Below are 55810 nucleotides of genomic sequence, written 5' to 3' on the forward strand. Positions count from 1 at the left end.
CACGATCTCATCCACGCCATTCTCCTTGAACACCGCCGCGAGTTCGTTGTAACGCGGCAGGTGCGTGGACGAACAGGTGGGCGTGAATGCACCCGGCAGTGAAAACACCACCACGGTTCGTCCCTTGAAGATTTCGTCGCTTGCGAGGTCGACGAACTGTCCGTCCTTGCGTGCCTTGAATACAACACTGGGTACTCTCTGGCCTTCGTGACTCTTGAGCATGTCTGCTTTCCTCATCGCTGAATTGAATGGGTATCTACACCGCCTCGGCAAAGCCGCCGTCGGGCTCGCTCCGCGCCTGGCGCTGCTGCCATCGGTCCCAGACCTTTTCGTGGAAGTGGTACGCGACTGTATTGACCGCCGGTTCCACCAAAGCAATGGCGCCGCCGACGAGCACGCTGCCGCTGAGCGCGTAGCCCACCGTAAAAGCCACCGCGAAATGCACTACCGCGAAACTCATGGTCTTGGTCATGGCGTCTTCCTCCTCGGTCCCGGTCTGGAACTGTCTACGGGGAATATTATTGGGACGGCAGACTAATTGTTAAAATCGTTTGTTTCGAATATCTTGATAGGCAATGTCTATTAACATTTCCAAAGGGGGAGGCAGCCGATGAACCTGCGGGAACTGGAATATCTGGTGGCGGTGGACGAGGAGCGCCATTTTCACAAGGCCGCGCAGCGCTGTTTTGTCAGCCAGCCCACCCTCAGCGGCCAGTTGAAAAAACTGGAGGACGAGCTCGGTGCCTTGCTTGTGGAGCGGACCCGGCGGCAGGTGGTGATGACCGACGTCGGCGAGGCCGTGGCTGATCAGGCCCGGCGCATCCTGTCGCAAGTGAAGGCGATCAAGGACATCGTGCAGACGTATCGCGACCCAATGGCCGGAGAGTTACACGTCGGGCTGATCCCTACGCTGGCGCCCTATCTCCTCCCCTTGATCATGCCCGAGATTCGCCAACGCTACCCCCAGCTCAAGCTGTGGTTACATGAGTACCAGACCGCCGTGCTGCTGGATAAACTGCGGCGCGCGGAACTGGACCTGCTGATCCTGGCGCTTCCCGTAGAGACCGATGAATTCGCCGAGTTGGATCTGTTTCGCGAACCGTTCCTGCTCGCCACGCCGAGCGCCACCGATCTCGCGCACCAGCCCATGATCACCCTTGGAGATCTGGGTGAACGCGAGATGTTGTTGCTGGAAGAAGGTCACTGCCTGCGCGGCCAGGCACTGGACGTGTGCTTCATGGCAGGGGCAACCGAAAACGTTGGCTTCCATGCATCCAGCCTGGAAACGCTACGGCAGATGGTGGCCGAGGGGCTCGGCATCACCCTGATCCCGGAACTGGCGGTACCGGCGAAACAAAGGAAGAGCGATCCGATTCGCTACCTGCCCTTCGTCGACCCGAAGCCGAGTCGACGCATCGGCATGCTGTATCGCAAGGGGAGCTATCGCGAGGAAGCGTTCCTGAGTCTCAAGGAGCTAGTGCAGGAATCGCTGACGTCGAAAGACTAGCTCACACGACACCGCCTCCAGAACCAAAGCCCACGAATAGCGAAAAGTCGGGCCAACACCCACCACGCTGCCCCGTTGCCGCCTCCCTTGGGTTTGACCAACATCAAGCTTTTTAGATTAATTCTAAAATAATATGCCCACCCTGATGCTTGACCGAATGATAGGTGGTACCTATCAAATACTTCGTTACAAACGATTTTCTTGTAGATGGTCTTCTACCTAGAGTAGCGAAGCATTCCTGGTAATCGGCGGAATGCCTCGACTAGACAACCATCAAGGAGACGAAAATGGACGAAAAAGCCAAATGCCCCGTGATGCACGGCGCTGCTACCGAAAGCAGCATGTCCAACATGGAGTGGTGGCCCAAGGCGCTGAACCTGGACATCCTGCATCAACACGATCGCAAGACGAATCCGATGGGAGAGGACTTCAACTATCGGGAAGCGGTCAAGACCCTCGACTTCGAAGCACTTAAGAAAGACCTCCACGCCCTGATGACTGATAGCCAGGCGTGGTGGCCCGCGGACTGGGGCCATTACGGCGGCCTGATGATCCGCATGTCCTGGCATGCGGCCGGTTCCTATCGTACCGCGGATGGCCGCGGTGGTGCGGGCACCGGGAACCAGCGTTTTGCCCCCCTCAACTCATGGCCGGACAACGTCAACCTGGACAAGGCGCGGCGCCTGCTCTGGCCGATCAAGAAGAAATACGGCAACAAGCTCAGCTGGGCTGACTTGATCGCGTACGCGGGCACCATCGCCTATGAATCCATGGGCCTAAAGACTTTTGGTTTTGGCTTCGGCCGCGAGGATATCTGGCATCCGGAAATGGATACCTACTGGGGTTCGGAGAAGGAATGGTTGGCGCCTACCGGTAGTGAAGGCAGCCGCTACTCCGGCGAGCGGGACCTGGAAAATCCGCTGGCCGCGGTAATGATGGGTCTGATCTACGTTAATCCCGAAGGCGTGGATGGCAAGCCGGATCCGCTCAAGACCGCCCATGACGTGCGCGTGACCTTTGCCCGCATGGCCATGAACGACGAGGAAACCGTTGCACTGACCGCCGGCGGCCATACCGTTGGCAAGACCCACGGCAACGGTGATGCCACATTGCTCGGCCCCGAACCCGAAGCTGCGGGGCTGGAAGACCAGGGTCTGGGCTGGATCAACAAGACCAAGCGAGGCATTGGGCGCGATACGGTGTCCAGCGGTCTTGAAGGTGCCTGGACGACGCATCCGACCCAGTGGGACAACGGTTATTTCCAGCTACTTCTCAACTACGACTGGGAACTGAAGAAGAGCCCAGCCGGTGCCTGGCAGTGGGAGCCGGTCGACATCAAGCAAGAAGACAAGCCCGTCGATGTTGAAGATCCTTCAATTCGCCACAACCCGATGATGACAGACGCCGACATGGCCATGAAGATGGACCCGGAATATCGCAAAATCTCCGAGCGTTTCTACAAAGATCCCGAGTACTTCTCGGAAATGTTTGCGCGGGCCTGGTTCAAACTGACGCACCGTGACATGGGACCCAGGGCACGCTACATCGGTCCCGATGTGCCGAAGGAAGAACTGATCTGGCAAGACCCGGTTCCGGCAGGCAACACCGGTTACGATGTGCGGGTGGTAAAGGAAAAAATCGCGGCCAGCGGTCTTAGTATTGGCGAGATGGTTGCCACTGCGTGGGACAGCGCCAGAACCTTCCGCGTTTCGGATATGCGCGGCGGTGCAAATGGCGCACGTATCCGCCTGGCTCCTCAGAAAGACTGGGAAGGCAACGAACCGAAACGTCTGGCAAAAGTTCTGTCTGTGCTTGAACCGATTGCCGCCGAGAGTGGCGCCAGCGTTGCGGACGTGATTGTGCTGGCGGGTAACGTCGGAGTTGAGCAGGCGGCAAAGGTGGCTGGCTCTGAAGTTACTGTTCCTTTCTCGCCGGGACGCGGGGATGCGACGGACGAGATGACCGACGTTGAATCTTTCGAATGGCTGGAACCCGTCCATGACGGGTACCGCAACTGGCTCAAGAAGGATTACGTTGTCAACGCGGAAGAGCTGATGCTGGATCGCACTCAACTGATGGGGCTCACTGCTCCCGAGATGACGGTGCTGGTTGGCGGCATGCGCGTGCTTGGCACCAACCACGGCGGCACCAGGCATGGTGTGTTCACCGATCGTGAAGGGGAATTGACGAACGACTACTTCGTGAACCTTACGGACATGAACTACACGTGGAAGCCTGCCGCCAACGGACTGTATGAAATCCGCGACCGGAACACGGACAATGCCAGGTGGACGGCAACACGAGTCGATCTCGTTTTCGGCTCCAACTCGATCCTTCGCGCCTACGCCGAGGTCTATGCGCAGGACGACAACAAGGAAAAGTTTGTGCAGGACTTCGTAGCGGCATGGGCGAAGGTGATGAACGCCGATCGCTTTGATCTTGCCTGATTTCCGGCACCCTGCCCCGCGCCAACAAAAAGTGTGGCGCGGGGTACGGGGACCCGGTCCAGTTGCAGATCCTTGTGGAGCGTCCCGCAAATGCTTGTCGCGGGCGAAAGGAAAAGCTAGCGATAGAAGTTCGGCTCGCCTTCCGGCCGGGTCTTGAATCGCTTGTGCACCCAGAAGTACTGCTCCGGCATCTCCAGCACCGCCTGCTCGATGACCTCATTCATGCGCCGCGCATCAGCGAGATCATCGCCGGTGGGAAAATCTTCCAGCGCCGGTTCGAGGATGACCTCATAACCATGGCCCCATGGCAGCTGGCGCGTGAAGCAGGGGATGACCACCGCATCCATGATCTTCGTCAGCCGGCCGAGGGTGGTCATGGTCGCCGCCGGCACACCGAAGAACGGGATGAAGGCGGCATTCTTGCGCCCGGCGTCCTGATCAGGAATGTAGTGCAGCAAGGCACCCTGTTTCGCCACCTTCACCGCCGCCATGATGCCCTCGCGCATCTCGACCATGGTCCCCTTGAAGCGCTCGCAACCGACCTTTCCGGCCCGGTCGAAAACCGGGTTGCGCAGGGTTCGGTAGATATCGACTACCGGGACATCGATCGAAAGAAAGATGCCGCCGATTTCCACCGACACGAAGTGAGCCACCAGGAGGATCACATTGCGGTCTTCCTGCAGCGCCTTGTCCAGAGGGGCAGGGTCGCGAACATGGATCAGGCGACGCATACGCCTGGCGCCCGCAAACCAGGCCACCGTGGTTCCGAATACAGCGCGCCCGGCGGCGTGGAAGTGCCTGCGCAACAGCCGGCGCCGCTGCACCGGACCCCATTGCGGGAAGCAGGCATCGATGTTTGTTTTCGCCACGTGCCGGCGCCACGGAGCCAGGCGGTACATCAGCTCGCCGAGGATGGTACCGAACAGGGACAGCAGCGGCAGGGGCAGGAGGGCGATCGTTCGCAACAGCCCCAGGCCGACCCAGCTGGGCCAGTACCGCGGGTGCCACAACGGGACAGTCCTATTTCTTGCCATAGGGAGATGGTGCGCCGTCGGGCCGTGTCTTGAAACGACGATAGGACCAAAGATACTGCTCCGGGGTTTCGCGGATGGCCCGTTCCATGACCTCGTTGATCCGGCTGGCGTCCGCCACATCGTCGCCGGTTGGGAAATTTTCCAGAGGCGGCAACATCTCGATCTCGTAGCCCTGACCGCCGGGCCTGATGCGACTGAACAGGGGGATCACTGCCGCACCGGTCAGCTTTGCCAGTCGGGCGAAGGCCGTGTACGTGGCGGCGGGCTGGCCAAAGAATGGCGCGAATACGAAATCCGTGTCGCTCCGATCCGGATCCTGGTCGGGAAGGTAGTACAGGGTGTAACCATCGCGCACCGCGCGAATGATGGGCTTGAAGCTCTCATATCGCTCCACCACCAACCCCCCGTGTCGCGACATGGCGTGACGCAGGGCCTGGTGCAGCATGGGATTGCGCGGCTTGCGGTAGACACCAATCATCGGCCAGCGTGTGGATACATAGATTCCGGCGGCCTCCAGGAACAGGAAGTGCGGAGTCATGAACAGAACCCCCTTTCCATCCGCAAGTGCCTTGTCCACGTGCTCGCTTCCGCGGATCCGGACCCTGCGCTCGTACTGTTTTCGCGAACCAAACCAGGAAAAACCGAGAGCAACGAAGGCGCGCCCGGCAAACCGATAGTAGCGCCGGCGAAGACTCTCGCGTGCGCGCTCGTCGAGCTCGGGAAAACACATCGCCAGATTGGTACGAATGGTGGTGGTGCGATGAATGCGTGAGACGATATCACCGAGGATGGCGCCCAGCACCCACACCATTCGCTGCGGCAGGACGGCAAAAAGATGGAGCAGGCCATACAGCATCCAGCCCGACCAGTAACGCGGCTGCCAATACTCCCGCAGCCGCGGCCTTGCCGACCGGTAGCGATCCTTATCGAGCATAGGGAGAGGCCTGGCCGTCGGGGCGAGTCCGGAAATACTTGAAGGTCCACATGTACTGCTCGGGTGCGCGTCGAATCATCTCACCCAGTACCGCGTTCATGCGCGCGGCATCCCTTTCTTCATCGCTACCGGGGAAATCTGACAGGGCGGGTCCAATGATAATTCGGTATCCCTCGCGGCTCGAGACACGCACAACGGAGGTGGGGAGCACCGCGGCATTGGTGATGCGGGCCAGACGACTGAGCGCCGTTATTGTGGCGGAAACCGTGCCCAGGAATGGAACGAATACGGATTTTTCGGGGCCGAAGTCCTCGTCCGGAAGATAGTAAAATCCGTATCCCGATTTCAGGGCGCGCACAACCGGACGCAGCCCCTGTTCGCGAAGAAACAGGTGGCCGGAAAACCGTTTCCGGCCACGGGTGGCGACCCAGTTCACCAGAGGATTCTTCATCGGTTTGATCAAGCCCACCTGGATAAACTGGCGCGAGATCAGCGGGCCACCTACTTCCAGTCCGGAGAAGTGGCCGGTCAGCAAGATCACCGGTCGACCCTGCGCGAGCGCGGCCCGGTAATGCTCCTTGCCCTCCATCCTAATATAACGGTCGAGAAACGAAGGCCGGGCCCACCAGATCAGCCCAAGATCCAGCAGACATTGCCCATGGACAAGGAAATGCTTACGCGCCAGGTGCTCGCGCGCACCGGCGTCCATCTCGGGAAAACACAGCTCGATGTTGGTGCGAGCGATCTCACGCCGTTTGCGGCTTGTCCGGTAGAAAAGGTACCCAAAGCCGGCCCCCACCAGTCCCCACAGTTCCCGGGGCACGATGCGCCCCAACATCAGCAGCGAAAGTAATAGCCACACCGGCCAGAACCGAGGCGCGAGAAAACGCCACTGAAACCGGGGGTCGTAACCATCCAGGTCTTTGGCAACGGGATCCGGCGAATTCTGTGCTTGATTCTCCATATACTGCCGTCTTATACCCATTCGATAACTAGTATTTCCCACTACGATTTGTTTCTTGGGATCAATAGGTTCCAAATACCCATTTTCACCAAAGTAGGTGCCTACGATGCCTATATTTCGCAGATTGTTATCCAAAGTGGGAAAAACTTTCTCATTTTTCCCTCATTTTGCCGCCGCCCGGAGCAGCCGTCCGGGCCCCCAACACGAGCGGCCTGGCTGATGCCGGCCACGCAATATCCACTAACACCCGGCGTCTATTGGTCATTCGCACGCGGCCGTTAAAGTGTATTCACCGGTTGGTGCTGGTACACTTTCGGCCTCGCGTTAACCCTAGCACGGAGTACTCACGCCCATGGTGGATAGCTACCTCTTCTCTTCCGAATCGGTCTCCGAGGGCCATCCGGACAAGGTGGCAGATCAGATTTCCGATGGCGTTCTCGACGCCATCCTGGACCAGGACCCGGCAGCGCGCGTCGCCTGTGAGACCCTGGTCAATACCGGTCTCGTCGTGATTTCGGGAGAGATTACCACCAAAGCGTGGGTGGATTTCACCGACGTGGCGCGCAGCACGATCAAGCGCATCGGCTACGAACCCGGCATGGGTTTCGACTGGCAGTCCTGCGCGGTCCTGGTTTCCCTGGACAAGCAATCCATCGATATTGCCCAAGGCGTGGACGAAGGCACCGGTGTCGACCTGGACCAGGGCGCCGGAGACCAGGGGCTCATGTTCGGCTATGCCAGCAACGAAACCCCGGAACTCATGCCCATGCCCATCCACCTGGCGCACCGCCTCACGAAGCGCCAGGCCGAGGTACGAAAAAGCGGAACGCTCGCGTGGTTGCGCCCCGACGCCAAGTCCCAGGTGACCGTGCGTTACGAGGACGGCAAGCCCGCCGGCATCGACACCGTTGTGCTCTCCACCCAGCACGCGGAAGAGATTTCCCACAAGGACCTGCAGGAAGCGGTGATGGAAGAAGTCATCAAGCCTGTGCTGCCGGCGGAGTGGCTGGATGCCGATACAAAATACTTTATTAATCCCACGGGGCGTTTCGTGATCGGCGGTCCCGTGGGCGATTGCGGCCTCACCGGGCGAAAGATCATCGTTGACACCTACGGTGGCATGGCCCGCCACGGCGGCGGCGCCTTCTCCGGCAAGGATCCAAGCAAGGTCGACCGATCGGCCGCCTACGCCGGCCGTTGGGTGGCGAAGAACGTGGTGGCCGCCGGTCTGGCCGACCGTTGCGAGGTGCAGGTGGCCTATGCCATCGGTATCGCCAAGCCGGTGTCCATCCATGTTGATACCTTCGGCACCGGCCGCATCGGCGACCGCGAAATCGCCAAACTGATCCAGGAACATTTTGACCTGCGGCCCAAGGCCATCATCCAGAACCTGCATCTGCTGCGGCCGATCTATGCCGCCACCGCCGCCTACGGTCATTTCGGCCGTGAGGACGAAGGCTTCACCTGGGAGAAGACCGACAAGGCCGACGCACTTCGCGAGGCCGTCGGCGCCAGGGCCGCGAAGAGCGCGTGACCGCCTAGCGACAATTACACACTGAAATCGGCCCGCCCGGGCCACCGGCTTTGAGGAGCGTTGCGACAGGATTGCCTGCCAGGCTCGAAGCACGGGACCTCGATTCAACGGCGCTCGTTCACAGACTGGAGAACTGTCCATGAACGCTGTCATCGATTCCAATTTCACCGACTACAAGGTTGCCGACATCGGCCTTGCCGACTGGGGTCGCAAGGAAATCAGCATCGCCGAGAGCGAGATGCCCGGTCTTATGGCGCTGCGCGAGGAATACAAGGGCAAGACCCCGCTCCAGGGCGCACGCATTTCCGGCAGCCTGCACATGACCATCCAGACCGCGGTGCTCATCGAAACCCTGGCCGAACTGGGGGCGGAGATCCGCTGGGCCTCGTGCAACATCTTCTCCACCCAGGACCATGCCGCCGCCGCCATCGCCGCACGCGGCATCCCGGTGTTCGCGTGGAAGGGTGAGAGCCTGGAGGAATACTGGTGGTGCACCGAGAAGGCCCTGACCTGGCCCGACGGCGAGGGCCCGAACATGATCCTCGACGACGGTGGCGACGCTACCATGCTGGTGCACAAGGGCGTGGAATTCGAGGCCGCCGGCAGCGTGCCCGAGGCCAAGGCCGATGCCAATGAGGAGTGGAAGGTCTTCCTCAACCTGCTGCGCAACAGCGTCCAGAATGCGTCCGGCAAATGGACCACTCTTGCCAAGGGCATCCGCGGGGTCACCGAGGAAACCACCACCGGCGTGCACCGCCTGTACCAGATGCAGGAACGCGGCGAACTGCTGTTCCCGGCCATGAACGTCAACGACTCCGTCACCAAGTCCAAGTTCGACAACTTGTACGGCTGCCGCGAGTCGCTCATCGACGGCATCAAGCGCGCCACCGATGTCATGGTCGCCGGCAAGATCTGCATCGTGCTCGGCTACGGCGATGTTGGCAAGGGCTGCGCCCAGGCCGTCCGCGGCATGGGCGCCACCGTGTGGGTCACCGAGATCGATCCCATCTGCGCACTGCAAGCGGCGATGGAAGGCTACCGCGTCGTCGACATGAACGAGGCCTGCAAGCAGGGTGATATATTCGTCACCACCACCGGCAACGTCAGCGTCATCAACCACGACCACATGGCGGCGATGAAGAACGAGGCCATCGTCTGCAACATTGGCCATTTCGATTCGGAGATCGACATCGCCTCCCTGGAAAAATACCAATGGGAGGAGATCAAGCCACAGGTAGATCACGTCATCTTTCCCGACGGAAAGAAGATTATCGTGCTGGCCAAGGGCCGCCTGGTGAATCTGGGTTGCGCTACCGGCCACCCGAGCTTCGTCATGTCGGCCTCCTTCACCAATCAGGTGATGGCACAGATCGAGCTGTTCACCCGCGGCGGTGAATACGAGAAGAAGGTGTTCGTGTTGCCCAAGATCCTGGACGAAAAAGTGGCGCGCCTGCACCTGAAAAAGATCGGCGCCTATCTGACCCGCATGAGTGCGGAGCAGGCAGACTATATCGGTGTGAGCCAGGACGGCCCGTACAAGCCCGATCACTACCGTTACTAAGGTCGTACCGTACCGGGAGGGCCGTGGGCGACCGATCCACGGTCTTCGCTCCCCCCTAACGTACTTTGCGGTGTGGTGCCATGACCGACAAGAAAAACAACCGCATCTACAGTTGCGAGTTCTTTCCTCCGCGGACCGATGCCGGGCGCGACAACTGGCGCGCGGCGCTGGATGAGCTGGCGCATCTGAAGCCCGCGTATTTCTCCTGCACCTATGGCGCCGGTGGCACGGACCAGTCCGGCACCCGGGAAACCATAAAGGAGATTATCGACCGGGGTTTCCCGGCCGCGCCCCACATCACCTGTATCGGTTCCACGCGGGAGAAGATCCGCGACCTGTTGCTGGACTACCGCGACCTGGGCGTGAACCGCGTGGTTGCCCTCCGCGGCGATCTGCCCGAGGGCATGACCGACCCCGGTGAGTTCCGCTACGCGGACGAACTCGTGCAATTCATTCGCGAGGAAACCGGCGACCGCTTCTTTATCGAAATCGCGGCGTACCCGGAAAAGCACCCGCAGGCTGCCAGCCTGCAGGAAGATCTGCTGAACTTCCGCAAAAAGGTTGATGCCGGCGCCGACAGCGCCATCACCCAGTATTTCTACAACCCGGACGCGTACTATCGTTTCGTGGATTCGCTCGCAGCCGCCGGCGTGGAGATTCCGGTGGTGCCCGGCATCATGCCCATTACCAACTACAAGCAACTGGCCCGTTTTTCCGCCAACTGTGGTGCCGAGATTCCGCGCTGGATTGCCACACGCCTGGACGGGTTTGGCGATGACCTTGATTCAATTCGGGAATTCGGTCTGGACGTTGTAACGCGCCTGTGCCAACAATTGCTGGATCATGGCGCGCCGGGTCTGCACTTCTACACCCTGAACCGCGCCCAACCCACGGGGACGCTGTGGCACAACCTAGGGCTCTGATCCTGCCATGAAGACCTTTCGCTGCACCTGCGGCAACACGCTTCAGTTCGAAAACTACCGCTGCCTGGTATGCGGCCGTACGCTGGGGTTTCTTCCCGATCATGGGGTGCTGAGCGCGCTGGAACAGGACCAGGGCTACTGGAAGGCGCTGAATCCGATCGCATCCGATGCCCGCTATCGCCAGTGTCGCAACTACGCAGAGGAAAACGTGTGCAACTGGATGGTGCGCCTGGAAGACGGCAACGCCTACTGCGTTTCCTGTCGGCTCAACCACGTCATCCCCGATTTGTCCGAACCCCACAACAAGGTGCTATGGGCCCGCATCGAGCGCGCCAAGCGCCGGCTGGTGTATACCCTGCTGTCCCTGGGACTGCCGATCGTGGGACGGGATGCCGACCCGGTTCGCGGGCTTGCCTTCGAATTCCTCGCCGATACGCCCAGCGATACCGAGTTTACCGACGAGATCAGCCCGCAGGAGCGGGTCATGACCGGCCACCGCGCGGGCCTGATCACCATCAACATCGCCGAGGCGGATCCGGGCACACGCGAGGACATTCGCGAAAAAATGAACGAGGCCTATCGCACCCTGCTCGGACACTTCCGCCACGAGATCGGACACTTCTACTGGATGCGACTGGTGGAAAACACTGACTGGATCGCACCGGCCCGCGAACTCTTCGGCGACGAGCGCCAGGACTATGCGGCTGCGCTTGCACGCTACTACCAGGGCGGGCCACCGGCGAGCTGGTCCGAACACTTTATCAGCCCCTATGCGGCGTCGCATCCGTGGGAAGACTGGGCCGAGACCTGGGCCCACTACCTGCACATAGTCGACACCCTGGAGACGGCCCACGATTTCGGATTCAGCATGCGCGGCAAGCCTGTGACCTCACCCCACGAGGTACTGGACCGCGAGGTACAGTATGCCTATGGAATGAATGTCCGCCGGGCTACTTTCGCCAACCTACTAGAAGACTGGGTACAACTGACCGTTGCACTCAATTCCCTCAATCGAAGCATGGGGCTTCGCGACCCCTATCCCTTCGCCCTTTCGCCGGGTGCAGCCCAGAAACTCGGCTTCATTCACCAGCTGGTGCAGGATTCCGTCACCGACTAATCCTGCTCCCAGTCGAAGCGCGGCAGGGTATCGAAGACCTGCTGCAAACCCTCCCCCCAGGCTTTCTTGAGTGAATCAAAGTAGGGCGTATCGGCGTCGAAGGTTTCCCGCCGTGCGAGTTTCAGACTGTCCGCCTCGTAGAATGCCAGTTCGATGGGCGGGCCGACGGAGATATTGGATCGCATGGTGGAATCAATGGACACCAGGGCGCACCGGCCGGCGTTCTCCAGGGAGGTCTGGGTCGTGATCACGCGATCCAGGATGGGTTTGCCGTACTTGGTTTCACCGATCTGCAGATAGGGCTTGGTCGGGGAGGCGGCAACATAATTCCCCTCCGGATAGACGAGATAAACGTCGTGGGGCTGGCCCTGGATCTGGCCGCCGATGATGAAACTGGCGCCAAAGGCTCCGCTGTCCGCTTCCTGTCCCTCCTCCTGGTAACGGCTTTGCACAGCATGGCTGACCGACCCCAGGTACTCCGCCGCCTCGAACAGGTAGTTCACGTTGCGAAGGTCATTGCCGGCCGGTGTATCCAGGTCCCGCTGAATCGCATTGATGACCCCCTGGGTGGTACCCAGATTGCCAGCGGTCAGGACCACGAACAGACGATCGGGGGTCGGCTGAAAGGAGTACATCTTGCTGTAGCTGCTTACCTGATCCACGCCCGCGTTGGTGCGCGAGTCGGAGGCGAAAATCAGGCCGGAATCCAGCCGAATGGCGAGACAGTAGGTCATGAACAAGGGTCCCGAAAAACGGATCGGCACCGTAACGGTGCGCGCGATACATATTGGTGCGTGCCCATCTCAGGCCAACCCCAAATTTGCACGCGCTGAAAAAAATAGCAAGATAAAATTCACGAGCCAAGCCGCAAGACGAAGACAATGTCCATCAATTGGAATGACTACCAAGAACTGGACTTCTACGACGAGCAGATTGCTGAAACCGGCAAGCCGATGAGGATCTGGATGACCGGCGAACCGCTTCCGAGGTCGCGATTCGTGGCATGGGCATCACCTTCACTGTGTATTCGGAGGAAGAGGGTGGCTCCATCGACCGCGCCTGGCCCTTCGACATCATTCCCCGTGTCATCCTCAAAAAGGAATGGAACAAGATCGAAAAGGGATTGCTGCAACGGGTGCGGGCACTGAACCTCTTTATCGACGATCTCTACCACAAGCAGCGCATCGTCAAGGCCGGCGTGTTTCCGGCGGAGTTGCTGGAGAACTCGAAGAATTTTCGTCCCGAGTGTGTCGGCATCAATCCCAAGTACCGGGTGTGGGCACACATCTGCGGGTCCGACCTGGTGCGTGACAAGGACGGCACCATGTACGTACTCGAAGACAATCTGCGCGTGCCCTCCGGGGTGTCCTACATGCTCGAGAACCGCGCCATCATGAAGCGCGTGTTCCCGGACCTGTTCGAGCACTACAACATCCAGCCGGTGGATGCCTACCCGGCCAAGTTATACGACATGCTGGCTTCGATCTCGCCACGCAGGCGCGACAAGCCGGAGATTGTTGTGCTCACCCCCGGCATCTACAATTCCGCGTACTTTGAGCACGCCTACCTGGCACAACAGATGGGCGTGGAACTGGTGGAGGGACGCGACCTGTTCGTGGATACGGATGACTGCGTGTACATGCGCACCGTCGGCGGCCTCGAACGCGTGGACGTGATCTATCGCCGCATCGACGACCTGTTCCTCGACCCGGAGGCATTCAACCCTGAATCCATGCTGGGTGTGCCGGGCCTGCTGCGTGCGTGGAAGGCGGGCAAGGTCAGTCTCGCCAACGCGCCCGGGGCCGGGGTCGCCGACGACAAGGTCGTCTATGCCTTTCTGCCCAAGGTGATCAAGTATTATCTCGGCGAGGAGCCCATCATCCCGAACGTGCCAACCTACCTGTGCATCGACAAGAAGGAGCGCGACTACGTGCTCGCCAATCTCGACAAGCTGGTGGTCAAACCGGCCAACGAATCCGGCGGCTACGGCATGCTCATCGGGCCCCAGGCGGACAAGGAGGAACGGGAACAATTCGCGCGACTGATTCGCCGCGATCCCCGCAATTACATCGCCCAGCCCTTGCTGACCCTGTCGACCACCCCGACCCTGACGGGCCAGCACGCCGAACCGCGCCACCTCGACCTGCGCCCGTTCATCCTTTCCGGCAAGGACCAATATGTCACCATGGGCGGACTCACCCGGGTGGCACTGAAGAAGGGTTCCACCGTGGTCAACTCCTCCCAGGGGGGTGGCAGCAAGGACACCTGGATCGTGGACGCCTGACATGCTGTCACGGGTAGCGGAAAGCATCTACTGGATGGCACGCTATATCGAACGCGTCGAAAACCTCGCGCGTATCGTGAACGTGAACGCCAACCTGCTACTCGATCTGCCCACGCGGATGACCGTGGGCTGGCAACCGCTGATCGATATCACCGGCAGCAAGCGCCTGTTCGCGAAGACCTACGATGAGGCGAGCGAACGCAATGTAGTGCGCTTCCTCGTCGCCGATACGGACTACCCCGGCTCGCTGGTGAGTTCGGTGAACCTTGCGCGCGAAAATGCCCGTACCATCCGCGACATCATTCCGCGCGAGGGGTGGGAGCTCATTAACGAACTGTACCTGGACATCAAGGGCAGCGTGGGTCCTGGCCTGGCACGCAAGAACCGGTTCGAGTTCCTGAACCGCATCATCGGCCGCACCCAGCAAATGACCGGCTTGCTCGCCGGGACAATGCTGAACGACCAGGGCTACGACTTCCTGCGCATGGGCCGCAACCTGGAGCGCGGCGACATGACCTCCCGTATCGTTGACGTGCAGTCGGGCAAGCTGCTGCCCAAGGAATCGGAAGAACTGGTGCCTTACGAAAACGCGCAATGGATGAGCGTGCTGCAGTCCCTCTCCGGCTATCAGGCCTACCGCCAGAAGGTGCAGGGACCGATTCGCCGCTCGCAGGTACTGCGCTTCCTGCTCCAGGATGTCCAGTTCCCGCGCAGCTTCGGCCATTGCGTGCGCGAGGTCGAAGCCTGCCTCAAGCACCTGCCGCGCAGCCGGGAGCCCTTACAGGCGATCAAGTCCGTTGCGCAAACGGTGCGTCGCACGAAGCTCGCGCCCCTGTCGGAGAAGGAACTGCACAAGTTTCTCGACGGCCTGCAAACCGAGCTTGGCGATGCCCACGAGTCTATCCAGAGCACGTACTTCCGCCACGACTGACCGCTTTCCCTGTAGAATTACGCCAACACCTGCTGCCGAGCCGTGGCGGACGCTTGCATGACTCCGGCCCAATCCGCACCGGAATGCCCCGATGAACATCCTGATTCATCATTTCTCCACTGCCTCCCAGATCGTCATCTGGTTCCTGTTTGCCGCTACGGTCATGGTCGCGGTCTGGCGGGCGCCCTGGCATCACCTGAAGGAAGCGGAATCGCTGCACATCCTGCTGGGCATAATCGTCGGCATCATGGTGATCTGGGCGCTGAAGGCCGGCCTCGCGGCCGGCCTGTCCATCCATCTGCTGGGTACGACCTTGCTGACCCTGATGTTTGGCTGGGCCTTCGCCATCCTGGGCATATTGGTCGTCTTGGTGGCCCACGCCATTCAATCCGGAAGCGGCTGGGCGGCATTGCCCATGAACACCCTGATGCTGGGGGCGCTTCCGGCGCTATTGAGCTACCTCATCTTCCGCGGCGTCGATCGCTTCCTGCCAAATAATTTCTTCGTCTACATCTTTCTCAATGCCTTCTTCGGGGCAGGGCTTGCGGTGGCGAGCGCCGTGTTCGCAACCAGCATCGTTCATATCGTGAGTGGCGCGTACCCGGCGTCGCTGGTCTGGTACAGCTATACGCGCTACGTGCCGCTGGTGATGTTTCCGGAAGGGTTTATCACGGGAATGCTGATGACCCTGTTCATCGCCTACCGGCCGGAATGGGTCAGCACCTTCGACGATGATCGGTACATCATCGGCAAATAGGTTCGGGAAAAACGAGCCCCGCCGCGCCTCATCTTCGCTCGTTCAGAAAGTGATCCCAATAGGGCGGATCGCTGATGCGCTCCTTGATGAAATCGATAAACACACGAGTCTTCGCCGGCAAGTACTTGCGCGAGGCGTACACCGCGTACAGGCTCATCTCCGTCGCCTTGTAATCTTCCAGTACCAGCCTCAACTCACCGCTGCGTATCGGGTCGCTGATCAGAAAGCTTGGTAGGTAGGTGATACCGAGCCCCGTGATTGCTGACTCCAGGATTACGTCCGGGTTGTCGGTGATCATGGATCCCGACACCTTGACCGAGGTCCGCGTGCCGTCCTTGGTGAAATGCCAGGTCGCGTTTGGAGTGTGCGAATACAGCACGCAGGCATGTTGTTCCAGGTCCTGTGGCCTCGTCGGTGGCGGGTGTTGCGCAAGGTATCCCGGGGAAGCAACCAGCACATGGCGAATGGGCGCCAGGCGGCGCGCGATCAGCTCCGGGTCGGGCATGGCGCTGATGCGTAGCGCGAGATCGTAGCCTTCGTCCACCAAATCCACAGCCCTCTCGCTGCACATGAGCTCCACCGTGATCTCGGGGTAGGTCTGCATGAATTCGCTGACCATGGGCATGATATGCCGCGACGCAAGATTGCTCGGGGCGCTCATGCGCAGCAAGCCCCGTGGCTGCTGGCTGAGACCCGACACCATGCCCTCGGCTTCTTCCAGGTTCTGGAGGATCTCCTTGCAGCGTTCGAAGTAGGCGCGGCCCGGTTCGGTGGGATTCACACGGCGGGTGGTGCGGTGCAGCAGGCGGCCGCCGAGGTGGGCCTCTAGCTGGGAAACGTATTTGCTGGCGGCGGCGCGGGAAATTCCCAGGCGTTCGCTGGCCGCCGAGAAACTCCCGGTCTCCACCACCAGCGCGAACACCTGCATCCCGGTGAGCCTGTCCATGGGCTCTATTGTCAACCAAATGGAAACAACTATTCAACAATTTGCGTATTTATTTACGGATGGTTGACAGCTAGATTTTCTCCACCGTAACAAGCAACCGCGAAGGAGACACGACAATGGACGCACAAGCAGCCAAACACGAAGCAGCACCCGAGCAGGCCCCGCTGAACCCGAGCCACATCATGCAGACCGCGACCGCCTTTTGGGTCTCCAAGGTCCTGCTAACGGCGGTGGAGTTCGACCTGTTCACCGTACTCGGCGACAGCCAGATGACCGGGCCGGAGCTGGGCGAGAAGCTGGGGATCCATCCCCGCGGCATCTACGACTTTTTCGATGCCCTGGTGGCAGCCGGATTCCTGCAGCGGGATGGCGATGGTGCCGAAGGCAAGTACAGCTGTTCCCCTGACACCGCCGCTTTCCTCAACAAGAACAGCCCGACCTATATCGGCGGTATGCCGGAGATGTTGAACGCGCGCCTGTTCGGCTTCTGGAATAGCCTCGGCGAGGCCCTCAGGACCGGGAAGCCCCAGAACGAGATCAAGCACGGCGCCAAGCACGTGTTCGAAGGTATCTACGCGGACCACGCGAAGCTCGGCCAGTTCCTGGAAAGCATGAGCGGTTTTCAGGCGGCCAACTTCAAACAGCTGGCGGAGAAGTTCGACTTCTCCCGCTATCAGACTGTCAGCGATATCGGCGGCGCGCTGGGTCTGCTCTCGTGCATCGTCGCCGGGCGCTATCCCCATCTGAGCTTCACCACCTTCGACCTGCCGCCGGTGGCGCCCCATGCGCAACAGCATGTCGACGAGGCCGGCCTGAGCGACCGCATCCAGGTGGCCGCAGGTGATTTCTTCGCCGATCCGCTGCCGCGGGCCGATGTCATCACCATGGGCAATATCCTCCATGACTGGGGCCTGGAGCAAAAGAAGACCCTGATAGGCAAGGCCTATGACGCGCTGCCCAAGGGCGGAGCCCTGATAGCCATCGAAAACATCATCGATGATAGTCGGCGCGAGGGCCTGTTCGGCATGCTGATGTCCCTCAACATGCTGATCGAGACGGGTGACGGCTTCGACTACTCCGGCAAGGACTTTGCCGGGTGGTGCCGAGAGGCCGGCTTCAAGCGTTTCGAAGTAATTCCGCTTGCCGGACCCACGAGCGCTGCGGTGGCCTACAAGTAAGACAATGCGGACCGGCGACAAAGGTCGCCGGTCCGGCCCTTTTCTTCACAATCCCTCAACGCTGCCACGATCTCTGTGGTTGTTCTGCCGCTGGCCGCGTTACCATGATCTTTCCATGAGGATGCGGCACAAGCTGTTTGCAATTTTGGCTGTGGCCATATTGGCAGCCGGACTTGGCCTGGCCATCACCCACAATCACGCGCAGGCGCAGGAGGCGAAATTGAAGACAGGTGACCCCGCCCCCCAGTTCACCCTCGGCGATCAGAACGGAAAGAGTCATTCCCTCTCGGATTATCGCGGTCACTGGCTCGTGCTGTACTTCTACCCAAAGGACGACACGCCGGGCTGCACCACCGAGGCGTGTAGGTTCCGGGATGAATACAGGCTATACCTGGAGCGGAGCGTGGATGTGCTGGGCGTCAGCATCGATTCCCGGGAGAGCCACGAACGCTTTGCGAAGAAATATGAACTGCCGTTTCCGCTGCTGGCCGACACGGACGGGGCCGTGGCCAAGCAGTACGGCGCCTACTGGTCTTTGGGGCCGCTTCGGTTCGCGCGGCGTTACACCTTTCTTATTGATCCGAAGGGAAACATCGCCCGCGCGTACTTCAAGGTTCGCCCAAGTGAACACAGTGCGAACCTCCTGAAAGACCTCCAGGTCCTGCAACAGCAGGAAACCAGCCAGGGACATCCCCGCTAGCGCCAGTCTCGCGGCAGGCCTTCCTCGCACTTCTTGCAGCCAAGCTCCAGACCCAGTCGCGAATTGCGGCCGGCCTCGGTCTTCACCCACGGCCGATTCTGCCACGGCGGGTTATGGCGCACGTGCTGGTTGTGACCGCAGGCCAGCCGGGCCACCCAATGGCCTTCGTCGTCCTGGTGAAAACCGACAATCTCCTGTCGCATAGGTTCTTCTCTGTACTTGCTCTGGTGCATTCAGGATAACCGTTCCCCGCGTCGGCGACACTACCGGGCGGTCTCGGTACGCAGTGCCGGGACAGGGTATATTTTGTCCAAACGAACCCCCGGGGAGTTGGCCATGTCCGAGCTCGAAAGCTGGCACGAAGAAAAGCAATCCGCGTGGCTGTATGAAGTCCTGGCCGAACGCGAGCCCGATGCCGCCATCTCTGCCTTGTTCCGGCAACTCGCCGCTGCCGCCGAAGACCAGGCGAAGATCTGGGAGCAGCGCCTCGGGCGCAGCCCGGCGTTTCAGCCAACGCGGCGGGCGCGGATCGTTGCCGGTCTGGTCCGGGTCTTGCGCCCACGCACGCTGCGCCCGGTACTGGCCGCCATGAAGGTGCGCGGCCTGTCCGCCTACACTGGCGGCACGCCTGCGAGTCATGTCATGCCCACGACCGTGGAGCAGGTTGGCGGGCGGCACCGCGGGGTCGGTGGCGGCAATCTGCGTGCGGCAGTCTTTGGCGTCAACGACGGCCTGGTTTCCAACACGAGCCTGATCATGGGCATCGCCGGCGCCAGCAGCCAGAACTCCCTCATCCTCACCACCGGCGTGGCTGGTTTGCTCGCCGGGGCCCTGTCCATGGCGGCGGGCGAGTATGTCTCCATGCGCTCGCAGCGGGAGATGTACGAATCCCAGATCGCCCTGGAGAAGGCCGAACTCGAGGAGTACCCGGAAGAAGAGATCGAGGAGCTGGCCCTTATCTACAACACCCGCGGCATGGAACTGGAGGCAGCGCGCGGTTTTGCGCGCGAACTCATGCGCAACCCCAGGCACGCGCTCAATACCCTGGCGCGCGAGGAGCTGGGCCTGAATCCCGATGACCTCGGCTCGCCCTGGGGCGCGGCGGTGTTCTCCTTCCTGGCCTTCACCGCCGGTGCAGTGGTGCCGCTACTGCCGTTCCTGTTTCGCCCCGGGGCTGCGGCCGTTCCGGCGGCAGCCGCTCTTGCGGGTACGAGCCTGTTTGTCGTGGGTGCGATGCTGAGCCTGTTCACAGGGCGCCGCGCATGGTGGGGTGGCGCCCGGATGGTGCTGATAGGCGGTGGCGCGGGCATCGTCACCTATCTGATCGGTTACCTGTTGGGGGTATCCCTGGGCTAGCGGTCAGGGAGCAAATGTCTCCAGCTCTTCCCAGCGCGCGTAGGCCTTTTGCAGTTCCTCGCGCAATTCATTGAGCCGTGTCATGGCCGCCGCAATGGCCTCATTGTCCTGCTGATAGAATTCCGGCTGCGCGGCCCGGGTTTCGATCCGTGCGACTTCGGCTTCCATAGACTCGATGCGCGCGGGCAGTGCCTCCAGCTCGCGGCTCTCCTTGTAACTCAGTTTCTGCTTTTCCCTTGTTCGGGGGCGAGGTGTCGGTGCCGATCTCGGCTCAGCCGCCGGGGATGGCGCGGGGCGGGCGGGCGTTCCCCGTTGGTGGAGGTAGTCCGCATAGCCGCCAACGAACTCTTCCACGGTACCACTGCCCTCGAACACCATGGTGCTGGTAACGATATTGTCCAGGAAGCTGCGATCGTGACTCACGAGCAGCAGCGTGCCCTCGTAGTCCGTCAACAGATCTTCGAGGAGCTCCAGGGTGTCCACATCGAGATCATTGGTGGGCTCGTCCATGACCAGCATGTTCGCTGGCCGCGTAAACATCCTCGCCAGCAAAAGGCGATTGCGTTCACCGCCGGACAGGATGCTGACTGGTGAGTCGACGCGCTCCGGTGGAAACAGGAACTGCTTGAGGTAACCGATTACGTGGCGCGGCTTGCCGCGCACCTGAACATAGTCATTGCCATCACTGAGGTTGTCGCGCACGGACTTGTCGGGCTCGAGTTGCGAGCGCTGCTGGTCGAAGTACGCCGTGGTGAGGCGCGTGCCCAGCACGACCCGGCCTTGTTGCGGTTTGAGTTCGCCCAGGATCAGACGCAGCAAGGTGCTCTTGCCGGAGCCGTTGGGACCGATAATGCCGATACGGTCGCCGCGCAGGATGCGGGTGGAAAAGTTGCGGATGATCGGTACGCCATCATAGGAAAAGCTGACATCGCGCAGATCCGCCACCAGCTTGCCCGAGGTCTCCCCGGTTTCGGCGTCGAGGCTGGCGCGGCCCGGCGTGTCGATGCGCTGCCGGCGCGCCTGGCGCATGGCCTCCAGCTTTCGAACCCGTCCTTCGTTTCGGGTGCGTCTGGCCTTGATGCCCCGGCGTATCCAGGCCTCGTGTTCCGCCAGTTCCTTGTCGAAGCGTGCATTGGCTCGGACCTCGTTCTCCAACATCTCGTCGCGCCGCCGCAGGTAGTTGGCGAAATCACCCGGGTATGACGTGAGGTGTCCCCGGTCCAGCTCGATGATGCGCGTCGCGAGATTCTGCAAAAAGGTTCGGTCGTGCGTGATGAAGATCAGGGCACCACGAAAGTCGAGCAGGAATTCCTCCAGCCAGGTGATGGCGGCGATGTCCATATGGTTGGTGGGCTCGTCCAGCAACAGCAGGTCGGGGTCGCTCACCAGTGCGCGCGCCAGCAGGGCGCGGCGCCGATAACCGCCGGAACACTCGCGGATGCGGCGTTCCGCGGGAAGGTCGAGACGGCTGAGTACGGTCTCCACTTTGCGATCCAGGTTCCAGCCGTCGGCAAGCTCTATTTGTGTCTGCAGCACGTGCAATCGGGCGAGGGCTGGTTTGTCGGCAGTCCCGGCAAGGCGATGGTATTCAGCCAGCAGATTGCCAACCGAGCCCAGGCCTTCGGCGACGAACTCGAACAGGGTGTCTTCGCTGTCCAGCGGCACCTCCTGTTCCAGGTGAGAGATGCGCAGGGTTTCCGGGTACCAGATCTCACCGTCATCGGGTGCGGCGGCGCCGCTGATCACGCGAAGGAGGGTGGACTTGCCGGTGCCGTTGCGGCCCACCAGACACACGCGCTCCTTCGGCTCGATCTGGAAATCGACCTCGTCCAGCAGTGGATGGTGTCCGTAGGCCAGGGACACCTTGTTGAGGGACAGTAGGCTCATGTGGGTTTGCAACGGGTCGGCCGGGGCAGGGCGCGTACCTCGATTCTACTGGAAAGCGGGCCCGGGGCCTGCCTCAGGGGGAAACGACCAGGGCCCGCGGCAGATAACCGCCGGTTGCCTGCAGCGGCCTTGGGTCACCGGGGCTGCTGATCCAGGCGGCGAGCGCGTAGCGGCTGGCATCGAAAGCACCCACGCGCGGCAGCGTGGTCTGCCACTTGCCGCTATGACCCTTGAGCTGTGATGCCGCCAACACCACGAAATCGTGACGGGCGCGGCGGCCGGCATTTTCGCCCGCACGAATATCGCTGCGCAACCCCATTCCCAGCACCGCGATGTTAAGGGTGAAAGGCCCCGGGCGATCTGCCGCGCTCAGCCTGGCGCTGACCTGGTGGCCATTCAGCCGTACCGCGAGCTCGCCGGGGGCGGTTGATTCACGCGCGAGCATCCGCGTGATATTGCCCGGCCGCCAGGGCTGGCCGTTAACGAAAAAGGCGGGGGTGTACACCGTGGGCTGGCCCAACACCCTGGCATAGTGGCGCTGGCGCTGTCCGTACCCGGGTCGCGAGAAGCGGTCGGTCCAGCCGAGATAGTTCCAGTAATCAACGTGGAACGCGACGGGCACGAAATCCCTCCACACGCGGCTGTCCCGGGCAAGCCGGTTCATCCATGCCTCGGCCGGCGGACAACTGCTGCAACCTTCGGAGGTATACAGTTCGATCAGCGTCGTGCGTTCCGGGCCGCTGCGAAACTCCAGGTCGGCGGGCATCGCCACCGGCGATGCCAGGGCCAGGCAGCAAAGAAGAGCCAGGCGAATGTACATTGTTGATTTCAGGTTCGTGCAAGAGTGATTCGTATACGTTTTCTTAAGACAAGAAGGTCTTGCCGGAGTTCGCGCCGCCAATCCGGCGGGCGATGCGCTCGCCGGCCTGCAAAAACCCTTGATTAATCGGCGTCGAAGTCTAATCATACTGATTCCCGGGTGCGGCCGTCGGTTATTCTCCTTGCGGCCCACCCGAAAACGAGTCAGCTGGCGACGGTTTGTGGATGTTTCAGAAGGCCTCTTGCGGTACCCCCTGCACATCTCCCCGAACGATCTCCGCCTGGCGACAAAATAAATAGAGACGATGTGAGGAGCGATACATGGCAACAGGAACGGTAAAGTGGTTTAACGAATCCAAAGGCTTCGGATTTATCTCGCCGACCGAAGGCGGCGCGGATGTGTTCGTTCACTACTCGGCAATCCGTGGTACCGGATTCAAGACCCTGGCCGAAGGACAGGCAGTGGAGTTCGACGTGGAGAAGGGACCAAAGGGGCTGCAGGCCACAAACGTCACCCCGCAATAGAACGCGGTAGCCGACCAGATCTTTTTGGAAGCGCCACACCTCGCCCGGGGCGAGGTTCTTTTTTCCGTTAAGGGGCGTTGTTGCCGGACCGGCAACCCGGTTAGCCCAGCCCCAATCCCGTTTTGTCGATGTCCAGATTGAGGCCGTCAACAACCGCGCGGGACCGCAGGCAAGACTCGATACGGGCGCGCAGGAAAATCGGCTCAAAGGGCTTGGTCACGTAGTCACTGGCGCCGGCCTCGATACATTTCACGATGGTTCGCGAATCGTGTTCGGCCGAAACCATGATGACCGGCAGGGACCCATGGCGTTCGTTGCTTCGAATCTGTCGCAGGGCCTCCAGCCCATCGATGTCAGGCATACGCACATCCAGCAGGGCGAGCGCAAATGGCTGCTCGTCAATCGCGGCGAGGGCCTCCCGTCCGCCCGCAACGGCATAAGGCTCGTACCCGATATTGTGGATCACCTCTGTGATCAGGTCCCGCGTCAGGTCGTTGTCGTCCACCACCAGCACAGTCTCGCCGTGGCGATAGGGGGGATCGTTATAGCGCGTGAATTCGCTGGCGCTGCTTCGCAGGCAACGGGCGATTCGTTGGCTGGCAAGCCCGATTACCAGGGGCTTGTTCAAGTAGTCTGCGGCCCCGGCCAGCAAGCAGTGTTTGACAATCTGCTTCGTATCGTCGGCCGACAGCATGATGACCGGAGTATCGGCCAGGTGGGGATTTGTTTTGATGTGTGACAGCACATCGGGGCCGTCCATGCCGGGCATGTAGACGTCCAGAATCACCAGATCAAACCGCTGGACCTCCAGCATTTCCAGCGCCACCCGACCGGAATTGGCGCTGCGCGTCACGTAACCTTCACGCTCGAGCCGGCGTGTCAGCACGTTCAGGTTCGTCTGGTCGTCGTCGACCAGAAGGATGGCCGGTTTCACAGCACCCCCAAGGAAGTTTGAGCGTTTTGGACAACGCCCCTCCGGGGCGCCTTTTCTACGCTTAAGCATAGTACAAGAAGCATGCCAGCGTAGGTCTGACGAAAAACGGCACTGGACTCGACAATCCCGGGCCCTGCCATGACCCGGCGACGCGCCATACCGCCCAATCTGTGCATATTGCCGAATGGCGCGTTTTTTGCTCGATGGCCAGCTGACTGGGAGAGCGGAGACATCATAATGTACGCAAAGCCGCAGATGCAGGAGAGGGTTCCGCAGGAGCGGGCCGCGGTTTGTGCCGAGGCCCTGGAATACGGCCTGGACCAACTAGGCTCTTCGCCGCGACTTGCTGATCTGGAGATGCTGCGCGACCGGGGGCGGTTGCACGAGTTGCTTCATGCCGCCCTGGAACACATGGCGCTGGGCGACCAGCATCGGCCCGAATGGCAAGGCAACCCCTGGAATTGGGAATCGCTGCTGGATGACGGCCGGACCAGGGTTGGCGTTTGGACCCTGTTTCCAAGCAATCCCTTGCCCATTCATGACGAACCGGGGATTGGCGGGCTGTACATCGGTCTTTCAGGCACGGTTTTTCAACGCCGCTACCAACGATCCCTGGCCACCGATCTGGCCGAAGAGCGGGCCGTAACCCTGCGCCTGGTCGAGACACGCACCATCAGCGCCGGTGACTGGGTCGACTTCGGCCCGGATCGCAACGAGATCCACTGCCTGGCCGCCGATCACAAGCCGGCGACCCTGTTTCAGGTGCTGATCAGCCCGGCGCGGCCCGCTGTCGCGCGCCACTGGTTCCTGCCAATACGGCCCTACGGGGCCGACGAAACCGAGGTCCATGCCCTGCCGTTCCGCCGGGAGCCGCGCGGCTTCGCCTGACCCCGGGCCCGGATTGACCGGTGCTGTTGGGAACCGGTGCCACGCTGGTTATACTGCCGGCGGATAAGCCGATGCACCCACTGTTTCCCGAAATTCAGCCCTACCAGACCCACCGCATCGCCGTGGGTGGCGAACATGAACTCTATGTGGAGGAAAGCGGTTCGCCTCAGGGCCTTCCCGTTGTCTTTGTACATGGCGGCCCGGGCGCGGGTTGCGAGGAATACCATCGTCGTTTTTTCGACCCGAATATCTACCGGATCATTCTGTTTGATCAACGTGGCGCCGGCCGTTCGACCCCCCATGCCTCACTCGAAGGAAACACGACAGTCGACCTGGTCGCTGACATGGAGCTGATCCGCACACACCTGCATGTGGAGCGGTGGGTGGTTTTTGGTGGGTCCTGGGGCTCGACCCTGGGTCTGGTCTACGCGGAAACCCATCCGGAGCGAGTGCTCGGGCTCATCCTGCGGGGAATCTTCCTGTGTCGCCCCCATGAGATTCGATGGTTTTACCAGGAGGGGACCAGCCGGGTGTTTCCGGATTTCTGGCAGGACTTCATACACCCGATCCCGGAAGATGAGCGCTCTGACCTGGTGCGTGCGCACCACCAGCGTCTTGTCGGGGACGACGAGGTGGCGCGCATGGCCTCGGCCAAGGCCTGGTCACTGTGGGAAGGAAGAACGGCCAATCTGCGTCCCCACAAGGAGGTCGTGGATTTTTTTGGAGACCCCCACGTGGCCCTGGCCCTGGCGCGCATCGAGGCCCATTATTTCGTAAATGATTGCTTTCTAGCCCCAAACCAGATTCTCCGTGACGCGTATCGGATTGCGGACATTCCAGGTTACATCGTCCACGGGCGATACGACCTGATTTGCCCGCTGGAGAATGCCTGGGAGCTGGCACAGACCTGGGCGATGGGCCAACTGGAAATCGTGCCTGACGCTGGGCACTCGGCCACCGAACCCGGCATCGTCGACGCCTTGGTTCAGGCCACAATCTCCATGCCCGGCCGGCTGGATCTATAGCCGCGATGGCGGTCTATGGGATTGGTGACGTTCAGGGCTGTTTTGCCGAGTTTCGACAGCTGCTGGAACGGCTGGATTTTGACCCCTCCTCCGATCGCCTGCTTCTCACCGGCGACCTCGTTAACCGCGGCCCAAATTCCCTGGCGGTACTGAAATATGTCCGCTCCCTCGGGGAGCGCGCAATCACGGTGCTGGGAAACCATGACCTGCACCTGCTGGCCATCGCCGATGGCGCGGGTCGTCTAAAAAGCAGGGATACAGTCTCGGACATTCTGGATTCCAGCGAGCGCGACGAACTGCTGGCGTGGCTAAGGCAACAACCGCTCGCCCACCGGGACCCGGAAACCGGGCATCTGCTGGTGCACGCGGGACTGGTGCCCCAATGGAACAGCGAACAGGCCCTTGCCCTCTCGGCGGAGGTGGAGGCCGCCCTGCAAGGGCCGGATCATGGGGAGTTCTTCCGCAACATGTACGGAAACGAGCCGGACCACTGGGACCCGGATCTCAAGGGGTGGCCGCGGCTGCGGTTCATCACCAATGTGCTGACGCGCCTGCGTTACTGCGACAGTTCCGGCCGCGTGGACTTTCTGCACAAGGAAGGGCCGGACCGGGCCCCGGCCCACCTCTTGCCCTGGTTTCGTGTGCCTGCCCGACGCAGCGCGGGCGAACCCGTGGTATTTGGACACTGGTCGACCCTGGGGTATTTGCGTGAGAATGGAGTTGTGGCCCTCGATGACGGCTGCCTGTGGGGTGGCCGGCTGGCGGCGGTTCGTTTGGATGTACCCGGGGGCGAGCCCGTCCGGATCGACTGCCGGGCGAAACAGGCCATTGGAACTCCGTGACCCGCGATGGGTCGTTATTGCATGGAGACGAGTGAGTCAGCGCCGGAAGGGCAAGAAGAGGCAGCGAACCATGAACATTGATCCGCGTTACAACGTCAAGGTGTCGGTGCGCTCCGCCTACCTGGACGAACAGTCCGACCCACAGGACAACCGCTACGTCTTTGCCTATACGGTGACGATCGAAAACGATGGTGAGGTGCCGGCCAAACTGCTCAGTCGCCACTGGGTAATCACGGATTCGGACAACCAGATTCAGGAAGTTCGCGGTGAAGGGGTTGTTGGCGAACAGCCGCGCCTGTCTCCGGGCGAGCGTTTCGAATATACCAGCGGAACGGTAATCGGCACTCCGGTCGGGACCATGTCCGGCAGCTATCGAATGGTTGCCGATGACGGTACAACCTTCGAAGCCGAGATTCCCCGCTTCACACTGAGCATCCCGCGCACCCTGCACTAGGGACCGGGGGGCGCCGGTCTAGATGTCGAGGTTGGCGACCTGCAGGGCGTTCTGCTCGATGAAGTCGCGGCGCGGCTCCACCTGATCGCCCATCAGGGTGGTGAACATCTGGTCGGCGGCGACCCCATCCTCGATGTTGACTCGAAGGAGGCGGCGCACCTCCGGGTCCATCGTGGTTTCCCACAGCTGTTCCGGATTCATCTCGCCCAGGCCCTTGTAGCGCTGGATGTTCTGCCCCTTGCGTGCCTCAAGGAGCAGCCAGTCAAGTGCCTGCTGGAAGTTGTCTGCAGGCTGGCTGCGCTCCCCGCGCAGCACGGTTGCGCCGCCCTGCGCGAAAAGCCCCTGGAGCTGTTCGCCGAGCCGCGCCAGGTTGCGGTACTCGGCCGAGGCAACGAACTCGCTGTCTATTCTGGACTCGGTAATCATGCCGTGCTGGTTTCGCACCACCAGGATCTCATGCGCATCCGTTCGCGCATCGCGCCCGAAGCTTACGTCGTAACGTATGCCGCCTGCACCGTGGGCGGACATTGCGCCCTGCAGGGCAATCGTGAATCCCTCGACGAACGCCGCATCGCGCAGACTGTCAGGGGTCAACGGGTCCATGTCCATCAACTGGCGCATGAGGGTGGGATCGTAGCGCCGGGCGAGCCGTTCAATGGTCTGGTTCACGCGTTGGAAAGTCCGGCTCAGGCCGGCAAGATCGGCGCCCTCGACTCGCTGGCTGGCTGTGTCCAGCGCCGCTCCCTCCATCGCCAGGCCGAGCAAATAGTCTTCCAGTTCGGCATCGTCCTTGAGGTACATCTCCGCCTTGTTGCGCTTGACCTTGTAGAGCGGCGGCTGGGCGATATAGATATGGCCGCGCTCGATCAGTTCCGGCATTTGGCGGTAGAAAAACGTCAACAACAAGGTTCGGATGTGCGAGCCGTCAACATCGGCATCGGTCATGATGATGATGCGATGATAACGTAACTTATTGATATCAAAGTCATTTGTTCCGATCCCGGTACCCAGGGCGGTGATCAGGGTAGCGACCTCGACACTGGAGAGCATCTTGTCAAAACGGGCGCGCTCCACGTTAAGAATCTTGCCCTTCAGGGGAAGAATCGCCTGATTGCGCCGATCTCGCGCCTGCTTTGCCGAACCACCGGCCGAGTCACCCTCCACCAGGTAGAGCTCGCACAGTTCGGGATCTCTCTCTTGGCAATCCGCCAGCTTGCCGGGGAGCCCGGCTACATCCAGTGCCCCCTTTCGCCGCGTCATCTCTCGCGCCTTGCGGGCCGCCTCGCGCGCCCGGGCCGCCTCCAGGATCTTGCTCGTGATTGCCCGCGCATCGGCCGGGCGTTCTTGCAGGAAATCCTTGAGCTTTTCCGCCACCAGGGACTCGACCGCGCTCTTCACCTCGGATGAGACCAGTTTGTCCTTGGTCTGGGAGGAGAACTTTGGGTCTGGCACCTTTACCGACAGGACCGCGGTCAGCCCTTCGCGAGCGTCATCTCCGGTGGGGGCGATCTTGGCCCGCTTTGCCGCTCCGCTGCTCTCGATGTACTGATTGAGTGTGCGGGTCATGGCGGCGCGAAGCCCCGCCAGGTGGGTGCCGCCATCGCGCTGCGGGATGTTGTTCGTGTAGCAGAAAATGTTTTCCTGATAGGAGTCATTCCACTGCATGCAGAGTTCGAGCCCGATGCCCTCGCGCTCGCCGGCGATCACCACCGGTTCCTGGTGTAGCGGGGTCTTGTTCTGGTTCAGGTGTTCTACGAAGGCGCGGATTCCGCCCCGGTACTCAAAAATGTCTTCCTTGCCCGTGCGCTCGTCGCGCAGGCTGATCCGCACCCCTGAATTGAGGAAGGACAGTTCACGCAGTCGCTTGGAGAGGATATCGTAGTGGTAAGTGGTGTCGCTGAAAATTGACGGACTCGGCTTGAAGGTCACGTCGGTTCCGCTGACATCGGTTTCCCCGACCACGGTCAAGGCATCCTGGGGCTCGCCCAGGCGGTAATGCTGGCGATGAATCTTGCCGTCCCGGCGAACGGTCAGCTCCAGTTCCTCAGACAGGGCATTTACGACCGAGACACCCACGCCATGGAGGCCGCCGGAGACCTTGTAGGAATTCGAGTCGAATTTTCCCCCTGCATGCAGCACGGTCATGATGACTTCGGCCGCTGACCTCCCCTCCTCGGGAATGACCCCGGTCGGGATGCCGCGCCCGTTGTCGGAGACCGTCACGGAGTCGTCAATATGGACGGTTACGCTGATCTCGCTGCAGTGGCCCGCCAGGGCCTCGTCGATGGAATTGTCCACCACCTCGAAGACCATATGGTGCAAACCGGAACCATCGTCGGTGTCGCCGATGTACATCCCGGGGCGCTTGCGGACCGCTTCCAGGCCCTTGAGAACCTGGATACTTTGGGAATCGTAGGAGGGTTGCTGGGTGCTCATGAATCGTCCTCTGGGGCGGGAAATTCTACCACTTCGGGGCCCTCAGCGGGGGAAAATTTTGCCTGGCGGAGGAGGCTTTCAGTCGGGAGAATCCGGCGAAACCCGGCCCTGTTCCACGTGAAACACGCGCCGCTCGCCGGGCATCTCGAAGCCGAACTCACTCATCCCCGTGGCCGTCGTGAATACCTGAAGCGGAAGCTGGGTGAGCCGTTCCACCACAGCCTGCCGCCGGCTCCGGTCCAGCTCCGCGGGCAGATCGTCTAACAAAAACACGCTGCCACGACCGGTCCGTTCCGCGAACAGTGCCAGTTGGGCCAGGCGCAAGATCAGCACCAGCATCTTCCACTGCCCTTGGGAAGCCTCCTGCCTGGCATCACGCTGTCGAATGTGGATTTCCAGATCGGCCCGATGGGGGCCGGAATGGGTGTGGCCCAACTCTCGATCTCTTGAACGGTCACTCTCCAGGGCCTCCGCCAGCGACTGTTCCTGGCGCCAACCCGATCGCAGACGCAATTCCAGGTCGCCCACACCAAGCAGCTCATCCACCAACGCCGTACTTCGGCGGGACAAGTCCTCTAGCATCTCTTGGCGAAAACGCTGGATTCTTTCGCCGGCCCGGGCCAGCGCCTGCTCCCACACCAGAAACTCGCCGGGCTGTCTGGCCTGTTTCAGGGCCACATTGCGCTGCCGCAAGATGCGGCGATATTCTGACCAGATCGGGAAAAACTCCGGTTCCACGTGGAACAATGGCCAGTCGATGGCGCCTCGGCGCGCCGCCGAGTTATGAAGAAATGCGAAATGGGTATCCGGTGTCACCGCCTGAACGGGAAGGTGGTGGGCCAGTTCCGCCGACAGCTGGGCCTCTCCTCCATCAATCCTGATTTCTCGGCCGCCCCCGCTACGGCGGTAACCGAGGCGCGTCCGGGCCCCGCCCTCCTCAACGATGCCACGGACCTGGAACTCCGCAGCCTCATGCCGAATTGCCTTGTCCAGCTTGGCGGTACGAAACGACTTTCCGGAACCAAGAACGTAGATCGCCTCCAGCAGGCTGGTCTTGCCGCTCGCGTTTGGACCCACGACGATATTCAGGCGCGGATCGGGTTCCAGTGTCGTGGCTTCGAGGTTCCGAACCCCTTCACACTCGAAGCGGATCAGGGGCATAGGTGGTCCACAGCTTAAAGACGCATAGGCATGATCACATACAGCGAGCTACTGTCCGCCGGGGAAACCAGGGTGCAACTGCTGTTTGAGTCACTCAGACCCAGTTTTACCTGATCCGAGTCCAGGGTGTTCATGGCCTCGATCAGGTATGTGACGTTGAATCCGATCTCCAGGGCTTCGCCGCTGTAATCCACGGTCAGCTCCTCTTCCGCCTCCTCCTGCTCCGGATTATGGGCCGTGACCTTCAAGGACTTGTCCCCAAGCGTCAGACGCACGCCGCGATATTTTTCATTGGACAAAATGGCGGCCCGACTCAGGGCATCACGCAATTCTTGCCGGTCCGCGAGAATTTCCTTGGTCTGGTTTTGGGGTATGACCTTCGTATAGTCCGGAAACCGGCCGTCAATCAGCTTCGATGTAAAGGTCAGATCCGGAAGGGCTACGCGAATATGGTTCGTACCCAGCTGAATCCTGACCGGGGTATCGCTGTCGTCCAGGAAGCGAGTCAACTCCAACACCCCCTTGCGCGGCACAATGACCTGCCGGGTTTCAGACCCGTCCGTATCCAGGTCCAGTTCTTTCATTGCCATGCGGTGACCATCCGTTGCCACGGCACGCAACTTCCCTTTTTCCAATTCCAGTAACAGGCCATTGAGGTAGTAGCGAACATCCTGATGTGCCATACAAAACTGCGTGGCTTCCAGCATGTCCTTCAGCACCCCTTGGGCAATATCCATCTCCTCGGTCCATTCGCTGGGCTCGATACCCGGAAAGTCGGCCGATGGCATGGTTGTCAGCGTGAATCGGCTTCGGCCGGATGACACAATTGCCTTCTCGCCCTTCAAACTGATCTTTATTGGCGCTTCAGCCGGCAGACTGCGGCAAATGTCCAAGAGCTTTCGAGCCGGCATCGTCAGCTCGCCAGCCGTACCCTTGGCCTCGCTGGTAGCCGCCAGAACCTCGACTTCGAGATCAGTACCCACCAGTGTCATCCGATTTCCATCAAAACGAATCAGCGCGTAGGCCAGGATTGGCAGGGTCTGACGTCGCTCAACAACCCCTGCCACCTGTGCCAGAGGTTTCATTAGCGCGTCACGTGAGATGCTTATCTCCATCATTCACCTGTATCGGTCTTGTTTGTTTGCGTGAGTGTGTAGAGCAGTCCAATCAAAAATAGAATAGAAATATATTTTAGTTTGTTGTTGTGACTATAAGGGTTGCGGCCCGCTGTGTATAAGCCTGTTTTATTGTTTATATTCAATGTGTTACGTTACAGACAAGTCTGTCCATAGTCCTGTGCCCAGGTTGGGAAACGACTGCAGTGGAATGTGGATAGATTCTCCAGGCCTTGTTCCGCTGGTTCTTATACACAATCGACGCACAGGATCACGTCGTCAGGATGCGCATCAGGTTGTTGTAGTCTTCTTTCGTACGTGTGTCCGCGGCGAGCAGTTCCTCGATCTTTCGTTTGGCATGCAACACCGTGGTGTGGTCGCGACCGCCAAAAGCATCACCGATCTCCGGCAAACTGTGGTTGGTCAGTTCCTTTGAAAGGGTCATTGCCATCTGTCTTGGGCGGGCCACCTGCCGGGCCCGGCTCTTCGAATGAAGATCGGCAACCCGGATCTTGTAGTATTCCGCAACGGTTTTCTGGATGTTATTGATCGTAATCAGCCGGTCCTGAAAGGCGAGGAGATCCTTTAGCCCCTCGGTCGCGAGATCCATATCGATTGGCCTGCCCGTGAAGTAGGAGCTTGCCATGACGCGCCGCAGGGCTCCCTCGAGCTCACGAACGTTGGACCGTACGCGCTTGGCCATGAAAAAGGCCACGTCTTCCGGCAGGTCGATGCCTTCACTGGTGGCTTTCTTGATCAGAATCGCCACTCGGGTTTCAAGTTCCGGTGGCTCAATGGAGACCACCAGGCCGGAACCGAATCGGGATATCAATCGCTCCTCGATGCCTTCCAGTTCCTTGGGGAACCGGTCGGCCGTGATAATGACCTGGCGCTGTCCTTCCAGCAGGGCGTTAAATGTGTGAAAAAACTCTTCCTGGGAGCGCTCCTTGCCAACAAAAAACTGGATATCGTCAATCAACAGGGCATCCAGGGAGCGATAGAATTTCTTGAAGTTATTGATGGCGTTGTGCTGCAAGGCCTTGACCATGTCGGCAACAAAGCGCTCTGAATGAGCATAGGCCACCTCGGCCCCGGGACTGTGGGTCATCATCAGATTTCCCGCAGCCTGCATCAGGTGGGTCTTGCCCAGTCCCACCCCACCGTAGATAAACAAGGGGTTGTACGCACCGCCCGGGTTTTCCCCGACCTGGCGCGCGGCGGCGCGGGCCAGCTGGTTGGATTTGCCCTCCACGTGGGTCTCGAACGTGAAGGTGTTGTTCAGGCGCATCAGTGAGGACGGCTGCTTGGTGGCGACACGGGCTGGTTGGCCGCTCCCGGCGCCCTTGCGCACATCGCTCGCCCGCCGGTTGGCCTGGCGGCTCCCCACGTCGATGGTGACACTGACGCTGCGCTCCTTGCTGTGTTGCGCCACGAGTTCCACGATCCGGTCCAGGAAGCGGTCCCGCACCCAATCCATGACGAAGCGGTTAGGCGCCAGCAGGCGCAGGCCATTTTTGTCCTGTTCCGCCTGCAAGGGCCGAATCCACGTATTGAAAAGCTGGGCGGAGAGCTCCGATTCCAGCGATTCGACGCATTTATTCCAGATCTGGGGCTGGCTCACCGGACACGAATCCCGCGGTGAAAAGAAGCGAGAGTCTAACCAAGCCTCAGAAAGTTATCCACAGTTGATGTGGCCGTGCTGTAGGGCCGCGATTCTATTGACAATCCGCGTTTGAACGCAGTATCGTGCCGCCCTTTTCCGCGGGCGCAAAGCGCATGGTGCCCGTACTGAACGGGGAACAGACCATGAAGAGAACCTTTCAGCCCAGTGAGGTAAAAAGAAAGCGCAACCACGGTTTCCGTGCCCGGATGCGCACCGCCGGCGGGCGGGCCGTAATTCGCGCTCGCCGTGCCAAGGGCCGCGCTCGCCTGAGTGCCTGAATATCGTGGCCCGTTTCGGGCTGCCTCGGTCGCGTCGCCTGCTAAGCCGGCGTGACTTCGACAAGGTCTTCAGGCGGCGTTGCAGTTGCGAAGATCGTCGCTTTGCTGTTTACGCGCGACCCAATCGCGGGACAGGACCGCGCCTCGGGATCGTGGTTTCACGCCGGGTCTCCGGCCGGGCGGTGGACCGAAACCGGATCAAACGGATCATCCGCGAGGCATTTCGCCACAACCAGGAATGGTTGGAGGCAAATGACATCGTCGTCGTCGCGCGACCACACGCCGCTACCGTCTCGGGGCGCAACCTGGAAGAAGCCCTGACGGCTCTTTGGAAGCAGTTGGTTTCAAAATGCAAAAAGTCCTGATTTTCCTGCTGCGACTGTACCAGCTTGGGATCAGCCCGCTGCTGGGCCCCCGCTGTCGTTTCTATCCGAGCTGTTCCGCGTACGCCATGGAGGCCGTGCAGGAGCACGGGGCCGCCCATGGCAGTTGGTTGGCCCTGCGGCGCGTCTGCAAGTGTCACCCCCTGCATCCCGGCGGCTACGATCCCGTTCCGCCCTCGAGCCACGGTGAGACCTCGCGTGGATAACAACCGTCTGTTCCTGTATGTCGCACTGGTCCTGGTCCTGTTTCTGATCTGGGACGCCTGGCAGAAAGACCACCGCCCCGTGCCTCAGCCGACGGCACAAACGGCCCCCGCCAAAGATACCGAGGCCGCTGCCCCGTCGGCGCCTGCCGCGCCCGGCGGATCAACCCCCTCGGCCGCGCCCGCGAGCCATGCCCCCGCGCAAACCGCCGAACTGCCCAGCAAGACCCGGATCCACGTCGTCACCGATCTGCTGGATGTGGATATCGACACCTACGGTGGCGACCTGCGCAAGGTCGGTCTGCGGAAATATCCGGCCACACTGAAAGACAAGAACGTGCCGTTCGATCTGTTGAGCGATGATCCGGCCAATCTGTATGTCGCCCAGTCGGGCCTGATCGGTCGCGGCAAGGACTATCCCTACCATCGGACGGTCTACCGCGCGAGCAAGACCCGGTACGAGCTCGCCAATGGACAGAACCAGCTGAACGTGGATCTGAGTTGGCGTTCGCCCGAGGGCGTGAGCTACGTGAAGCGATACGTCTTCCATCGCAACAGCTATGTCGTGCGGGTCGAGTACAGGGTCAGCAACCACAGCCGCAAGAACTGGGAAGGCTACTTCTACGGTCAGTTGCTGCGCACTGCCCCGGAACAGCATCATGGGCTGTTCTCCCTGCCGATCTATATTGGTGGCGTCATCTACACCCCCGAAGATCAGTACGAAAAGATCAGTTTCGCGGACATGAAGAAGCATGAGCTGCGCCGGGACGTCACCGGGGGCTGGGCGGCGATGCTGCAGCACTACTTCGTCGGGTCCTGGATGCCGGAGTCCGAGAAGGCCAAGGGCCAGCTGTATACCAACAGCGCCGGCGAGAATCGCTTTATTATTGGTTACAAGTACACCACCCCGCTTGTGCTTGCTCCCGGCAAGACCGGTAGCACGGGCATGGATCTCTATACCGGCCCAACGGAACACGCTCGTCTGGCCAAGCTGGCCACGGGTATGGACCGGACAGTCGATTTTGGGCGTCTGACCTTCATCGCCTCGCCCCTGTTCCAGCTTTTGAAGTTCATCCACGGCCTGGTGGGCAACTGGGGCTGGGCCATCATCGCGCTGACGGTGTTGATCAAGGCGGCGTTCTTCCCGCTGAACAATGCCCAATTCAAGTCCATGGCGAAGATGAAGAAGATCGCGCCGCGACTGAAGGAACTGAAGGAGCGGCTCGGCGGCGACAAGGAACGCTACAACCGCGAAATGATGGAGCTGTACAAGCGCGAGAAGATCAATCCCATGGCCGGTTGTCTTCCGATCGTGATTCAGATCCCGGTCTTTATCGCCCTCTACTGGGTGTTGCTGGGTTCGGTGGAGATGCGGCAGGCGCCGTTCATGTTCTGGATCCATGATCTGTCGGCGCGTGACCCCTATTTCGTTTTGCCTGTCCTCATGGGTGCAAGCATGTTCTTCTCCATGATGATGAACCCGGCCAGCGACCCCATGCAGCGCCGCATCTTCATGGCGATGCCCATCGTTTTCACTGGCTTCTTCCTGTTCTTCCCTGCAGGCCTGGTGTTGTACTGGCTGGTGAACAACCTGCTGCAGGCCGGCCAGCAGTGGTTGATCATGCGCTCCATGGACTCAGGAAAGACCTGATCCCGCGCGGGCGTGCCCCTGGGCCATGAGCTCTGAAGCAACTCACGATACGATCGCTGCCGTTGCCACCCCCGCCGGGCGTGGCGGCATTGGCGTGATTCGCATTAGCGGTCCCGGCACTCGCCAGATTGCCCTGGGGCTACTCGGTTCACTGCCCACTCCGCGCGAGGCCTGCCTGTCCTCGTTCCGGGACGAGGATGGAACGGTACTGGACCAGGGTATCGCTTTATTCTTCCCTGCTCCCCGCTCCTTCACCGGTGAAGACGTCCTGGAGCTCCACGGCCACGGCGGCCCCGTGGTCCTCGATCTCCTGTTGAACCGCTCACTGCGCCTGGGTGCTCGCGCCGCCCGGCCGGGCGAATTCTCCGAGCGAGCGTTTCTCAACGGGAAGCTGGACCTGGCCCAGGCCGAGGCCGTGGCGGATCTCATCGATAGCGGCAGCGAGGCCGCGGCCCGGTCTGCATTGCGCACGCTGCAGGGCGCGTTTTCCCGCGAGGTCCACGGCCTGGTGGAAGCTATAACGGGCGTGCGTACCGAGCTGGAGGCCGCCATCGATTTTTCCGACGAAGACATCGAGCTCCCGACGGCGCAACGGCTTGGCGATGAACTCACCAGCATCGATCGTCAGATTGCGGATTTGCTGGCCAACGCGAACCAGGGGCGCGTGCTGCGTGAAGGTATACAGATTGTTATCGCCGGCCGGCCGAATGCCGGCAAGTCCAGTCTGCTCAACGCCCTGGCCGGGGAGGATAGCGCCATCATCGGCGAGACCCCGGGCACGACCCGGGACGTGATTCGTGAACACATCCAGATCGATGGCATGCCGGTGCACGTACTGGACACCGCCGGACTGCGCGAAACCGAGGAGGCGGTCGAATCGGAAGGTGTGCGCCGGGCGCATGCGGCCATGGCCCAGGCAGACCGCATCCTGCTGGTCGTTGATGACAGCGAGGGCGTGGACGAGGAGGAGATTGCTTCCATCCTGTCCGAGTTGCCGGACGGCGTGGAGCGCACCGTCGTGCGCAACAAGATTGACGTTCGCGACGGCGCGCCACAACATATTGATACGCGCTGCTACAAGGAGGTGGCGCTATCCGCGCGAACCGGCGCCGGCCTCGACCTCCTTCGCGAACACCTGAAACAACAGGCCGGATATCAGGGCAACACCGAAGGCAGATACCTGGCCCGTCGTCGACACCTGGCCGCCATCGAGCGCGCGCGCGGTCATGTCGCCGATGCGCGCGAGCGGCTGCAGCAGGGTGAGGCGCTGGAACTGCCTGCAGAAGATCTTCGTCAGGCACAGCTGGCGCTGGGCGAGATCACGGGCGAAGTCAGCAGCGACGAGCTCCTGGGGCACATCTTCGCCGGTTTTTGTATCGGCAAATAGTGCCGGCCTCAGTGGCCGCGAAGCGGGCCCCGCCATGGACGCACGCGAAGTCCCCGCACCTTCCGTCTCAGTTCGCGAAGCTGGTCCGCGCCGCCGCCGTCGCCATAGCGCAGACGGATGTACAAATCCGTGATCGCCCTTACGTTGGCCGATAGCTCCGGGCGCTGTTTTGCAACCCGATTCGCGTAATCGCTCGCACCTTCCCAGCGATGGCGCACCAGACCCAGGCGGGCGAGCTTGCGGCAATAGCGTTCGTAGATGGCGAGTACCGGATCGCGTACCCGCCCCCGGCCCATCAACCACAGCATTGCCAGGGCAAGCAGGACCACGGCGCTGATCATTCCCGCCAGCTTGCCCAGCCAGGTCGGAGTGAGCATGCCAATCGTGCGTAGCAGTTGGTCCTGTTGATCCTCACCGTAGTCCGAAACCCAGCGATACCATTGAAGGTTCACCATGTCCCAGTACATGCGCGTCGATGCCCACAGGCGCTGCACGAGGGTGCTGCGAATCGCGCGAGTGAGGGCGTCGCCCGAGAGCTGGCCCAAAGGCAGGCCTTCGCTGCGCAGGCGACGGATCGCGTCCATTCCGAGTTCGATTCGCTCCGGCGCCACCGCGGCCGTGGGGTCCACCCGTACCCAGCCCCGGTTTGGCAGCCACGCCTCCGCCCAGGCGTGGGCATCGGATTGGCGCACGAGGTAGTAGTTGCCGGTCTCGTTGTATTCCCCGCCCTGGTAGCCGGCAACGACGCGAGCCGGGATCCCGGCGGCGCGCATCAGAATGACGAAGCTCGTGGCATAGTGTTCGCAATAGCCTTCCCGGCTGTCGAACAGGAACTGGTCCACCGGATTCTCGCCCAGGAGTGGCGGCGTCAAGGTGTATACGAATCCCTGATTGTGAAAATAGGCCAGCGCCTTCTCTATCACGCCGTCGTCGCTGCCCGTCTCCTGGCGCCAGCGCCGTGCCAGGTCGCGCACTCTCGCCGTGGTATTCGGCGGCAGCTGAAGGCCCGCGCGTCGTTCGCCGGGGGAAAGAGGCCCGCGACGGTACTGGGTTTGGGATGCCATGGAGTAGCGTAGGCGTTTGCTGATCGGACTCGTGGTGCGCAAGAGATAGTCGCCCAGGCGCCGCGCGTTCGCCGGAACCGACAGTGGTCGATCGAGCGCCACCAGCCACCGTTTGTTGGTCGGCTCCAGGGTCACCGTGTAGTGATACACCGTGCCGGATTTCCGGCTTGGCCCCTTGTTGGCCCGAAAGCGTGTTCCTATGTGCCAGTTGTGGCCATCGGAATTCCACAAGACGAATGCGCGCCAATACAGTCGTTGCGGCGGGGGACGAGCGCCCTCGAACTCGACACGAAAGGCCGGTTCGTCGGACTGACTGAGGCGGTTGATGCTACCCGGGCGCAACTCTTCACTCAGCCCGGTGGATGCGCCAAAGGCATCGGGCGGCAGTCCCCACAGGCCGCCCTGAATCCTTGGAAATAGCACGTACATCACAATCATGAGCGGCGCCGCCTTGAGCAACAGGCCGGCGACCAGACGAAGATCGGCCCGCCACGGTCGCGGGTGGCGCAGATTCAGCTGTACCAATGCCTGGGTGCACAGGGCGGCTGAGGCCACCATGTAGGCACCCTGGACCAGCGACTGGGAATAGAGGAAATCCGTGGCAACGACCAGGTAGAGCAGGAATACCGTCACCATGTAATCGCGCAGCCCGCGCGACTCAATGAATTTCAGGCCCGTCAGCAGCAACAGCATGGCGGTCCCCGGGTCACGCCCGAGCAGCGTGCCATATTCGCGAAACACGGCCGCGGCAAGCAACAGCGCCAGCGCAGTGCGGACGACCAGACCCGGGCGGTACCAGCCCCGGTGGATAGCGGCATAGCACCAGGCCAGGAGGGCGGCAAACACGATGGTTATCCAGACAGGGAGGCGGAGCGCGTGGGGAACCACGGCGAACCCCGCGGCGATCACAATCCAGGAAAGGGCGCCGGGTCGCGGGTTGTTGTGGGTCTGGTTCACGGCCGGGCCTCAAACAGGGCCAGCGCCTCAAGACACTTGTGCCGATGGTCCGGCCCGCCTCCGGGCGCGATCGTGTTGTCGGGCAGGCGCAGGCCATAGAGCATGCCACCGGTTTCGGCGTCGAGGACCCAGCGGCACAGGACGCTCAGGCGTGTTTCCGTATCCAGGCCATCCAGTTCTTCCCAGTCCAGCCAGACGGACTCCCTGCGGTCGCCGCCGAATCGCTTGGTCTGCAGCGGTTGTCCACGGGCCACCGCCTTCCAGTCCACGTGTCGGGGCGAATCACCGGGCTGGTAATCGCGCACACCAATGAAGTCGTCCCCTTCCGGCCGCAGGCCGGCATCGCGTTTGCGTTCCGCGTCGCCCCGCGTGCGCAGGGGCTGGCGCCCGGCCGGCCGGGGATATACGAGGCAATGGTGGTCGATGCGCACACGCCGCGACCAGGAGTAAAACAGGCCCACGGGGAACTGTGTCGAAACACCGACCTCCGGCATGGCCAGCCAGCCGCGCTGCCGGGTCGGGACTTCAATGCCGACCAGCCGTTGGCCGTCGGCGTCAATGTCCACCGTCGCGGCCCGTGCACCCGCGTGCTCCACCGCCTCTTCCAGGCGCGCGCCAGATCCGGGATTGTCCAGGCATACCTGGAACACGGCGCGTTCGCCGGCGAACACCGGGGCGCAGGGGCCGGCGGTGATGTGCAGGCCGAGAAGGTTGCGGTGGGTGTAAAGCATCGATACCACGGCCATGCCTGAGAGCAGAAAGGTCAGGCCATAGACCAGGCCGTTCTCATAGTTGATGCCGGCCAACAGCATGACAAACAGTACCATGGCAAACAGCATTCCCTGGCGCGTGGGCAGCATGTAGAGCCGCCTTCGGTCGAGGATTGCCTCCGTCTTCGCGACAAGCGGCGGTCTCATGGAGAGCACCGCGTCCCGGGCGCTCCGAATCCGCGGCCTCATGGAATCGGGACGGACTCGATCAGGTGGCGAACGAGGGCGTTTCCCGACTCCCCGTCGGCCGTGTGCAGGCGGTGCGACATCACGCTTGTGGCCACCGCCTGCAGATCTTCGGGCAGAACCAGACCACGGCCCTCGATCAGGGCCCAGGCGCGTGCCGCCTGAATCAGGCCCAGCCCGGCGCGGGGAGAAAGCCCGCTGGTGAAGTTCTTGTCGCTGCGGGTGGCTGCCAGCAGGTCCTGTACATATTCCAGCAAGGCATCACTTACAGTTACCCGGGATACTTGGGCCTGCAGCGCAAGCAACTGCGATGCAGTCATTGCCGGTTTGGCGTTGCGGTAGATTTCCCTACGGTCGCCGCCGGTGAGCAGTTCGCGCTCCGCCGCCCGATCGGGGAAACCCATTTCGATGCGCATAAGGAAACGATCCAGCTGCGATTCGGGCAAGGGAAACGTTCCCACGAGATGATGGGGATTCTGGGTGGCGATCACGAAGAAGGGTTGTGGCAAGGGGTAGGTTTCGCCGTCGGCCGTCACCTGGCGCTCTTCCATGGCTTCCAGCAGGGCGCTTTGGGCCTTGGGCGTGGCACGATTGATCTCGTCGGCAAGCACCACCTGCGCGAAGATCGGCCCCGGGTGAAAGCGAAACCCGCCCTGGTCCGGCTCATACACAGATACACCAATAATATCGGCCGGAAGCAGATCACTGGTGAACTGGATGCGATGGAACTGTGCCCCGGTGACGGCGGCCAGGGCGTGGGCCAGGGTGGTCTTGCCCATACCCGGCAGGTCTTCAATCAGCAGGTGGCCTCCCGCCAGCAGGCAGGCCAGGGACAAACGGATCTGTTCCGGTTTGCCAAGAATGATTTCGTCCAGGGCCTGCAGGGCGGCGCGAATCTGGTTTCGGGCGGAATTCGGGGCTGCGGTCGCGGCGGTCTGGCTCATGGTTCCCTCGACGGAGTCTCGGATGGTTGCAGGCGATACGCTGTAAACTGTAGTCGATAAGCGGTGCATTGGGAAAACTTCCGGCCTGTCATCGCCCAGTTCGGTCTGGTACATTTCGTCGCTGTCGGGCGGGCACCGCAAATCCGCCGGCACGGGCGGCGAATTGTTCGCCGAAATCCCAGAGCAAAACGAGGACATTGCCATGAACAAGATTTTGATCGCTGGCGCGATGGCGCTCCTGATGGCGCCTGGCCTGGCCAGCGCGGGCAACAGCGGTTTCAGCGTCGGTGCAGGCCTGGGCAGTTTCTCCGTCAAAGGGACCAGTCATACGGGTTGGGTGATTGACGGCGCCTATGCCATCGACCGTCATGGAACCATCAACGTGGACCTGCACCAGGACAGCTTCACCGGGGTTTCGTATCGTTACTACTTCGACCGCGCGTACAATCGGGTGTTTCTGGAGGGCGGCATCCTCAGCGGAGCCAATACCACCGATGCGCTCGCCGGTGGCGGCTATGAGGTTGGTGTGGCCCGGGACGTGACCCTGCGTGTCGGTGCAGGCGTGGTTTTCGATTCAAGCAACACAAACTTCGCCCTGCGCGCGACGGTCAACTTCCTTCCCTGAGCGCAAACCGGAACTCCCGGATCCATGAGGGCCGCGGTCGGGAGATCGCGGCCTTTTTGTTTCTGCGCCCGGGCTGTGGCAAGTCGGCGCTTTTCCTTATAATGCTTCGCCCTGAAACGCAGGTGCATTCATGGACCACCCCACTGCATACGATGTGATCGTCATCGGCGGCGGCCACGCCGGTACCGAGGCCGCGGCGGCCAGCGCGCGCATGGGTTGTCGCACCCTGCTGCTCACCCACAACATCGAAACCGTCGGCCAGATGTCCTGCAACCCGGCCATTGGCGGCATCGGCAAGGGCCACCTGGTGCGCGAGATTGATGCGCTGGGGGGCATCATGGCCCGCGCCGCCGATCGCGCCGGGATCCAGTTCCGAACCCTGAATGCGCGCAAGGGTCCGGCGGTCCGTGCGACCCGCGCCCAGGCCGACCGGCTCCTGTACAAGGCGGCGGTGCGCGGCATGCTCGAGCGCCAGCCCGGGCTGGACATCTTTCAGCAATCGGTAGACGACGTCCTCATCGAGGGCGATCGCGTCACCGGGGTGCTTACCCAGATGGGGCTGCGCTTTCATGGAAAGAGCGTGGTGCTGACCACGGGAACGTTCCTCGGGGGCCGCATCCACGTGGGCCTCGAGAACTACCAGGGCGGCCGCGCCGGCGACCCTCCCGCCAACACCCTGGCGGCACGTTTGCGCGAACTGCCCCTGCGCGTCGGCCGACTGAAGACCGGAACTCCGCCGCGCATCGACGGCCGCACGATCAATTATGATGTTCTGGAAGAGCAACCGGGCGATGATCCGGCGCCGGTGTTTTCCTTTATCGGCGACCGCGGCGAGCATCCACGCCAGGTGTCCTGCCATATCACGTACACCAACACCGCGACTCACGACTCGATTCGCGCCGGGCTCGACCGTTCGCCGATGTACACGGGCGTCATCGAGGGCACCGGTCCACGCTATTGTCCGTCGATCGAAGACAAGGTGATGCGTTTCGCCGACCGGGAACGCCACCAGATTTTCGTTGAGCCCGAGGGACTGGATACCCACGAGGTCTATCCCAACGGCATCAGCACCAGCCTGCCCTTTGATGTGCAACTCGAATTTTTGCGCTCCATCGCCGGGTTCGAGAACGCCCACATCACCCGTCCGGGGTATGCCATCGAGTACGATTATTTCGATCCGCGAGATCTCAAGCCAACGCTCGAAACCCGTGTCGTGAACGGCCTGTTCTTCGCCGGCCAGATCAATGGCACCACCGGTTACGAGGAGGCAGCGGCCCAGGGTCTGCTGGCCGGGACCAATGCCGCGCGCCAGGTGCAGGAGGAAGAGCCCTGGTGGCCGCGACGCGACGAGGCCTACCTGGGCGTGCTGGTAGACGACCTCATCACCCGCGGCACAAGCGAGCCCTACCGGATGTTCACCTCGCGCGCGGAGTATCGCCTGATGTTGCGCGAGGACAATGCGGACCTGCGGCTGACTGAAAGCGGCCGGCGCCTGGGTCTGGTGGACGACCAGCGCTGGGAGCGGTTCTCGGGCAAGCGTGAGGCGGTGGAGCACGAACAGGCGCGGTGCGAAACGACCGTGATTCGCGCCGGCTCCGAACCGGCGGAACGAATCGCGGACCTGCTGGAGCGACCCCTGGTGCGAGACGCCAATCTGACGGAGCTGTTGCGCCGACCCGGGGTCAGCTATGCGCAGCTTGTAGAACGGCTCGGCGGCGGGGTCGCGGACGAGGATGTGGCCCAACAGGTTGAAGTGCAGGCGAAGTACTCGGGCTATCTGTCGCGCCAGCAGGAGGAGATCGAGCGCCAGCGACGGCACGAGGAAACACGGTTGCCGGAAGACATGGACTATGAAAACGTGCGTGGACTTTCGGTCGAGGTTCGCCAGAAGCTGGCACAACAGAGGCCCTTCACCTTGGGTCAGGCCGCGAGGATTTCCGGCATCACGCCGGCGGCGATCTCTCTGCTTCTGGTTCACCTCAAGCGTCGCGCGTGAAGCGCGACCCTTCGCTGGCACAATCAGCGCGCCAGCGAAGGTCGGGCGGACTTACTGCTGCGGAGCTGCCGGCGTCGTGTCCTGGGCCGGGGCTTCGTTTGCCGGCGCCGCATCGGGCGCGGCTTCGGCCGGCGCTGCCGGTTCAGGCGCCTTCACATAGTCAAAGGTATTGACCGCCAGTGTGGCTCCGGACTGGTCCACGACCGACGCCTTCCACTGCCCGGTCCAGTCGCCTTCCAGTTGCTTGCTGGAGTACACGCGCCAGCGATTCCCGCCGACCTTGAACGGAACCTCGGCCATGACCTTGCCACCGTGTTCCCAGCGGTGAGTCACGGTTTCGCCGGCCATGTCCTTGAGCTCGGTGAAGTAGTAGATCTTGTGCTTGTCGTTCTCCAGCGTAGAGACCTTGTCCACGGGTTCGCGGTTTTCGATCTCCGTGGAGAATGCCGCACGGGCGACGGTGCCGGCGGGCTTGGGTGCGGCTGCGGGCTCCGTGGACGACGCAGCCGCCGGTGCATCGGCAGGCTGGGCGGCGGGGGCGGCCGTATCCTGAGCCGGGCTGGTCATCGGGTTCGCCTCGTCGGCCAGTGCCGGCGCCGCAATCAATGCAGCCGCAACGAGCAGTGCGATCTTGTTCATGGTGTGCCTTCCCTCCTATTGATAGTCTTGGCGCAGCCGGCAGGCTCTGCCGGCAGCCGGTGCCCAGCATACGCTGGCGCGCCGACTGCTCAAGCGGTGCAAGACGAAGGGGGGCGATTGCTGGACAAACGTATTGCAGAGGGCCGGTTTTGACCGGCGCAGCGCCGGACTCGACCGAGGCATCCCGCCTGGAGCAGGGCGCTCTGGCCCTGGGGCTGGCCCTGCCGGCCGAAACGGTGGCGCGGGCCCTGGCCTATCTGGACCTGCTGCAGAAATGGAACCGCAGCTTCAACCTCACGGCCGTCCGCGAGCGCGAGGCCATGATCACCCACCACCTGCTGGACAGCCTGGCCATTGCCCCCTACGTCACCGGTGAGCGGGTGCTGGATCTCGGCGCGGGCGCGGGTCTGCCGGGGATTCCTCTGGCCCTGGCCCTGCCCGACTTTCGCTTCGTGCTGCTCGACAGCAATCGCAAGAAGACCCGTTTCCTCGTACAGGCGGCGGCGGAGCTGGATCTGGGCAATGTAGAGGTTGTAGCCGCCCGCGCCGAGGATTTCCGGCCTGACACGGGGTTTGACACCATTACCGCGCGCGCCCTGGGCGGGATCCCGCAGATGATCGCCTGGTCCGGCCGCCTCTTGCGCCCCGGCGGGCGATACCTATTTATGAAGGGCGTTTTTCCGCAAGAGGAGTTGGAGGACCTTCCGCCTGGCTACCGGCTGGACGAGGTGGCGCGCCTGCGGGTGCCGGGACTCGCAGCCGAGCGCCACCTCGCCGTGATCCGGCCCGCTGACGGCGGGGCGGATTAAGGTATGATTGGCGCGACAGTTTTCACAGGAGTATCCGAAATGGGCAAGGTCATCGCCATCGCCAACCAGAAAGGAGGGGTCGGCAAGACCACCACCAGCATCAATCTGGCGGCGTCGCTGGTGAAGACGCGCCGCCGGGTCTTGCTGGTCGATATGGACCCGCAGGGAAACGCCACCATGGGGAGCGGCATCGACAAGTCCTCTATCGGTGTCAGCACCTACGAGGTGTTGATCGGCATCGGTCAGATCGGCGATGCCGTGGTCCACACCGAGGGCGGCTTTGACCTGGTGCCGGCAAACATCAATCTCGCCGGAGCGGAGATCGAGCTGGTCAACCTGGACCGGCGCGAACGCCGACTGCACAGCGCCCTTGGGGATATCGCGGCGGACTACGATTTTGTTCTGATCGACTGCCCACCGGCACTCAGCCTGCTGACCATCAACGCGCTGGTCGCGTCGCAGAAAGTCATGATTCCGATGCAGTGTGAGTACTATGCCCTGGAGGGCCTGTCGGCCCTGCTCGATACCATTCGCCAGGTACGCCAGGCATTCAATCCCAAGCTCGAGATCGAAGGCCTGTTGCGAACCATGTACGACCCGCGTAACAACCTCTCCAACGAAGTATCCGCACAGCTGCGCGAACACTTCGGGGACAAGTTGTATCGAACCATAATCCCGCGCAACGTGCGGCTGGCCGAGGCCCCGAGTTTCGGCAAGGCGGTCATCAGCTACGATCTTCAGTCCAAGGGTGCGCAGGCCTACCTGGCCCTGGCGGGCGAGATCCTGCGACGCGAGGAGGCGGCCTGATGAGCAAGAAGGCACGCCTGGGGCGCGGCGCCAGCGCGCTGTTTTCCCGCGAGGGGATCGACGATCTCGTCGGTACCAAGCCGGTGCCCACGGCCGAGACCCTGCGCGATCTGCCCGTGGACGTGCTGCAGCGTGGCAAGTATCAGCCGCGTACCCATATGGACCAGGGCGCACTGGATGAATTGGCCGCCTCCATCCGTGCACAGGGTGTGGTCCAGCCCATCGTGGTGCGGCCCGTGGGCGGTGGGCAGTACGAGATCATTGCCGGCGAGCGTCGCTGGCGCGCAGCCCAGCTGGCCGGGTTGGACAAGGTTCCGGCGGTCATCCGCGACGTTCCGGACGAAACCGCCATCGCGGTTTCCCTGATCGAGAACATTCAGCGCGAAAACCTCAATCCCATCGAAGAGGCCATGGCCCTGCAGCGTCTGGCGGACGAGTTTCATCTGACACACGAGGAGACCGCCGCCAGTGTCGGTCGCTCGCGGTCTGCCGTCAGCAACCTGCTGCGCCTGTTGTCACTCAATCCCAATGTGCGGGAGCTGCTGGAAGACGGAACCCTGGATATGGGGCACGGGCGCGCACTGCTGGCACTGGAAGGAAATGCCCAGAGCACGGCTGCGCGCGAGGTGGTGCGCCGTGCCCTGTCGGTGCGCGAAACGGAGGAATACGTCCGCCGCCTGGTGGAAGGCAGGAAGACTTCGGCCAAGGGGAAAACGAAAAAGCTCGACCCCGATGTACGCGCCTTGCAGGATGAGCTTGGCGAGCGCCTCGGCGCGAAGGTGAAGATCCATCAGCGGGCCCGTGGCAAGGGCGGGTCACTGACCATCGAATTCAACAACAACGATGAACTGGACGGCATCCTGTCCCATTTCCGCTAATGTCGCCGAAACGGTTACACTTGGGTTATTGTCCCGCCTGACGGGGAGGCTTTGATCGATGACGAGAAGACTGTTCGCACTGATCCTGCTTGGCGTCATGTCCGTGGCTCCCGCACTCGCGGTCGAGGCCGATTCGGCCCCCGAGGCAACAAGACGCGCGGCCGAGGCGGGCAACGCGGAAGCCCAGTTGAACCTCGGCATCCTGTACGAGTACGGCTACCGCCTGAAGGGCAACAAGGTCGATGCCCTGGCCTGGTATATGGCCGCCGCCGATCAGGGACTGAAGCTCGCAGTGAAACATCGGGACAAGCTGATGGCCGAACTCACGCCCGCCCAGGTGGAGCAGGCGCGGGCCCGAAGCGCCAAAATTGCCCGGGCGCCGTCGGCCCCCGCCGCCGAAACCCCGCCCACGCCGGAGTCCTCGGGTCCCATCCCCGGGGCCGCATCCGCCGCACCTGCTCCCGAGACCGGGAGCGCCCCACCGGAGCCCACCGTAGAGACGGCCCCGGACCCGTAAAGAAACCGTAAATTATTTCGTTTTAGTCATTTTCCGCCAAAAGCCGGCAAGTTCGGTCGAATATTTGAGCTTATTGCGGGAATTCCCGGGCAATTATTGACCGAATCGGCACCACTCTTTTATACTGCGCGCGCCTCAGGCACGGGGTTTCCGCAAGATTTCCTTTGCCGTCCGGATGCAGTACCAAACCGTGGTAGTTCGATGAGAAACGCTGACGATCAGCTCCGACGAAGCACCCGGTCGGCGGCCCTGTCGCAGCTGATCCTGGTCATTTTGATCGCCGCGATTCTTGTCGTTTGGTCCGGACCGGGTGCCGGGGGAGCGGCGCTGTTCGGTGGCCTCGCGGTCGGGATCGGAACCGCGCTCCATGCGTGGAAGCTTAGCCAGGCCATCGGCCCGAACGGGTCCCTGGATGTGGCCACGTTCTACCAGGGAGCCTTATTAAAGGTATTGGTCACTATCGCACTGCTGGTCGTTGGCCTGGCCGCGCTGCGATTGAATCCCGCGGCGCTGATCGCCGGGGTGGTCGCGGCCTATGTGGCCCTGTTGTTCACGCGCAGCTACGCGCCGCGCCATCGCAAGAAACCGGAACAGACTGGAAACGAGATCTAGGCGACCATGGCTGAACTGACCCCGTCGGAATATATCCAGCATCACCTGACCCATCTTACCTGGGGCCGTTTCCCTGACGGTCACTGGGGTATCGCCCATAGCGCGGCCGAATCCAAGGCCATGGGCTTCATGAGCGTCAACCTGGACACCATGGGCTGGTCGCTGATTCTCGGCGTACTGTTTCTGTTCTTTTTCACTCGCGCCGCCCGCCGCGCCAGTACCGGCGTACCGACGGGATTCCAGAATGTCGCGGAAATGGCGGTGGAATTCATCGAGTCCAGCGTGCGCGGCTCATTCTCCGGCAAGAACGACCTGATCGCGCCGCTGGCGCTCACGATCTTCGTGTGGATCTTTCTGCAAAACCTTATGGACCTTATTCCGGTGGATGTACTCCCGCTGTTGTTGGCGGACGTTTTTCACATCCACCACAACAAGGTGGTGCCCACCACAGACCCGAATGCGACCTTCGGCATGTCACTGGGCGTGTTCATACTTATCATTTACTACAGCATCAAGATCAAGGGCGTGGGCGGCTTCCTTGGAGAACTCTCGTTTCAGCCCTTCGGCAAACTCGGCCTGCCGGCGAATCTGTTGCTGGAAGGCATCAACCTGATTGCAAAACCGGTTTCTCTCTCGCTGCGACTGTTCGGCAACATGTACGCCGGCGAGATGATCTTCATCCTGATTGCACTGTTGTTCAATGCCGGCATCTTCTGGGGTGCCCTGGGCGGAGTGCTGCAGGTCGGCTGGGCGATCTTTCATATTCTGATCATCACGCTGCAGGCGTTCATCTTCATGACACTGACCATCGTGTATCTCGACATGGCGCACCAGGAACATCACTAGGCGTCGGACGAAAACAGTTTTTAATTTTTCGAAGTTTGCTTTTTTAAGGAGAAGACCATGAACGAAGCGACAGCATTTCTGTACATCGCGGGCGCCATCATGATGGGCCTGGGCGCGGTCGGCGCCGCCGTCGGTATTGGCGTGCTCGGGGGCCGTTTCCTGGAAGGCGCGGCACGCCAGCCGGAGTTGATTCCGATGCTGCGTACCCAGTTCTTTATCGTGATGGGTCTGGTGGACGCCCTGCCGGTTATTTCCATCGCCATCGGCCTGTATGTGCTGTTCGCCGTCGTTGGCGGATAGTGGAACTGGCGGATCACGCAACTACAGAAACGATATAAGGAGCCGTCATGAACATCGGATTGACGCTCATTGGCCAACTTGTCGCATTCGCATTCTTCGTCTGGTTCACGATGAAATTCGTGTGGCCCCCCATGGTGAAGGCCATGGAGGCGCGCAAGAAGATCATCGCCGACGGCCTTGCGGCGGCGGAGAAGGGCCAGCATGAGGAAGAACTGGCCCGCCACCGCGCGACCGAGAAGCTCAAAGAGGCGAAGGAGCAGGCGGCGGAAATCATTGCCGGGGCCCAGAAGCGGGCGGCGGAAATCGTGGACGAGGCCAAGCAGTCGGCACGTACCGAGGCCGAGCGCATTCGCGCCGCGGCCGATGCGGAGATCGAGCAGGCGGCGAACCAGGCGCGCGAGCAGTTACGCGGCGAGGTGGTGCAACTGGCTGTGGCCGGCGCGGGCAAGGTGCTCAAGCGCGAGATCGATGCCAAGGCAAACGAGGACCTGCTCAAGGACCTGGTGGCACAACTCTAGGGCACGACCATGGCAGAGAAAAACACCGTCGCACGTCCCTACGCCGAGGCCGCTTTCGATATCGCAAGCGCAGACAAGGCGCTGAAACAGTGGTCCGACATGCTGCTGGCGCTCGCGGCCGTGGCCGCCGACGCGGACATGCAGATGCTTATCGATAACCCCGAGGTGGATGACACCGTGGTCGTGGAGCTGTTCACCGAACTGTGCGCAAAAAGCCTGACCGACAGGGGCGCCGATTTCGTGCGCGTGTTGGCGGCGAACGAACGCCTGGGTGTGTTGCCGGAAATCGCGGCCCTGTTCGAGCTCCGTCGCGCCGAGGCGGAAAAGACCATTGAGGCCGAGGTAACGTCGGCGTTTCCCTTGTCGGAAGCGCGGCAAGAAGAGATCGCAGCCGCTCTGGCCAAACGCCTGGCCGACAGGTCACGCTCAAGACACGCATCGACGAAACCATGATTGGCGGCGCCGTGGTGCGCGCCGGTGACCTGGTGATCGACGGGTCGGTCACCGGTCAGCTCGAGAAGCTGGCCAACGGAATGATGCGCTAACGAATCGCTTTCAAGGAATCCAAACCATGCAACTCAATCCTTCTGAAATCAGCGACCTGATCCGCAAACGCGTCGAGGGCTTCGAGGCCCGTACCGAGGCGCGCAACGAGGGTACGGTCGTAAGCCTCGCCGACGGCGTGGTCCGCATCCACGGGCTGAACGATGTGATGTACGGCGAGATGATCGAATTCCCCGGCAACACCTATGGTATGGCGCTGAACCCGGAGCGCGATTCGGTCGGCGCCGTGATCCTGGGTGACTTCGAACACATCACCGAGGGTGACACCGTCAAGTGCACCGGTCGCATCCTCGAGGTGCCGGTCGGTCCCGAGCTCATGGGTCGCGTGGTCAATGCCCTGGGTCAGCCCATAGATGGCAAGGGCCCGGTGGAAGCGAAACTGACCGCGCCGGTGGAAAAGGTCGCACCTGGCGTGATTACCCGTAAGTCCGTGGATCAGCCGGTACAGATCGGCCTCAAGTCCATCGATGCCATGGTGCCCATCGGTCGTGGCCAGCGCGAGCTCATCATCGGTGATCGCCAGACGGGCAAAACAGCGGTGGCGGTGGACGCCATCATCAACCAGATCGGTACGGGTATTAAGTGCATCTACGTCGCCGTTGGCCAGAAGGCATCGTCGGTGGCCAACGTTGTGCGCAAGCTGGAAGAGTTCGGTGCACTGGAGCACACCATCATCGTTGCCGCGACCGCGGCCGAATCCGCAGCCATGCAGTTTCTGGCACCCTATGCCGGCTGCGCCATGGGCGAATACTTCCGTGATCGCGGCGAAGACGCACTGATCATCTACGACGATCTGACGAAGCAGGCCTGGGCCTATCGCCAGGTTTCCCTGCTGCTGCGCCGCCCGCCGGGCCGTGAGGCGTACCCGGGCGACGTGTTCTATCTGCATTCGCGTCTGCTGGAGCGCGCGGCGCGTGTGAACGAGCAATTCGTCGAGCAGGCCACCGGTGGCGAGGTCAAGGGCAAGACCGGTTCGCTGACCGCGCTGCCCATCATCGAGACCCAGGCCGGCGACGTGTCCGCCTTCGTCCCGACCAATGTGATCTCCATTACCGACGGCCAGATCTTCCTTGAATCGGATCTGTTCAATGCCGGTATTCGCCCGGCCATCAACGCGGGCCTGTCGGTATCGCGTGTCGGTGGCGCGGCCCAGACCAAGATCATCCGCAAGCTGGGCGGCGGCGTGCGTCTGGCCCTGGCCCAGTACCGCGAACTTGCGGCCTTTGCCCAGTTCGCCTCGGATCTGGACGAGGCCACGCGCAAGCAGCTGGATCGTGGTCAGCGCGTGACCGAGCTGATGAAACAGAAGCAGTACGCGCCCATGAGTATCGCCCAGCAGGCCTTCTCGCTGATGGCCGTGAATGAGGGCTATCTGGACGAGATCGATGTGAAAAAGGTCGTCGACTTCGAGGATGCCATGCAGTCGTACCTGAAGTCGAAGTACGCGTCGCTGCTGGAGAAGATCAACGAGTCCGGTGAATACAGCGATGAAATCGCGGCCGAAATGAAGGCGGCGCTGGACGACTTCAAGGCCAACGGTACCTGGTAAGCGGGGCGAAGCAATATGGCAGGCGGCAAGGAAATCCGGACCCAGATCAAGAGTATCCAGAATACTCAGAAGATCACCAAGGCCATGGAAATGGTCGCGGCGAGCAAGATGCGCCGCGCCCAGGACCGCATGGCTGCGTCCCGTCCGTACTCGGAAAAGATGCGCACGGTGATCGGGCATCTGGCCTACGCTCACACGGAATATCGCCACAGCTATCTGGAAGAGCGTGACGCCCGGAATGTGGGCTACATCATCGTTTCCTCCGACCGCGGCCTGTGCGGCGGTCTGAACAACAACATGTTCCGCATGTTGCTGCGCGACATGAAGGAGTGGGACGACAAGGGCGCGGGCGTGGAGCTATGCACCATTGGCCAGAAGGGCTTTCAGTTCTTCCGACGCATCAACGCGCAAATCGTGGCCGACACTTCCCACCTGGGCGATGCGCCACGAGTTACCGATGTGATCGGTGCCGTGAAGGTGATGCTGGATAAATACACGGCCGGCGAGATCGATCGCCTGTTCATCGCCTTCAATGAATTCGTCAATACCATGACGCAGAAGCCCGCGGTCGAGTCGCTGCTGCCCCTGCCGCGCGGCGAGATCAGCGAAGACCTGCGTCACCATTGGGACTACATTTACGAGCCCGATGCCAAACCGGTGCTGGACGGGCTCATGGTTCGCTACATCGAGTCGCTCGTCTATCAGGGCGTGGTGGAGAACATTGCCTGTGAACAGGCCGCGCGCATGGTCGCGATGAAGGCTGCCTCCGACAACGCCGGCAACCTGATCAAGGAATTGCAGCTGGTCTACAACAAGGCGCGTCAGGCCGCGATCACCCAGGAGCTTTCCGAGATCGTCAGTGGCGCTGCCGCCGTCTAGGCCGTGGGAAAGAATTCTACGTTTGAGTATTAAGGGGAACTGTCATGAGTTCGGGTAATATCGTTCAGATCATCGGCGCGGTCATCGACGTGGAGTTTCCACGCGATGCCATGCCCAAGGTATACAACGCGCTCAACGTTGACGACGCGGGCCTCACGCTGGAGGTGCAGCAGCAGCTTGGCGACGGAGTCGTTCGTACTATTGCCATGGGCTCCACCGACGGGCTGCGGCGCGAGATGAACGTCAGCGATACCGGTGCGCCCATCAATGTCCCGGTCGGCACCAAGACCCTGGGCCGCATCATGGACGTGCTCGGCAATCCCGTGGACGACGCCGGTGACATCGGCGCCGAAACCACCGCCCCCATCCATCGCAAGCCGCCGGCGTACGCGGACCAGGCGGCCAGCGTCGAGATCCTCGAAACCGGTATCAAGGTGATCGACCTCATCATGCCCATCGCCAAGGGCGGCAAGATCGGCCTGTTCGGCGGCGCGGGCGTGGGCAAGACCGTAACCCTGATGGAGCTCATCAACAACATCGCCGTGCAGCAGGAAGGCCTTTCCGTGTTTGCGGGCGTGGGTGAGCGTACCCGTGAGGGCAACGACTTCTACTACGAAATGAAAGAGGCCGGCGTACTGGACAAGGTAGCCATGGTGTACGGTCAGATGAACGAGCCGCCGGGTAACCGCCTGCGGGTGGCGCTGTCCGGGCTGACCATGGCCGAGTTCTTCCGTGAGGAAGGCCGCGACGTGCTGATGTTCATCGACAACATCTACCGTTACACCCTGGCCGGTACCGAGGTCTCGGCACTGCTGGGCCGCATGCCCTCGGCGGTGGGTTATCAGCCGACCCTGGCCGAGGCGATGGGTGTGCTGCAGGAGCGCATCACCTCCACCAAAACCGGTTCCATTACCTCGTTCCAGGCCGTTTACGTGCCGGCCGACGACCTGACCGACCCAGGGTACCGGTGCCCACCGGCACCGTGATGGGCGCGCCGGTATCGGTCACCGCCAGTTCGCGCTTGAGTCCATCGGTGGAACCCATGGCGATGGTGCGTACCACACCGTCGGGCCCGCAAGATTCAGCGCTTCCTGTCCCAGCCGTTTGCAGTGGCCGAGGTGTTCACCGGCAGCCCCGGTAAATATGTCTCCCTCAAGGACACCATTACCGGCTTCAAGGGCATCGTCGACGGCGAATACGACGAGCTGCCCGAGCAGGCCTTTTATATGGTTGGCACCATCGACGAAGCGGTCGAAAAAGCCAAGACTTTGTAACGGAGGCTCGTTAAAGTAGGGCCATGACCATGCATGTGGATATAGTCAGCGCCGAATCCGAACTCTTTTCGGGCACGGCGGAGATGGTAATCGCCCCGGCGGTGCGCGGCGAAGTGGGCATTTACCCCCGCCACACCCAGTTGCTGACCCCGCTCAAGCCCGGCGAGGTACGCATCACCCGGCCTGGCGGTGAGGAGGAGGCCATCTATGTCTCCGGCGGTATTCTCGAGGTGCAGCCCCATGTGGTGACCGTGCTGTCGGATACCGCGGTGCGGGCCCACGACCTGGACGAGGCCGCGGCCATGGAGGCCAAGAAGCGCGCCGAACAGGCCCTCAAGGACAAGACCGGCGACATGGAAGAGGCCGAGGCCATGGCCCAGTTGGCCGAGGCGGTGGCCCAGTTGCAGGCCATCCAGCGGCTGCGCAAGAAGAAATAGCCGCGAATGAGGCCCATCTGAGCACTGACAGCAATCAAGTAGAAGGGCAGTTTTCACTGCCCTTTTTTGTTTTATAGGATAGTACTATGAGTGATAACCAGGCCGTTACCGACCAGAAGGTGGTGACTTTTACCTATACCATTCTCGATACCGAGGGCAACGTACTGGAGCAGTCCGACATGCCCGCGTCCTATATTCACGGGATAGACGGCAAGATGTACGAAAAGGCGGAACAGGCCATGACCGGTGCCAGGGTGGGTGACGAGGTGGAGGTGAGCCTCAACCCCGACGAGGGATTTGGTTATCCCGACCCGGCTCTGATATACACTGAAAAGATCGAGAATGTGCCGCCGGAGTATCGCCGTATTGGTGCCGAGGTTGAATTCACAAACGAGGCCGGCGACTCCATGACCATGACCGTCAGCAAGATCGAAAACGGCGAACTCATCGTCGATGGAAACCACCCCTTTGCCGGCAAGACCGTGGTGTTTCGTATGACCGTGATGGGCGTGCGTGACGCCACCATGCAGGAAGTCGGTACCGGCGAGGTAATGGACACCAATGTCCCCATGAGTCTGCAGTAACCCCAATGGACGAACCGTTTCACATCAGTGTGGTGATCCTGGCCGCCGGCCAGGGCACACGCATGAAGTCCAAACTGCCAAAGGTGTTGCATCCCCTGGGCGGACGGTCGCTGCTTGGCCATGTCATCCATACCGCAGGCGAACTTGCCCCAAAGCAGACCATCGTTGTTTACGGCCACGGTGGAGAAGCCGTCAAACAGGCGCTTGCCCATGAAGCGGTCCTTTGGGTTG

The 55810-nt window shown here is 61.6% G+C and carries 55 protein-coding genes, 3 pseudogenes and 1 riboswitch (1 of these 59 cut by a window edge); of the genes and pseudogenes, 39 read left to right on the top strand and 19 right to left on the bottom strand.

Annotated elements, in window-relative coordinates; all coding sequences use genetic code 11:
- Positions 1-222 carry the 5' portion of a redoxin family protein gene (locus P8X48_01640; protein MEJ2106017.1) on the bottom strand. Its footprint begins 78 nt before the window's first position, so only the first 222 of its 300 coding nucleotides appear in the window; its start codon is at positions 220-222; its stop codon lies off the left edge, out of view.
- 34 nt (positions 223-256) lie between these two features.
- Positions 257-472, bottom strand: coding sequence for a DUF2061 domain-containing protein (locus P8X48_01645; protein MEJ2106018.1), 216 nt, complete (start codon positions 470-472; stop codon positions 257-259).
- Between the two features lie 138 nt (positions 473-610).
- On the opposite strand from P8X48_01645, the gene oxyR reads away from it, so the two are divergent.
- Together oxyR and katG are read left to right on the top strand one after the other, a co-directional pair.
- Positions 611-1507, top strand: a complete 897-nt coding sequence (oxyR, locus tag P8X48_01650; protein MEJ2106019.1) for a DNA-binding transcriptional regulator OxyR — start codon at positions 611-613, stop codon at positions 1505-1507.
- A 287-nt stretch (positions 1508-1794) separates the two neighbouring features.
- Complete coding sequence (gene katG, locus P8X48_01655) at positions 1795-3954, top strand: catalase/peroxidase HPI (GenBank protein MEJ2106020.1); 2160 nt, start codon at positions 1795-1797, stop codon at positions 3952-3954.
- Between the two features lie 116 nt (positions 3955-4070).
- Here the strand turns inward: katG and P8X48_01660 are convergent, their stop codons facing one another.
- The 3 genes from P8X48_01660 to P8X48_01670 are packed head-to-tail and all read right to left on the bottom strand — an operon-like array spanning position 4071 to position 6886.
- Positions 4071-4988, bottom strand: coding sequence for a hypothetical protein (locus P8X48_01660; protein ID MEJ2106021.1), 918 nt, complete (start codon positions 4986-4988; stop codon positions 4071-4073).
- On the bottom strand, positions 4975-5922 hold the full coding sequence (locus P8X48_01665) for a lysophospholipid acyltransferase family protein (protein MEJ2106022.1): 948 nt from the start codon (positions 5920-5922) through the stop codon (positions 4975-4977). Before P8X48_01665 ends, P8X48_01660 begins: the two co-directional genes overlap by 14 nt.
- Positions 5912-6886: a lysophospholipid acyltransferase family protein gene (locus P8X48_01670; GenBank protein ID MEJ2106023.1), complete on the bottom strand. Its 975-nt coding sequence runs from the start codon at positions 6884-6886 to the stop codon at positions 5912-5914. Before P8X48_01670 ends, P8X48_01665 begins: the two co-directional genes overlap by 11 nt.
- A 352-nt stretch (positions 6887-7238) precedes the next feature.
- Here P8X48_01670 and metK point away from each other — a divergent pair, with 352 nt between their 5' ends.
- The 4 genes from metK to P8X48_01690 all read left to right on the top strand — a co-directional run bounded on the left by metK (position 7239) and on the right by P8X48_01690 (position 12021).
- Positions 7239-8420 carry a methionine adenosyltransferase gene (metK, locus tag P8X48_01675; GenBank protein MEJ2106024.1) on the top strand — a complete coding sequence of 394 codons (1182 nt, stop codon included), beginning with the start codon at positions 7239-7241 and terminating at the stop codon, positions 8418-8420.
- Positions 8421-8466: 46 nt separating this feature from the next.
- A riboswitch (S-adenosyl-L-homocysteine riboswitch) is annotated at positions 8467-8543 on the top strand.
- 16 nt (positions 8544-8559) lie between these two features.
- Positions 8560-9981: an adenosylhomocysteinase gene (ahcY, locus tag P8X48_01680; protein ID MEJ2106025.1), complete on the top strand. Its 1422-nt coding sequence runs from the start codon at positions 8560-8562 to the stop codon at positions 9979-9981.
- An 80-nt stretch (positions 9982-10061) separates the two neighbouring features.
- Complete coding sequence (metF, locus tag P8X48_01685) at positions 10062-10904, top strand: methylenetetrahydrofolate reductase [NAD(P)H] (GenBank protein ID MEJ2106026.1); 843 nt, start codon at positions 10062-10064, stop codon at positions 10902-10904.
- Between the two features lie 7 nt (positions 10905-10911).
- Positions 10912-12021, top strand: coding sequence for a putative zinc-binding peptidase (locus P8X48_01690; GenBank protein ID MEJ2106027.1), 1110 nt, complete (start codon positions 10912-10914; stop codon positions 12019-12021).
- Here the strand turns inward: P8X48_01690 and P8X48_01695 are convergent.
- Positions 12018-12755, bottom strand: coding sequence for a peptidase (locus P8X48_01695; GenBank protein ID MEJ2106028.1), 738 nt, complete (start codon positions 12753-12755; stop codon positions 12018-12020). The two genes, P8X48_01690 and P8X48_01695, sit on opposite strands and share 4 nt — an antisense overlap.
- 269 nt (positions 12756-13024) lie before the next feature.
- Here P8X48_01695 and P8X48_01700 point away from each other — a divergent pair, with 269 nt between their 5' ends.
- The 3 genes from P8X48_01700 (at position 13025) to P8X48_01710 (ending at position 15993) form a co-directional block, all read left to right on the top strand.
- Entirely contained in the window at positions 13025-14305 is a 1281-nt protein-coding gene (locus P8X48_01700; protein ID MEJ2106029.1) for a circularly permuted type 2 ATP-grasp protein, read from the top strand.
- Position 14306: 1 nt separating this feature from the next.
- Entirely contained in the window at positions 14307-15236 is a 930-nt protein-coding gene (locus P8X48_01705; GenBank protein MEJ2106030.1) for an alpha-E domain-containing protein, read from the top strand.
- A gap of 91 nt (positions 15237-15327) precedes the next feature.
- A complete protein-coding gene (locus P8X48_01710; GenBank protein MEJ2106031.1) occupies positions 15328-15993 on the top strand; it encodes an energy-coupling factor ABC transporter permease in 666 nt (221 codons plus the stop codon).
- Positions 15994-16021: 28 nt separating this feature from the next.
- Here P8X48_01710 and P8X48_01715 read toward each other — a convergent pair whose 3' ends face one another.
- Positions 16022-16939: a LysR family transcriptional regulator gene (locus P8X48_01715; protein ID MEJ2106032.1), complete on the bottom strand. Its 918-nt coding sequence runs from the start codon at positions 16937-16939 to the stop codon at positions 16022-16024.
- A 116-nt stretch (positions 16940-17055) separates the two neighbouring features.
- Between P8X48_01715 and P8X48_01720 the strand changes: the two genes are divergently transcribed.
- Together P8X48_01720 and P8X48_01725 are read left to right on the top strand one after the other, a co-directional pair.
- Positions 17056-18117: a methyltransferase gene (locus P8X48_01720; protein MEJ2106033.1), complete on the top strand. Its 1062-nt coding sequence runs from the start codon at positions 17056-17058 to the stop codon at positions 18115-18117.
- A 115-nt stretch (positions 18118-18232) separates the two neighbouring features.
- Entirely contained in the window at positions 18233-18817 is a 585-nt protein-coding gene (locus P8X48_01725; protein MEJ2106034.1) for a peroxiredoxin, read from the top strand.
- Here the strand turns inward: P8X48_01725 and P8X48_01730 are convergent.
- Entirely contained in the window at positions 18814-19020 is a 207-nt protein-coding gene (locus P8X48_01730; protein ID MEJ2106035.1) for a DUF3565 domain-containing protein, read from the bottom strand. The genes P8X48_01725 and P8X48_01730 overlap by 4 nt on opposite strands.
- 133 nt (positions 19021-19153) lie before the next feature.
- On the opposite strand from P8X48_01730, the gene P8X48_01735 reads away from it, so the two are divergent.
- A complete protein-coding gene (locus tag P8X48_01735; GenBank protein MEJ2106036.1) occupies positions 19154-20173 on the top strand; it encodes a VIT1/CCC1 transporter family protein in 1020 nt (339 codons plus the stop codon).
- A 3-nt stretch (positions 20174-20176) separates the two neighbouring features.
- Here P8X48_01735 and P8X48_01740 read toward each other — a convergent pair whose 3' ends face one another.
- Together P8X48_01740 and P8X48_01745 are read right to left on the bottom strand one after the other, a co-directional pair.
- Positions 20177-22060 (bottom strand): ATP-binding cassette domain-containing protein, encoded by a 1884-nt coding sequence (locus tag P8X48_01740; protein ID MEJ2106037.1) that lies wholly within the window; start codon positions 22058-22060, stop codon positions 20177-20179.
- A gap of 73 nt (positions 22061-22133) precedes the next feature.
- Positions 22134-22880, bottom strand: coding sequence for a DUF1223 domain-containing protein (locus P8X48_01745; GenBank protein MEJ2106038.1), 747 nt, complete (start codon positions 22878-22880; stop codon positions 22134-22136).
- A 320-nt stretch (positions 22881-23200) separates the two neighbouring features.
- On the opposite strand from P8X48_01745, the gene P8X48_01750 reads away from it, so the two are divergent.
- Positions 23201-23404, top strand: a complete 204-nt coding sequence (locus tag P8X48_01750; GenBank protein MEJ2106039.1) for a cold-shock protein — start codon at positions 23201-23203, stop codon at positions 23402-23404.
- Between the two features lie 100 nt (positions 23405-23504).
- Here P8X48_01750 and P8X48_01755 read toward each other — a convergent pair whose 3' ends face one another.
- Complete coding sequence (locus P8X48_01755) at positions 23505-24338, bottom strand: response regulator (GenBank protein MEJ2106040.1); 834 nt, start codon at positions 24336-24338, stop codon at positions 23505-23507.
- A gap of 237 nt (positions 24339-24575) precedes the next feature.
- On the opposite strand from P8X48_01755, the gene P8X48_01760 reads away from it, so the two are divergent.
- The 4 genes from P8X48_01760 to apaG all read left to right on the top strand — a co-directional run bounded on the left by P8X48_01760 (position 24576) and on the right by apaG (position 27547).
- Positions 24576-25226 carry a hypothetical protein gene (locus P8X48_01760; protein ID MEJ2106041.1) on the top strand — a complete coding sequence of 217 codons (651 nt, stop codon included), beginning with the start codon at positions 24576-24578 and terminating at the stop codon, positions 25224-25226.
- A 71-nt stretch (positions 25227-25297) separates the two neighbouring features.
- Entirely contained in the window at positions 25298-26251 is a 954-nt protein-coding gene (gene pip, locus P8X48_01765; protein ID MEJ2106042.1) for a prolyl aminopeptidase, read from the top strand.
- 5 nt (positions 26252-26256) lie between these two features.
- The gene (locus P8X48_01770; protein MEJ2106043.1) at positions 26257-27093 is read left to right on the top strand and encodes a symmetrical bis(5'-nucleosyl)-tetraphosphatase; all 837 of its coding nucleotides are present in this window, start codon (positions 26257-26259) and stop codon (positions 27091-27093) included.
- 70 nt (positions 27094-27163) lie between these two features.
- Positions 27164-27547 carry a Co2+/Mg2+ efflux protein ApaG gene (gene apaG / locus P8X48_01775; protein ID MEJ2106044.1) on the top strand — a complete coding sequence of 128 codons (384 nt, stop codon included), beginning with the start codon at positions 27164-27166 and terminating at the stop codon, positions 27545-27547.
- A gap of 18 nt (positions 27548-27565) precedes the next feature.
- Here apaG and gyrB read toward each other — a convergent pair whose 3' ends face one another.
- From gyrB to dnaA, 4 genes are all read right to left on the bottom strand, one after another.
- Complete coding sequence (gyrB, locus tag P8X48_01780) at positions 27566-29983, bottom strand: DNA topoisomerase (ATP-hydrolyzing) subunit B (protein ID MEJ2106045.1); 2418 nt, start codon at positions 29981-29983, stop codon at positions 27566-27568.
- Between the two features lie 78 nt (positions 29984-30061).
- A complete protein-coding gene (recF, locus tag P8X48_01785; protein MEJ2106046.1) occupies positions 30062-31144 on the bottom strand; it encodes a DNA replication/repair protein RecF in 1083 nt (360 codons plus the stop codon).
- Between the two features lie 14 nt (positions 31145-31158).
- Complete coding sequence (dnaN, locus tag P8X48_01790) at positions 31159-32262, bottom strand: DNA polymerase III subunit beta (GenBank protein ID MEJ2106047.1); 1104 nt, start codon at positions 32260-32262, stop codon at positions 31159-31161.
- Positions 32263-32530: 268 nt separating this feature from the next.
- Positions 32531-33880 carry a chromosomal replication initiator protein DnaA gene (dnaA, locus tag P8X48_01795; GenBank protein MEJ2106048.1) on the bottom strand — a complete coding sequence of 450 codons (1350 nt, stop codon included), beginning with the start codon at positions 33878-33880 and terminating at the stop codon, positions 32531-32533.
- Between the two features lie 185 nt (positions 33881-34065).
- Between dnaA and rpmH the strand changes: the two genes are divergently transcribed.
- The 4 genes from rpmH (at position 34066) to mnmE (ending at position 37824) form a co-directional block, all read left to right on the top strand.
- Positions 34066-34200, top strand: a complete 135-nt coding sequence (rpmH, locus tag P8X48_01800; protein MEJ2106049.1) for a 50S ribosomal protein L34 — start codon at positions 34066-34068, stop codon at positions 34198-34200.
- Positions 34201-34549: 349 nt separating this feature from the next.
- Complete coding sequence (yidD, locus tag P8X48_01805; protein MEJ2106050.1) at positions 34550-34789, top strand: membrane protein insertion efficiency factor YidD; 240 nt, start codon at positions 34550-34552, stop codon at positions 34787-34789.
- A complete protein-coding gene (yidC, locus tag P8X48_01810; protein MEJ2106051.1) occupies positions 34782-36437 on the top strand; it encodes a membrane protein insertase YidC in 1656 nt (551 codons plus the stop codon). The genes yidD and yidC overlap by 8 nt, the downstream gene beginning before the upstream one ends.
- Positions 36438-36462: 25 nt before the next feature.
- Entirely contained in the window at positions 36463-37824 is a 1362-nt protein-coding gene (gene mnmE, locus P8X48_01815; GenBank protein MEJ2106052.1) for a tRNA uridine-5-carboxymethylaminomethyl(34) synthesis GTPase MnmE, read from the top strand.
- A gap of 8 nt (positions 37825-37832) precedes the next feature.
- Here the strand turns inward: mnmE and P8X48_01820 are convergent, their stop codons facing one another.
- Genes P8X48_01820 through P8X48_01830 form a run of 3 tightly spaced genes read right to left on the bottom strand, consistent with a single transcriptional unit; the run spans position 37833 to position 41745 of the window.
- Positions 37833-39845: a DUF3488 and transglutaminase-like domain-containing protein gene (locus P8X48_01820; GenBank protein ID MEJ2106053.1), complete on the bottom strand. Its 2013-nt coding sequence runs from the start codon at positions 39843-39845 to the stop codon at positions 37833-37835.
- Positions 39842-40762, bottom strand: coding sequence for a DUF58 domain-containing protein (locus P8X48_01825; protein MEJ2106054.1), 921 nt, complete (start codon positions 40760-40762; stop codon positions 39842-39844). The genes P8X48_01820 and P8X48_01825 overlap by 4 nt, the downstream gene beginning before the upstream one ends.
- Positions 40763-40800: 38 nt before the next feature.
- On the bottom strand, positions 40801-41745 hold the full coding sequence (locus P8X48_01830) for a MoxR family ATPase (protein ID MEJ2106055.1): 945 nt from the start codon (positions 41743-41745) through the stop codon (positions 40801-40803).
- Positions 41746-41947: 202 nt separating this feature from the next.
- Between P8X48_01830 and P8X48_01835 the strand changes: the two genes are divergently transcribed.
- Together P8X48_01835 and mnmG are read left to right on the top strand one after the other, a co-directional pair.
- On the top strand, positions 41948-42370 hold the full coding sequence (locus P8X48_01835) for a hypothetical protein (protein MEJ2106056.1): 423 nt from the start codon (positions 41948-41950) through the stop codon (positions 42368-42370).
- A 130-nt stretch (positions 42371-42500) separates the two neighbouring features.
- Positions 42501-44366 (top strand): tRNA uridine-5-carboxymethylaminomethyl(34) synthesis enzyme MnmG, encoded by a 1866-nt coding sequence (mnmG, locus tag P8X48_01840; GenBank protein MEJ2106057.1) that lies wholly within the window; start codon positions 42501-42503, stop codon positions 44364-44366.
- A gap of 51 nt (positions 44367-44417) precedes the next feature.
- Here mnmG and P8X48_01845 read toward each other — a convergent pair whose 3' ends face one another.
- A complete protein-coding gene (locus tag P8X48_01845) occupies positions 44418-45005 on the bottom strand; it encodes a DUF2914 domain-containing protein (protein ID MEJ2106058.1) in 588 nt (195 codons plus the stop codon).
- 149 nt (positions 45006-45154) lie between these two features.
- Between P8X48_01845 and rsmG the strand changes: the two genes are divergently transcribed.
- From rsmG to P8X48_01925, 16 genes and pseudogenes are all read left to right on the top strand, one after another.
- The gene (gene rsmG / locus P8X48_01850; protein MEJ2106059.1) at positions 45155-45814 is read left to right on the top strand and encodes a 16S rRNA (guanine(527)-N(7))-methyltransferase RsmG; all 660 of its coding nucleotides are present in this window, start codon (positions 45155-45157) and stop codon (positions 45812-45814) included.
- A gap of 39 nt (positions 45815-45853) precedes the next feature.
- On the top strand, positions 45854-46621 hold the full coding sequence (locus P8X48_01855; protein MEJ2106060.1) for an AAA family ATPase: 768 nt from the start codon (positions 45854-45856) through the stop codon (positions 46619-46621).
- Positions 46621-47499 carry a ParB/RepB/Spo0J family partition protein gene (locus P8X48_01860; GenBank protein MEJ2106061.1) on the top strand — a complete coding sequence of 293 codons (879 nt, stop codon included), beginning with the start codon at positions 46621-46623 and terminating at the stop codon, positions 47497-47499. Before P8X48_01855 ends, P8X48_01860 begins: the two co-directional genes overlap by 1 nt.
- A gap of 58 nt (positions 47500-47557) precedes the next feature.
- Positions 47558-48016 carry a hypothetical protein gene (locus P8X48_01865; GenBank protein ID MEJ2106062.1) on the top strand — a complete coding sequence of 153 codons (459 nt, stop codon included), beginning with the start codon at positions 47558-47560 and terminating at the stop codon, positions 48014-48016.
- Between the two features lie 201 nt (positions 48017-48217).
- A complete protein-coding gene (locus P8X48_01870; protein ID MEJ2106063.1) occupies positions 48218-48628 on the top strand; it encodes an ATP synthase subunit I in 411 nt (136 codons plus the stop codon).
- Positions 48629-48634: 6 nt separating this feature from the next.
- Entirely contained in the window at positions 48635-49474 is an 840-nt protein-coding gene (gene atpB, locus P8X48_01875; GenBank protein MEJ2106064.1) for a F0F1 ATP synthase subunit A, read from the top strand.
- Between the two features lie 57 nt (positions 49475-49531).
- Positions 49532-49774, top strand: coding sequence for a F0F1 ATP synthase subunit C (gene atpE / locus P8X48_01880; GenBank protein MEJ2106065.1), 243 nt, complete (start codon positions 49532-49534; stop codon positions 49772-49774).
- A 47-nt stretch (positions 49775-49821) separates the two neighbouring features.
- Entirely contained in the window at positions 49822-50292 is a 471-nt protein-coding gene (locus P8X48_01885; protein MEJ2106066.1) for a F0F1 ATP synthase subunit B, read from the top strand.
- A gap of 9 nt (positions 50293-50301) precedes the next feature.
- A pseudogene (locus P8X48_01890) lies at positions 50302-50837 on the top strand (F0F1 ATP synthase subunit delta).
- 26 nt (positions 50838-50863) lie between these two features.
- The gene (atpA, locus tag P8X48_01895) at positions 50864-52405 is read left to right on the top strand and encodes a F0F1 ATP synthase subunit alpha (GenBank protein MEJ2106067.1); all 1542 of its coding nucleotides are present in this window, start codon (positions 50864-50866) and stop codon (positions 52403-52405) included.
- 15 nt (positions 52406-52420) lie between these two features.
- Complete coding sequence (gene atpG / locus P8X48_01900; protein MEJ2106068.1) at positions 52421-53284, top strand: F0F1 ATP synthase subunit gamma; 864 nt, start codon at positions 52421-52423, stop codon at positions 53282-53284.
- A gap of 44 nt (positions 53285-53328) precedes the next feature.
- Positions 53329-54243: pseudogene (atpD, locus tag P8X48_01905) on the top strand (F0F1 ATP synthase subunit beta).
- A 108-nt stretch (positions 54244-54351) separates the two neighbouring features.
- Positions 54352-54558, top strand: a pseudogene (locus tag P8X48_01910) (F0F1 ATP synthase subunit beta).
- Between the two features lie 23 nt (positions 54559-54581).
- Complete coding sequence (locus P8X48_01915; protein ID MEJ2106069.1) at positions 54582-54995, top strand: F0F1 ATP synthase subunit epsilon; 414 nt, start codon at positions 54582-54584, stop codon at positions 54993-54995.
- Between the two features lie 86 nt (positions 54996-55081).
- Positions 55082-55579: an FKBP-type peptidyl-prolyl cis-trans isomerase gene (locus P8X48_01920; GenBank protein MEJ2106070.1), complete on the top strand. Its 498-nt coding sequence runs from the start codon at positions 55082-55084 to the stop codon at positions 55577-55579.
- Positions 55580-55584: 5 nt separating this feature from the next.
- The coding region (locus P8X48_01925) for an NTP transferase domain-containing protein (GenBank protein ID MEJ2106071.1) at positions 55585-55810 on the top strand (226 nt) is incomplete at its 3' end.

This window comes from Acidiferrobacteraceae bacterium, from assembly GCA_037388825.1.
Lineage (GTDB): Bacteria > Pseudomonadota > Gammaproteobacteria > Acidiferrobacterales > JAJDNE01 > JARRJV01.

Bases quoted from the DNA above. Each gene is read 5' to 3' on its own strand.
- P8X48_01645 (MEJ2106018.1), bottom strand. From the start codon at position 472: ATGACCAAGACCATGAGTTTCGCGGTAGTGCATTTCGCGGTGGCTTTT.
- oxyR (MEJ2106019.1), top strand. From the start codon at position 611: ATGAACCTGCGGGAACTGGAATATCTGGTGGCGGTGGACGAGGAGCGC.
- katG (MEJ2106020.1), top strand. From the start codon at position 1,795: ATGGACGAAAAAGCCAAATGCCCCGTGATGCACGGCGCTGCTACCGAA.
- P8X48_01660 (MEJ2106021.1), bottom strand. From the start codon at position 4,988: ATGGCAAGAAATAGGACTGTCCCGTTGTGGCACCCGCGGTACTGGCCC.
- P8X48_01665 (MEJ2106022.1), bottom strand. From the start codon at position 5,922: ATGCTCGATAAGGATCGCTACCGGTCGGCAAGGCCGCGGCTGCGGGAG.
- P8X48_01670 (MEJ2106023.1), bottom strand. From the start codon at position 6,886: ATGGAGAATCAAGCACAGAATTCGCCGGATCCCGTTGCCAAAGACCTG.
- metK (MEJ2106024.1), top strand. From the start codon at position 7,239: ATGGTGGATAGCTACCTCTTCTCTTCCGAATCGGTCTCCGAGGGCCAT.
- ahcY (MEJ2106025.1), top strand. From the start codon at position 8,560: ATGAACGCTGTCATCGATTCCAATTTCACCGACTACAAGGTTGCCGAC.
- metF (MEJ2106026.1), top strand. From the start codon at position 10,062: ATGACCGACAAGAAAAACAACCGCATCTACAGTTGCGAGTTCTTTCCT.
- P8X48_01690 (MEJ2106027.1), top strand. From the start codon at position 10,912: ATGAAGACCTTTCGCTGCACCTGCGGCAACACGCTTCAGTTCGAAAAC.
- P8X48_01695 (MEJ2106028.1), bottom strand. From the start codon at position 12,755: ATGACCTACTGTCTCGCCATTCGGCTGGATTCCGGCCTGATTTTCGCC.
- P8X48_01700 (MEJ2106029.1), top strand. From the start codon at position 13,025: ATGGGCATCACCTTCACTGTGTATTCGGAGGAAGAGGGTGGCTCCATC.
- P8X48_01705 (MEJ2106030.1), top strand. From the start codon at position 14,307: ATGCTGTCACGGGTAGCGGAAAGCATCTACTGGATGGCACGCTATATC.
- P8X48_01710 (MEJ2106031.1), top strand. From the start codon at position 15,328: ATGAACATCCTGATTCATCATTTCTCCACTGCCTCCCAGATCGTCATC.
- P8X48_01715 (MEJ2106032.1), bottom strand. From the start codon at position 16,939: ATGGACAGGCTCACCGGGATGCAGGTGTTCGCGCTGGTGGTGGAGACC.
- P8X48_01720 (MEJ2106033.1), top strand. From the start codon at position 17,056: ATGGACGCACAAGCAGCCAAACACGAAGCAGCACCCGAGCAGGCCCCG.
- P8X48_01725 (MEJ2106034.1), top strand. From the start codon at position 18,233: ATGAGGATGCGGCACAAGCTGTTTGCAATTTTGGCTGTGGCCATATTG.
- P8X48_01730 (MEJ2106035.1), bottom strand. From the start codon at position 19,020: ATGCGACAGGAGATTGTCGGTTTTCACCAGGACGACGAAGGCCATTGG.
- P8X48_01735 (MEJ2106036.1), top strand. From the start codon at position 19,154: ATGTCCGAGCTCGAAAGCTGGCACGAAGAAAAGCAATCCGCGTGGCTG.
- P8X48_01740 (MEJ2106037.1), bottom strand. From the start codon at position 22,060: ATGAGCCTACTGTCCCTCAACAAGGTGTCCCTGGCCTACGGACACCAT.
- P8X48_01745 (MEJ2106038.1), bottom strand. From the start codon at position 22,880: ATGTACATTCGCCTGGCTCTTCTTTGCTGCCTGGCCCTGGCATCGCCG.
- P8X48_01750 (MEJ2106039.1), top strand. From the start codon at position 23,201: ATGGCAACAGGAACGGTAAAGTGGTTTAACGAATCCAAAGGCTTCGGA.
- P8X48_01760 (MEJ2106041.1), top strand. From the start codon at position 24,576: ATGTACGCAAAGCCGCAGATGCAGGAGAGGGTTCCGCAGGAGCGGGCC.
- pip (MEJ2106042.1), top strand. From the start codon at position 25,298: ATGCACCCACTGTTTCCCGAAATTCAGCCCTACCAGACCCACCGCATC.
- P8X48_01770 (MEJ2106043.1), top strand. From the start codon at position 26,257: ATGGCGGTCTATGGGATTGGTGACGTTCAGGGCTGTTTTGCCGAGTTT.
- apaG (MEJ2106044.1), top strand. From the start codon at position 27,164: ATGAACATTGATCCGCGTTACAACGTCAAGGTGTCGGTGCGCTCCGCC.
- gyrB (MEJ2106045.1), bottom strand. From the start codon at position 29,983: ATGAGCACCCAGCAACCCTCCTACGATTCCCAAAGTATCCAGGTTCTC.
- recF (MEJ2106046.1), bottom strand. From the start codon at position 31,144: ATGCCCCTGATCCGCTTCGAGTGTGAAGGGGTTCGGAACCTCGAAGCC.
- dnaN (MEJ2106047.1), bottom strand. From the start codon at position 32,262: ATGATGGAGATAAGCATCTCACGTGACGCGCTAATGAAACCTCTGGCA.
- rpmH (MEJ2106049.1), top strand. From the start codon at position 34,066: ATGAAGAGAACCTTTCAGCCCAGTGAGGTAAAAAGAAAGCGCAACCAC.
- yidD (MEJ2106050.1), top strand. From the start codon at position 34,550: ATGCAAAAAGTCCTGATTTTCCTGCTGCGACTGTACCAGCTTGGGATC.
- mnmE (MEJ2106052.1), top strand. From the start codon at position 36,463: ATGAGCTCTGAAGCAACTCACGATACGATCGCTGCCGTTGCCACCCCC.
- P8X48_01825 (MEJ2106054.1), bottom strand. From the start codon at position 40,762: ATGAGACCGCCGCTTGTCGCGAAGACGGAGGCAATCCTCGACCGAAGG.
- P8X48_01830 (MEJ2106055.1), bottom strand. From the start codon at position 41,745: ATGAGCCAGACCGCCGCGACCGCAGCCCCGAATTCCGCCCGAAACCAG.
- P8X48_01835 (MEJ2106056.1), top strand. From the start codon at position 41,948: ATGAACAAGATTTTGATCGCTGGCGCGATGGCGCTCCTGATGGCGCCT.
- mnmG (MEJ2106057.1), top strand. From the start codon at position 42,501: ATGGACCACCCCACTGCATACGATGTGATCGTCATCGGCGGCGGCCAC.
- P8X48_01845 (MEJ2106058.1), bottom strand. From the start codon at position 45,005: ATGAACAAGATCGCACTGCTCGTTGCGGCTGCATTGATTGCGGCGCCG.
- P8X48_01855 (MEJ2106060.1), top strand. From the start codon at position 45,854: ATGGGCAAGGTCATCGCCATCGCCAACCAGAAAGGAGGGGTCGGCAAG.
- P8X48_01860 (MEJ2106061.1), top strand. From the start codon at position 46,621: ATGAGCAAGAAGGCACGCCTGGGGCGCGGCGCCAGCGCGCTGTTTTCC.
- P8X48_01865 (MEJ2106062.1), top strand. From the start codon at position 47,558: ATGACGAGAAGACTGTTCGCACTGATCCTGCTTGGCGTCATGTCCGTG.
- P8X48_01870 (MEJ2106063.1), top strand. From the start codon at position 48,218: ATGAGAAACGCTGACGATCAGCTCCGACGAAGCACCCGGTCGGCGGCC.
- atpB (MEJ2106064.1), top strand. From the start codon at position 48,635: ATGGCTGAACTGACCCCGTCGGAATATATCCAGCATCACCTGACCCAT.
- atpE (MEJ2106065.1), top strand. From the start codon at position 49,532: ATGAACGAAGCGACAGCATTTCTGTACATCGCGGGCGCCATCATGATG.
- P8X48_01885 (MEJ2106066.1), top strand. From the start codon at position 49,822: ATGAACATCGGATTGACGCTCATTGGCCAACTTGTCGCATTCGCATTC.
- atpA (MEJ2106067.1), top strand. From the start codon at position 50,864: ATGCAACTCAATCCTTCTGAAATCAGCGACCTGATCCGCAAACGCGTC.
- atpG (MEJ2106068.1), top strand. From the start codon at position 52,421: ATGGCAGGCGGCAAGGAAATCCGGACCCAGATCAAGAGTATCCAGAAT.
- P8X48_01915 (MEJ2106069.1), top strand. From the start codon at position 54,582: ATGACCATGCATGTGGATATAGTCAGCGCCGAATCCGAACTCTTTTCG.
- P8X48_01920 (MEJ2106070.1), top strand. From the start codon at position 55,082: ATGAGTGATAACCAGGCCGTTACCGACCAGAAGGTGGTGACTTTTACC.